Genomic DNA, 40,870 nt, shown 5'->3' with positions numbered 1-40,870 from the left:
CACTGGCCTCAAGGTTTATGGCGAGGGTGAATGGAAGGTCAAGAAGCATGGTACTGATGGGAAGCGCAGAGTCTGGCGTAAACTGCATATTGCAGTAGATACAAGCACTCACGAAATAGTCGCAGCAGAGCTGAGTTTATCTAACGTAACTGATGCCGAAGTGCTCCCCAACTTACTCAAGCAGACGCGTCGTAAAATCATTGAAATATCAGGTGATGGTGATTATGACACAAGGAATTGTCATGATGCGATACGGGTTAAGCGAGCGGTTGCGCTTATCCCACCACGAGAAGGGGCTGCATTCTGGGAACAAGGACACCCTCGCAATTTAGCAGTAGGTTGTCAAAAGCTCTACGGCTCCAACAAGAAGTGGAAAAAGCGGTATGGCTATCACAAGCGCTCACTATCAGAGACAGCAATGTACCGAGTAAAACAACTGCTAGGTGGGAAATTAAGCCTAAGAAATTACAATGCTCAGGTTGGCGAGACTTACGCAATGATCAAAGCGCTGAACAAGCTTACAGGACTTGGTATGCCTGAAACTCATTATATTGCTTAAGAACTGAACAACTTTAGGCTGCCATGCCTTCCCACCGAATTAAGCAACAAAGCCAGATACGGCTCAAAACAGTCTCTAAACCTTGGGTATTATGGTATTTATAGAAAGATCTATAATTCTCTATTACATTTAAAGAAATTTTATGTTCTATGCATATATAAGGGTCAGTTCTTCTGACCAAAACTCAGCAAGACAAGAGCAAGCCATCACTAAGGCTGGGTATGATATTGCTCAAACAGTGATAGAAGTCGCTAGCGGAAAGGATATACACAGACCAAAACTTCAACAATTACTGAACCAGCTATCAACAGGGGATGTTTTGGTCGTTCATTCCAGTGACCGGTTATGTAGAAATATGATGGACATGTGTGATTTGACGCTCAAACTTCGTCAGCAAGGCATATCACTCATGTTTATAAAAGAAAATATCCATTTTTCGGCATCGAGAATCGATCCGTTACAAGAATTACAGTTACATATGATGTCGGCTTTTGGTCAGTTTGAACGAGCGTTAATTCGAGAGCGCCAAGCGGAAGGGATAGCAGCAAAAAAACACGAGGAGAACGAACGGGACGCCCTCCTTCTGATAGGCGTAAAGTCGCTTTGGTTGATGAACTGAAGGCGAAAGGAATTCGCCTTAAATTAGCCTGTGATAGTGTGGGATTAGGCGTCTCGACTTATTACAAACTGAGAAAACAGTTACAAAGGGAACAACAATAAGACTAACAACAGAGGGTAGTATCGATGAAGATGGTGATAGAAGCGGTAATCATACAAGATGATGGTTCAACCTATCGTAAAGAGCTATTAGAATTAGAGTCATCACTTCACCAACCCCTTCTCCCTGGACTATCCATTGATAAATCAAAAGCACTGCTCAAATCGACACAGCAAACATTAGTTGATGCACAAAGCCAATCTTATATGCAACGGCATCGATGCTGTCCAGAATGCGGCAAAGAACGCCGAATCAAAGGGTATCAACATCGTAAATTCGATACGTTATTTGGACAAGTTCCCATTAAAGGTTACCGCCTTTATCGCTGCCCTTGTGAGGATTCACCATTCCAGACGGTAAGCTTATTAAGTGAATGGTTACCGAGTAATGTCCACCCTGAACTCAAGTGTTTAGAGACGAAATGGGCTTCATTAATGTCATATGGTCTGACTGTTGAACGGTTGAAAGATATTCTACCGATCAACCAAAAGCTGAATGCAGTGACGGTACGTAACCATTTAATTGACGTGGCCAGAAAACAAGAGTCGGAGTTAGAAAGTCAATCAGATAGCCTCGACGGTTATCCAGTGGACTGGGAAAATTTGCCTAAACCAGGAAAACCAATAGTGATTGGGTTTGACGGTGGTTATGTAAGAGACAGTACTAATCGTAAAAGTAACTTCGAGGTGATCACAGGGAAAAGCTTCTCAACTCAGGTGAAAGCTAAGCGATTTGGCTATGTCCAAAAAATAGAAGCCAATCGACGCAAACGTATGATTTCTTTATTAACGTCTCAAGGAATGCAAGCTAATCAACAGATCACGTTTCATCTGATGGTGCTGAAAACTTACGGGAGATGCAATACCGACTCTATCCAGAAGCGGAGCACATTCTAGATTGGTTTCATATTACAATGAAACTGACAGTCTTGAATCAATACGCTAAAGGCGTATCCAACAGCTCCCCAAAAGAAGGGCTAGAGATGCAAGAACAACTGGAAAGTGCTAAGTGGTATCTGTGGCATGGGAATACACAAGAAGCGATTTCTCAACTTGATAGCTGTGACGAGCCTGAATTTAAATACCCAAACCGGAAAAAATTGGTTCACTACGTAGAAGAGTTAATGACCTACATCAAGAATAATCAGTCAATGATCCCTAACTATGGTGAACGTTACCGTTATAACGAACCAATATCGACTTCTTTTGTTGCATCGACGGTGAATGAAGTGGTATCCAAGAGAATGGCGAAGAAGCAGCAAATGCAGTGGAGTCAGCAAGGTGCCCACTATTTGCTTCAAACACGAACAACGGTGCTCAATGGAGAGTTAGAGACAGTATTTGAAGGTTGGTATCCTGAACTGAAAGCCGCTTAGCGGGTAAGGATGTCCCACCGTTTTTTATGCTCTCCTTGTAAGCCTTGTTCGCGATCGCGGGCTTCTAATTGTTCTGCTACTGTCATGAAACGTCTGGAACTTGCTGAGCTAATGTTCGCATCAAATCTTCTAGATTTGATGTCTCCCCTACTCTCAGAAAATACTCTACTAAACTGTCTAATTGATTGACTGTTATTAAACGTTCTAATAACAGTGTAACCAGTGTGTCTGTAAAATCCAACAGGTCTCTTTGTCGTATATGTTTTTGGACCAGCTCTAACAGCGCTACTCGTTTATGCTGAATGATTTCATCATCTGGTATCACCGTCACATCCACTAAGGGGAAATCCTGGCCATATAGTGCTTTCGCTATTTCTGGATTTTCAAATTCATCCAGCCAATTTGTGCTGTATGGGTAAGGACTTGTTCTTCTATGATAGAACAGTAATGGTACAACCAAAGGCAATGTATCATTATCGGCATCTAAGTGTTGCTTCATTGATGCAATAGCATATCGCATCAACCTAAATCCCATGTGCTTATCTGGACTGCTTTGATGCTCGATCAACGCGTATACATACCCTACCCCACTTTTTGTTTCCATCGAATAAAGTACGTCCGAATAATACGGCACTAGTTCCTCTTCCAAAAATGAACCGGATTGAAGCTGGAGCGTATCGATATTGCAGATTTGTTTGATGTGTTCTGGCAAATGGATATTTAAGAAATCCTTTGCGGTTTCTGGCACGGTCAAGAATGACTTAAACAAGCCATCATTCGAGTGACGTTATCGACAACGACGCTAAAAAGGAGGTGTGTCCATCACATCAAAGCCCTTTCATATTCCGGTTATTTATGTTAAATCATGATTGTAAATTACGTGTTCTCGGTAAATAACATTTGCTGATGTTTATGTTAATTTCATGTTAATTTATGGTTATTTTACAAAACACTTTATTTTAATTGAAGAGTGTTCTCTTGGTTTTTAATATGAAAAAAGAAAAATCATTTAAGCGTAGCGCCTTATCTTTAGCTATGTTGGTTTCGGTATCATCGTTACCTAGTGCTGTACTTGCTTCTGTCGAAATTAATTATCGGGCAGAGAATATATATAATTCAGATGCGAATAACTATGGATGCCAAATTTCTTTAGATGCTGCTGTTAAATCTGGGTATAAATTATTAGATGGGTCAATTGTTAACGTAGAAATATTACGTTTCAACAAGGAAACTGAAAACCCCTATATCGCGCATGAGGTATTCTTTGGTGTACTAAAAGAGCAAAATGGACGTCTAAGTCTGACACGTGAAGCGATGATCCATGGTGATCAGGACCCAAGCGCGACATGTATTGTGACCAATGTGGGCTTCTCTGGATTGGTTAGAAGTGAGCTTAAGAACAAATCTAGCGATTTTCAGTCAGGTATCGCTATATATGAAGAGCAACCTGTAAAGGCTGGACCGATATCAAGTTTAACAACGCTTGCTGACATTCTGAGCGTTCCTTTCATAATGAGTTTGAAGGAAGATGCTAGTTCAGAGTTGGTAGATATGTTGCCATTAACAGTAGGTGATGGTGATGAACGACTCAGAAACACAAGTAATGTTGAAAACTATGCTGTTTTCTTTAAAGAAGTAATGTCAGGAAAGACGGGCGTTAAAGGTGCATTCAAAAATGGATTGTCTCGTAATTTTCTTGAAGAAAAAACAAAAGATAGAATTGAAGAATTTCTAGTCAGAAGCCTAATTGAGCCAGCAGAAGTACACCGATTGATTTCTTCAGAAGTTGATAAGACCTTACTTGCCACACTGCTGAGGAAGACGATTCTCGCTGAGTTAGAACAAGACTCTTATTTTGAATACGGTAGTGAGCAGAATATTCAGGCAACGCTTGCTTTTCAATATTCCTCAGCCATCTCATCAAGCATGCAACTGATTGAGGATGACGCGCAGCTTTCTAGCGCACTTATCGCTGAATGGAATAAGATTGAAAAAAGCTATGACGAAATGTCAGAAGCAGCTTTGGATATTGGGTTCCCATTAATTTATGCAAAGAAAGATCTAGAAGGGAAAAAAGTATCTATCAGAACGCTAGAAGAATCTGGAGTGTATGTCTCTCATGCGCTTGATACAACAATGGGAGATGAATTCAATGTAAACCCTTATGAGCCCATTTCTGCTTCGATTCCTGCTGGTTGGTCAATTGCTATTTCTGATAACTACTCCCTAGTAGGGCAAGGAAAAAAAATAATAGAAGGCCCGTTCAGCGGTAATTTACCAATGTTCTGGGAAAGTAACTTTTCCTTGAAGCCACTATCACTCGTTGCGCTACCTCCTCCAGATTTTGTCCCTCAAAACGAAAGTTTGGATAGTCCAATTAATATACATCCTTCAGATGCTTACATGCATATGCAATTGGCGATGAACTATCCAGATTTAGACGGCATTGATTTAGCGCGAGAAGTCTTTTCTAGTAATAACTCAGATGTAAGCATCGACGTTGAGGCTGGCACGATAAACTATTTGAAGTCAGAAGGTGGTTTTCTTGGAAAAAATTTCGTCCAAATCGCCAGCACAGTTTATCAAAAGGAAATCGATGACTTAGAAGATTGGGAAATATTGAGTGTTAAAGCTTCGCTTGATGCGGTGGGAATTGATACGACCTTTGCTTACGGCTCCCCAAACAATATCAAGTCTAGTTTGTTGCATCGACTCTCTTTACAACTGACAGAAAATGCGTTGGAAGCCTTTATAGGTAGTGGGTTAGAACCTGCCTTATTTGATGAATTGGAGTCTCAAGGTTTAACACAGTTGGATGCAAAAAAGGCATTTATTGACCTTGTTTACAACACTTTCACCAACTCAAATCTTGGGATGAGATTCTCGTCATCAATGAGTGAGGATATGAAAAAACAAGCGGTCTATGATTCGTTAATGTCTTGGTATAGTGCCAATGAGGATCTTAAATCTGCGCTAGTTGCTGTAGATTACGATTCAGAGGCGGGTCAACATATTTTTAATTACCCGCTTACTGATGAGCTTTACGCGAAAGGACGTTTGTACACTTATGGTGCTACGTCTGAAGAGGTAGAAGAGCTTTGGAGACCTTACCTAAAACATGGACGACTCGACCTTTTGCATCTCCATGGGTATAAAGTACAACCTTGGCTGATAAATAAGGATAAAAACGAACTTGGCGCACTAACCAACACGGTGCAGTGGGAATGGCATCGTAATCACGAAGTCTTGTCTCAGAAGCTTGGGCTATTCTTAGGTACAATGATCGACGCTAAAGCAAAATTGACGGGAAAAAAAGCATACACAACACAGGTAGCATCTCGAGGCGATGCTAGGTTGCATCATGGCGTGAAACTCTATCAGGTCAGGCAGGACTCTAGTGCACTGGGTCAAAGCACATTAGTAAGTAGACCGAATATAAACCAATATGTGTTAACAAGCACTAGTCTTGGTTACACTGTACTTTTACCGAATTCGATTCCTGGATTGTTTGATACGGATAAGATCTCGTTTAGATATGCCAATTTGGATTATCACGATATAAAGGACGAGTCTCCTTTATTTGTGGAGATGAGCCCAAATGTTGCAAAACAGTGTGAATTGGAAGATTTCGAGTCAATGTATTATGCATACAACTACTGTAAGTCAATATATACGCAGACAGGTTCCAATAACGTCGGAGACGCAGATCTCATGGCAAGTTTGATTACGAAGCATCTTATTGATAATCGCGATCAGCTAAAAACAGTAACAACAGATTCGGACTATATAAAGGGAGTATTGCAGGCAATTGTACCTGTATGGGCTACCGTAGAAGACTTTGAAAAGGGTAATGACGGTATGGCCACGTTGGGGCTATTGTCAGATGTAGCCTTCTTCCTCCCTATTGGGGAAGCCGTATTTACTTCTGCGAAATTAACGGGCAAGGTTGTCTCGAATGCGATTCCACGCAAGTTTAAAGTTTCGAGTCGTTTTAATAAGGTAACTATTGGAAGCAACACACGTGTTTCAGGTCAGGTGTTTGATATTGATGTTAAAGCAGCAAAAATTGAGGCTCGAAAAGCATGGTTGAATGTTCCAAAGACCATATTGAACGAAATGAATCTTATTCCTGTTGGCGACATTGTAAAAGGGGTGAAATCAGCATCTTTGAAGATTAAGCAACGTGTAAAAAGTGTAAAAATTAACAACACGGCCCCTTATGCTCCGAAGGTCTACCAATCTAGAGATTTTAGAATTTCATCAAGTGACCGACCTGACTTTGATCCTGATGCGATAGTTGGTATCCCAACTAAAGACCGTGAGGCTTTTGCAAGTGTCGCTGATGCTGAGAACTCTGTTATCGGTGTGCGTTTTGTCGATCCTAATAACCGCAGTTTATTAGAGTCAGGACTGTATAGTAGTAAGAGCTTACTTATTAAATCAAAAAGTTCTGATTGGGGACCTCACGCTGGCTTTATTCCGGTAAATCAGAAATATGCGAAATCTTCTGCTCAACGCGACGTCGTTAAGTATAACCACTACTCTGACAATGCCATCCAAAGTAAAGCGGCGCTACCAGTGCCTCTATCAATTGATGACAAGCGTCTTAAAGAGTTGCAGAGTGGTGATAACCCGCTTATACCTGAGCTTATCGAAGATCTAGATAGTGGGATGTTAAAAGGGACGTCAAATGGTGTCGACTTTTATTACCAAGAGCATGACGGCCTTTGGATGATTCACGTTAAGGATGGATCTAGCATTCCAGCACCGCTAATGGTGATGGGGGACTACACTAGCCATAAACCAATGACAGCCGACTACGATTTGTTCAGTGTTATGGCTCATATTTCAGATTATGGTGTGTCTGATTTGGTCAAAGTTCCTTTGCCTCACGCGAAATGGAAAGCTACCATCGAAAACCCTGATAAATTAAGTCCCGATTTGAAAGAGCTTTATGATAATGAAGACTTATATAACAAGGTTAATAACATGCACTTGGGGGCGATATCAGAGCGTGTTAACAGTTTAAAAGACAAAGTTAACAATCGTCTTGGTCGTGGAAAAGGGATGGAACTTATCCACCATGGAGCTGATGAGTCCAACCCATTCCCTGACATAGAAGCTAATTTCCCCGCGACTTATTTTGTGCCTAAGCGATATTTAAATCACGATGCGTTTGGTCCAGGGCAAGGTTCGCTAAGGGATTACTTCCAAGTTGATGAGGTAGGCACTGTCATCCTCAAAGATGTAGATGATTTTGCCAATTTTCATCAGTTGATGACAAATGTACAGTTTACAGGCCCACTGAATTCACTGTGGTCTAAAGAGTATGGACAACTTGCGCGTAAAAATCGACTATCACACGCCTACTTGAATGCTCGTGAACAGGTAGAAGCCTTGCTAACTCAAGGGATTGATGTGGCACAACTTAAAGTATATATACCGGGTGTATTTGATGAAATGCTACCACCGGGAAGAATACCGGCCAAGCCGATCGAATCATTCCGAGTTTATAAGGAAATTATCGATATTGTTGAAGATTCTAGCGGCGTGCATAGCGCTACTTTGAGGAATTATTTGGGAGGCTTTGGTTGGGTTGGCCGTCCCGCGCGTGTGGTTAGAGTTGGATACTATTACTACTACGTAACCAAAATCGATAATGAATATTTCCTGACAGACGAAAATGGACTAAAAACGTTGCGGATTGTGAAGGACGAAGAGGGATATTGGGTAGCTGACGAGCCTCTACCTGATGGAGGTAATGAGGAAAATGAAGGAGGGATTGAGCCGCCACCAGATCTAGGTCCGGATGAAGGAGGACAAATTCAGCCGCCACCAGATCTAGGTCCTGGTGAAGGAGGACAAATTCAGCCACCGCCAGACCTAGGGCCACTGATGTCCAATTACTAACTGACTTAATTGTTCGAAAACGCCCAACGACTTGGGCGTTTTTTTGCGTTTAAGACATATCTAAGTGGCATAGGGTCATGCTTTTTTAGTTGGCTCTGTCGCAAAGTTTTTGTTAGATGTAGGCGTACTTATCTCCAGACTCAATTACGCAGCGAGCGCGTAAAATCTTAATAGTAGTATAAGTACTGAGTCGATGTAAGAACGAGAAATAATTATTTATCAATATCTTAACCCTATAAATGCACACTTTCTTTCCGTTGGATATCAACCCCTTTTACTTGACTCTCTTTCATCTATTCAAACATGCACCTCTTCCAAAGTAATAGCTTAATTATTTTGGAACACAGCCTCCTAAGTAAATTATAGAATTAGTGTTTCCACTGGAAGCAATATGATGATAACTTTGTGTCCATTGGAAACATCAAGGAATCATGATGGCCTCACCAGAGTTAGCATCAAAATTGGCTGAACTAGTGAATAAAGCTGGCAGTACCAGAAAGGCTAGCTACCTTATTAAGAGTAGATTTGGCGCAGCGCCAACCCATTCAGCAATTAGTAAAGCAATGAACGGAGCGTCGACTGATTTTATTGTTAGTTGCTACATAGACGCACTAGAAAACGAAACTAAAAAGGAATCTCAGATGGCGACAAAAGTAGTGGCAATTGCAAACCAAAAGGGTGGTGTTGGTAAAACAACTGTCGTAGTGAACTTTGGTTTATCTATGGCTGCACTTGGTAAGAAGTGTTTGTTTTTGGACATCGACCCTCAAAACAACTTGGGTGAAACTTTAGCCGCTGAGCTTATGGGTAGTCCTGAATTTATCAACGGTACTCACTCAGCAAATAACATCAATATGTTTGACTGGAAGACGGATGAACCGTTTGTTCCTGAGCCTTTCAAAGTGTCTGAGAATGTTTATGTGATTGGATCTTCAAAGAAGTCTGGCAATATCACCAACGAGAACATTTATAACCTAGCTGATTCTCTAGATTTAATTAAGGGTCAGTTCGATTATGTGTTTGTCGATAGTCCACCAACCGCAGGTATGCTTCAACACGCAGCTTTAGCAATCTCTGATGCAGTCCTTATTGTATCACAGCCTCAAGCTCTTTCTGTGAAGGGGGTAAATCAGTTAATGACAACCACTAGGCAAGTACAACGTAGACTCAATCCAAACTTAAAACTTCTAGGTGTGTTGATTAACTTAGTTAAGCGACCTGCGTCAAAGAACCAAATGGAAAATGAAGAATTGCTTAGAGAAAAGTACGGGAACATCATTTTCCCAACAAATCTATACGATACAGTAAAAGTTAGTGAGGCTCTTGAGTTGGGGAAAAGCTTGGCAGAGTATAGTCCTAAGCATGCAGACAAGTTTGGATTTACGGAATGCTGCGAAGAGTTCATTGCTCGCCTTGAGTCTAAAGAGGTGACTGCATGAGTTTAAGAAATAGAGTTGGTAATGGTGGGCTCGATGATCTTTTTGATGAAAGCGAGGTTCAGATTCTTGATGGTGAAAAGATACTGCGGATTCCAAAGGATTTAGTTTACGCAGATGCTCAGGTTCGTATAGATTTCAATGAAGAGTCGATTAAGGAACTATCGTATAATATTGAAGAGAATGGTCAACTTCAGCCAATAATTGTTTTTGGCGTGGATACTACGGGCAAACATAAGATACACCAAGGAGAAAGGCGGTGGCGAGCTGTTATGTTAAGTAACCGCCTGACGCACATAGATTGCATTGTTCGTAACTCTGGGAGTATTTTTCAGCAACTTTCCGAGAACATACAACGAGAGAATTTAAATGCAATTGAGATTGGTAAGGCTATTCGCAATATCAAAGAAAACGAAAAGCTAACTGGTAAAGAGATTGCTGATAAACTGACAATTTCAGAACAGATGGTTTCCATGTTTAACGGCGTGGTTGATGCAGATGATTTCATTTTAGATGCGTATCGTACTGGTGTGGTTGGTGACGCTCATGCCATCAACGAATTGAAGCGAGCTTCTGTGATCAATAGAGCCGTGACTAAAGAATTTGTGGGAACTAGTTATGAAATCACTAGAAAATCAGCTGAGGCATTCAAGAAGTCCCTGTCAAAATCAGATAATGTGACGATTAGAGCTGAGAAGCCTAAATCGAAATCGTTAGCTGGATTTGACCTATCTAAAGGACAAAAAGCGGAGATGACTCTAAGCCCCGATTTTCGCAACTTGACTTTCAAGTTTAACCGTTTAGGTAAGGATGCTAACGAGATATTAATTAAGAAGATTGAAGAAGCCATGCATGAAATCGAGAAGCTGAACCTTCAATAAAATGGAATATCACCGGTGATATTCCATATGATTTATCATTAAAACAATGGAGACTTTGTTGAAAATAAAACAGGGCATAAGTTAATTAGGTCTGTAGTTATGAATGTAACACACTAATTAGATGGTACACCCTACACCTAAACTACACTCATAGAAGAGGGTGAGTAGTGGATAAAAATGTTTGGGATCCATGCCCAAGTTAATAAGGCGTTGTTTGATATAGAGAGTTGATGCGTATGGTTTATGGCGCAATATATTGTTGATCCGCTCTTTGACTTTACAATCACTAACTTTTGCCATCCCTTCCTCTTGTTGAATGAAAAGCAAGCAATAGGTTGATTTTATCGTAGACAATGCTTTAAACGAGATGGCGCTTCAAGTATGCTCTGCTCAACTTGATGGTTAGGAACTTCAATCCTAACCATCAAGCAAGTTTACGAGGTAGCGAAGTGTTTTGGGTGTTATTGCCCTAAAGATAAATTGAACCAATGATGAGTTAATCAGCTAACACGGTCGTTTTTGCACCTAATTTACTGATTTTAGATAGACCTATCCTACGCAGCTACGCCAAGCCGTCGCGATTCGCGCATGTTCATCCGGCGACTATCCAACAACTCATGATTTTTTGAGCCCGTTGTAAAACATGTAAACACCATTCTGTTTCCGCACAACACACACTTATACGGGTCGTTACCTGTAAAGCCTTTGTATTGCTTCACATACGTGAGCAGCTCTGGCTGCTTTGGTGCTTTCTCTCCCAGAGCTAAATACACCAGAGGCAGTAGGCGCCCTCGTTTTCTGTTGGACAGAAAACCGTAATAACGCACCATTTTAAAATGGTGCTGTGGGATATGACTCACATACCGTAATATCATTTCTTCTTGCGTTAGCGTTTTTCTTTTGTGCTTCCCGTTTCGATGGTCGAGATATTTAAACACAACGGTGCCGCCACTGTAGTGGCGTAACCTCGATGCTGATATCGGCGGGCGCTTCAGGTAATGACCTAGATAATTCACCGTCTGCTTTAACTCTTGCGTTTTCTTTGCAAAATGAATATTCCAGTAACGTTGATATTGACGCTCTAAGAAGAAGTGCCATTGCCGAGAGTCCTGGATGTGGTTTGTGCTCAATGTCGATAAGTTGAGCTCACCGTACTTTCGTCTGAGTAACTCGATTAAACATCGGCGCCAGTGGTATTCTACATGCTTCTTTTTAAAGTAGATGGGCCGCCAGATGTTGTGTTTGTCTAATCCGCCGCGAGTCACGGATAAGTGAATGTGTGGATGCCAGTTGAGACCACGACCGTAGGTATGGAACGCACCGAATATACCAACCTCAAGCCCATGCTTCTTCGCCCATTTCAGTAGTGTGTCAGCTGCCAATGAGAACAAGTCATTGAGCAGTGTTGGATTGGCTTCGAAGATAGACCAAAGCTCGCTCGGCATGGTGAACGTGATATGTTGATGCTCACAGTCTGGCATGACATCAAGCTGAGTGGATATCCATTGCTCGGTAGATTTGGTGCCACAAGAGCTGCAAGCCTTCGTCTTGCAGCTCTGACAGATGACTTTTGTATGCGGGCAGTTTGGAGTACCACAGTCGTAGTGTTTGGCGCCCATCATATTGCTACCGCACGCCAGCATTCGTTCTACACAAGTGATTTGCCAGAGACTGAAGATCTGGGCATGCTTCCAAAGTACCTTTTCCCACGCGTTGTCCTTTTCAAAAAGGAGTTTTTTGGCTCGTGGGACAAATTCATTTGGTGTGTGGCGGCGCTTGCGATCGGAATATTGAACCACGTAAATCGTTAAGAGGCTTCGTCGACCTGTTTTACGCGATGAAAGGTTGGTTCTACTTCATCTAGAACGTGGTACGTAAACTCATTTAGGTCAATGTGCTCTTTGAGCACATTGAATGCTGGCGTATCAAAGTCATACTCAGCGCCAAGTGCTAATCCATCCAGAACATGATGCAAATAAACGGTTTGGTAAACATGACCTTTGTTGACCGGAGCCAGTTCTCGCAATGTACTTTTATCGTGAGAGACAACCAAAGATGCGCCGTGGCAAAGCGCGACCGAGCCGAATTTTACGGCATAGAAGCCGAGTTTTACTTTTTTCATGAGAGTGTTGATAGGTTAAATTGTTTTCTGAAGGGGGAGGATAGCGCACTCTGAATGAGCAGGATATCAATGAATTAATAGCGCCCTTGCTCGATGCGTAGCATCGCTATCTTGATTGGTCGAACCTTGATTATAACGGTGGGGGATTAGATGACCATTGTGGTGGGTTTTATAACTAAGGGTACCAGTTGTTTTGATGAGCCCTCGCCGATATCTTACTAAATCTTCGAGGGTATCCGCATCGCTTATCTTGTTTTTTAGATGCTCCCAGTAGTACGCGAGAGAGTCATTCTTTTGGTGCTCTTTTACCATGTATTTTTGTCAGTAAGAGTAAGGGACGTTACTCATTCGTTGAAGGCACAATCCAAGGTGATTCATTGTGTTTTTTGCCTAAGCATGTCCCCATCATTCAATATAGTGGGTGGTCAGGGGAGTGTTAGCTAAAGCTGAGCACCGCCGAGGTTCTTCATAAACACAGTTTCTTTAATCAATTAAGTAGTTAAGTAATATGTGGGCTCAGGACAGAATCAGGAGAGAGCTCCAGCTATACTCTCATCTGTTCAGCTACTATCTCGATTCGTAGGCTAGTGTTGCCAAGAATGCCGAGTTCCCATTCCTTACTTGAAGCTCACAGAGTGAGTCCCACACCATTCATGTGAAGCTTAATAACGTTAAAAAAATAACGTTCAAGCTTAGTAAAGCGGTCTTTTGTTTTGGCATTTCACTTGCCTCCTGTCGTGATAGAGGCTAAGATTCATCTTGCTAGAGATATACTTCTTAAAACCTCGTTTGAATTTATAGTTCATTCGTTTTTTTTGATATTTATCGCCCGCAAAGATTTGGATTTTTGCTTTCAGTAAACCACCAAAAGCTCCCGACGCTATTCTAAAGCCTTTCCAATTACTCCACTATCTTTTTGTTTATTCAAATTTTTTATTTACCATATTTTGACATTCATTTATTTGTAATGAGTGGAAAGAAATCTAGTTGTTGATGGGATTTTCTTACGGTCGTTATAATATTGTTGCAGCGCATCAGGCGTTGTAAATCTTGGCTAAGGCTACCTATCGAATTCGATAGGTAGCCTTAGCCAAGATTATGATTGATAGTTTCGTAGGTTATCAATCCACCAATCATTAGGTGATCATCATGATTACAGCATCTATCGTTCCCATTACGGAGTGTCTGTACCATCAGTTTTGGACACTGCGTTAAGTGAGTACAATCGCTAACGGGGTGGACAATGCCAACCAAGAAAACACGAATCAAACATGCTCCCGAATTTAAAGCCGAAGCACTTAAGTTGGCTGAGAAAATCGGTGTCGCTGCTGCACGACAACTATCGTTATATGAATCTCAAATATATGGGTGGCGTAAAGCCGTTAAAAAAGAAGCGAAAATCAGCGACAGAGAAAGAGAACTCGCCACTGAAAATGCCAAGCTCAAACGATTACTGGCTGAGCAAGCTGAATAGCTAGATATCGTAAAAAAGGCCTCCACCTATTTCGAGAAAAATCTAAAGTAGATTGTGACCCGTCCTGATATAGGTTGACACTTTTAGTTAAAGCTGTATGTGGTCTCTGTTCATTATAGAGTTTCACCGACTCAGCAACCATTTTCTTAGTTTCATTCAAGTCATTCGGCTTAGTCAGCAAGTTCTCCATCTTTAAGATACCATTTCCCCTTTCTGCTAGAGCGTTTTGATAACAGTCGTATCTATCAGTCATAGAGCATGTCACATGATATTTTCTGTGTAATGACTGATATTCCTCAGAGCAGTATTGAAGCCCTCGATCAGAGTGATGGATAAGCTCTCCTTCATATCGCTGCTTTTTCAAAGCCTTTAGGAACGAACTCTTAACGACTTGCGTCTTCATATTATCGTCGAGATGGTACCCAACTATCTTCCTTGAGTAGGTATCAGTGATTAAGCTGAGATAAGTATTTCCTGCTCGCGTTGCCAAGTAAGTAATATCAGCGACCCACAGCTGCTCCGGTTTATTTGGAACTGTGCCCTCTTTGATTCGGTTTGGATGGCAGTGGAGCCAGTGATGGCTGTTTGTTGTTCGATGATAAGCCCTACGGTTTAAGACCAACAGGCGATGCTGTTTTAGCAACAAAAATAGACAGTCTCGCCCTATATAAATGTTATTCTAACTGAGTAAGTACCTGAGCTTTCGAGCTGCTCGAGTTCTTTTATCCGTTGTTCCGGAGTTTGGGTAGAAGGAGAATCAGGCATACCATTACCTACTGTGTTTGGTTTCTCTATTCCTTTAGACCAATTTAGCTGACCGTGCTTACGAAGCCAAACTAAGACAGTAGAACGACCTTGTATTCCATATCGCTCTTGAGCTTGTTTATAGGTTTTCTACTTGGTTCAACAACCGTCAATTTAAAGGCAAGAGAATAATCTCGTTGGGTTCGTTTACTCGTTGATTTCATGACACTCTCCAATTTCATGCTGGAAATGTGTCAACCTTATTTAGGACGGTACAGAGAATGGAAATAAGCTCGATGTAAAGACCATTGCTTCGAGTATGAAACGTCAGAGCTTAGTTGCGAAAGCCGCCCGTAAGTTTAAATGTACGACAGACAGTAAGCGTAAGCTTCCTGTTGACCCGAACTTGCTTGAGCAAAACTTTAATGCGACAGCGCCGAATCAAAAATGGGCTGGAGATATAATCTATATAGCGACAAGCGAAATTTAGCTGTTGTAATCGACTTATACTCACGGCAAGTCGTTAGTTGGTCAATGAACACTAGAATGACGTCGACTCTGGTCTGTGATGCGCTCTCAATGGCATTATTTTGCAGAGGTATACCAGAAGGGGAGATTATCCATAGCGATAGAGGTAGCCAGTATTGTTCAAAAGACTACCGAGACTTAATTGTATCCCATAATCTAAAACAAAGTATGAGCAGGAAGGGAAATTGTTGGGATAACACTTGTGTTGAAAGATTTTTCCACTCAATGAAAGTAGAATCCGTCCAATATGAGCCGATAATGACGTGAGAAGAGATGCGCCAAGCACTTTTTGAGTACATCGAAGTTGATTATAATCGAACAAGAAGGCACAGTGCTCTTGGGTATCTAAGCCCAGTTAACTTTGAAAAGCAATATGTCGCTTAATGTGCTGTCCAGTCTGGCTGAAGCACATTAAGATTCGGTAAGCACTTTTTGAGTACATCGAAGTCGCTTATAATCGAACAAGAAGGCACAGTGACCTTGGGTATCTAAGTCCTGTTAACTTTGAAAAACAATATGTTGCTTAATGCGGTGTCCAGTCTGACGGGAGCAGATCACAATGTTTACTTCAAAAGAAAGTGGGACTTCAAAGCGGCAATAGATCAATTTTTTACTGTTACTCTTCGAGAAATCGCAGGCACGTTAGCATCTCGAATTAGTGATGATTTTTAAGTGCCCAAGCCTGCATATTAAAGTTGATTCATTAAAATAAACTATGTGAAGGTACTATGACAATAAAAAAATATTTGTTATTAATGCTATGCGTTCTTTCCTTTGATGTTGTCGCAAATATTGAAGTAAATCACTTACCAAAAAGAGTAAAAATAGGCGTACCTTCGACACCGATAATGCCTTACTGGGGTGGAAGTGTAATCTTACCTACAGGAATTATTGATGACATAATTAATATTATTGAAGTGCAACTGAATGTTGAGTTTAACTATGTCCCTTTTGATACTATTGTTGATTTGGAACAGGCTTTAAGAGAAGGGAAAATCGACTTAGCAATTAGTTTTATAAAAGATGATGAGAAAAAATCTGACGTCATATATTCAGATTTCCTTTTCCAAGATGCAGTTGTTGGGTGGGTTTCTTCAAGCGCAAAAAATAGAGCATTGGATACTCTTACTTGGGGATGTTGGGAAAATTCAATTTTTTGTGAGTTAGCTAAGAATTCTGGTTATAAAATTAAGACCTTAAACGATAGTAAAAATTTTCATGAGAGTATAGAAAAAAAAGAAATTGATTCGGTGGTCGGATTATATAATGTAATTAGGTACTATTTTTTAGATGAGGAAGGAATTGTTTTCAATGAGGATTTTGGAAATGTTGGTTTTTCCTTTTCTTTCCGAGAAAGTAATAGACTTTACAATGACTTGCAGATTTTTATATCAAAATTTAGAAGTGAAAATAAAGTATTTTCTTCTGAAGAAGTAAAGAAAGGATATAGTTTTAATCTGGATGATAAAAAGCTGATTGATTTCTCAGGAAAAGTTATAAAATATACCATGAGGGATGATATATTTCCTTATTTTTACTTTGATAAAGAAAAAAAAGAGTATGCAGGATATGTGTATGACATATTGAACGATATTCAGTCAATTACGCCTTTAAGTTTTGTCTATATCCCTATGGAAGGGCGAGATGCTGAAGAACTATTGGAAAATGGAATAGTGGATTTGATTCCTATCGGCACAGAAGACTCTCATTTTAATAGAAATCTGGAAGATACAAAAAATATGATAGAAGTCCAATTCTCTTATGTAGAGGCGAAAAAAAATATTAGAAATAGAAAAGTTGGAATATATGATAGGTTTGGATATTATTACAATAAAAATAGTAACAAAAATATTGTTAATTATAATGATATAAGAAAGCTAATACTTGATTTAAAGCAAGGAAAACTAGCAGGAGCATATATAAATAAACAACTTTTAGAAAGTCTCGTTTATTACGATAAAGACTTCGATCTTAATATTTCTTATGATTATAAAGATAAGGATTTTCAAGTCTTTTTACCTATGATTATAAGAAAAGGAGATGTGATAACAAAGCGTCTAATAGAAGATTCGTTCAATATGCTGTCGAAGAGAAACATGAAGAAGAATATCGAACAATATAGCAAGGTTAGATATAATGTTGGGTATGATAAATTATATATAAAAATACTTCTATTTTTCGTGCTAGTAGCATTTTTCATAGTTACCTTTATTTATTATCTATACGTATTCAATCTGAAGAAAAAAGTAGAAGGTGCAAAAAAAGAAGTTAAACTATCCGAAGCACAAAGTAGATGGCTATTAAAAATTATCAATAATCTGAATAGTGCAGTTTGCATTACAGATGGTAAAAAAAATGTGTTACTGACTAATGAGGAATTTATAAAGTTAAAAAACAATTACTTTTTTAAAGACGATTATAGCTTTGTAGTGCACCTGTTAGATATAACTAGCACACGAATTTTTGAAGACTTTTCTCTAGAATTTTCGATGCTTATGCCGAATAGTGACAAGACTGAGAATTTTTATAATATAGCAAACAATTCAATATCACATTATGTTGAAAAGATAGAGTTGCATATGATAGTTGTTTCTGATATCACTTTGCAGAAAGAAAGAGAGAAGATGTTGACTAAAATAAGTCTCGATGCAGAAAAATCCTTAATTCAAAAGAAAAAATTTTTAGCTATCATAAGTCATGAATTGAGAACACCGATTTCAGGAATCACTGGCATCTTAGAACTTTTACAGAAAAAATCTCAAGATAAAATTACGAGTGAAATGCTATTTAATGCTATTGCATCTTCAAATAAGCTGAAATTACTTGTTGATAATATTCTTGATTTCTCTAAGCTTGATGCTAATCAATTAAGCATTAACCTCGAGCCTGTAAATATAGTTACTGAGATTTGTCCTATAATTAAAGGTTTCGAAGTGTCTGCAAAAAACAAAGGTTTAGATTTTATAGTAGACTGGATTCCTAGCAACGTTGTATTTTTTGAAACCGATATACTAAGGTTTACTCAAATTATTTCTAATGTTCTTTCAAATGCAATCAAATTCACTAATGAAGGATTTGTTGAAATAAGAATAATTCTAACGACTAATAAAATAAAATTAATAATAAAAGATAGCGGAATTGGTATGACGAGGGAGGAACAAACAAAAATTTTTGATCCGTTCGTACAAGCACAAGATAATATAACAAGAAAATATGGTGGAACCGGATTAGGGATGTCAATAGTTAAGAACTTAATTGACATGATGTCTGGAAGTATCACACTAGATAGCTCAGTAGGTATAGGAACGACTGTAACACTTGAAATTGAAGCAAAAAGTCAAAAATTAGATTTTGGAAATGAAATCTTTTATCAAACAGTTCGAGATAAGAAATTGGTCGAATGGTTAAACGTATTGCACCTTTCTTACGAGTCTTGTGCAGATTTTAGAGGGATTGACAATCATTATAATTTCTACCCGGATACTATCTTTCATACTTTATCAGACTCTAGGACAGATGATTGTGCGGTTTCATCTTCTCCCACTTTATTAAGCGGAAGAGTACTAGTTGTCGATGATGATCCATTAAATCAGTTCGTTATTATGAAACAATTAGATAGTTTAAACGTCACTTATGAAATTGTTGAAAATGGAATAGAAGCACTAAAAGTGTTGAACAATAGTTTTGACCTGATCCTGACAGACTACCATATGCCGAAAATGAATGGTTTAGAGTTGATCAAAAAAATAAGGTCTTCAAACGAAGAATACAATAATATCTCAATTATAATTTGTACTGCTGATAATTCAGAAACAGTTTCAGATAAATTTGATAATAGAATATTTGACTCAATTCTATATAAACCATATTCGCTGATGGATTTAAACAAAGTTTTGAGTAAGTTTTTACCAATTTCAAGCTCGATTACAAATGAAAAATACGGTGTTAAATTAGAACTAGGAGCTTGGTTCGGAAATATAAATGAACAGGATAAGGTTACGATGGCGCAAGCAATCGTAACTTCTCTTAATCTGTCAATTAACGAGCTGATAAATAATAAAAATAACAATGCAACTATTAGAGATACGGTACATAGGCTCAAAGGCACTATAGGTATTCTCGAGCTCGATGGAATTATAAACCTATGTCAGACATTAGAAGAAACACCTAGTAATACCAATGTTATTAATGAACTAATTGAAGAGCTAAATATTATCATAAATGAAACTAAACAATATCTTCAAGATATATAGGAGTATAGGCTTATGAGGATTTTAATTATAGAGGATGATCCTCTTCAATCGTTGAACTTGAGATTAAACTTAAATTACCTTGGTTATAATAAAATCGATATTGCGAGCAGTTTGTCTGATTTGGAAATTATCATTTCAGAAAATGATTATTTTGACATTGCGTTTTGTGATATAAAAATGCCGGATTGTGATGGGGTTTTATTATTAGCAAAATATTTAACTCCTGATTTCGTGAGTAGAATAATAATTTTCAGTTTAGTTGATATTTCAGTTCAGAATCTGATATTGGGGATGTGTAATCAAATTGGTTATAAATATATATCTTCTTTGCCAAAGACTTATAAGAGGTTTCAGTTAGAAAATGAATTAATGATGCTTTTGGAAGATATTAAAAATAATGACAAAATGGAAATTGGCGTTGTTTTGACAGAAAAGGAAGTTCAAGAACTTTTCCAATTAGGTTGTTGTTTTAATATGTATCAACCTCAATTTAGTTTTGCAACTGGCGAATTAGTTGGTGTCGAATTATTAATAAGAATGCGTCACTCAGAATATGGAGTATTATCACCAAGTACTTTCCTGTCTCAGGTTATGTCGTTAGGATTATCATATGAAATGTACCTCCATAGCCTGAGAGAAGCTATGTCTTCTTTAGCTACGTTGGACAGTCTTGTTAATTTGTCAATCAATATTAATCAGGACATCTTAGAGCAGGACCTGTACGAAGTCACAACAAAAATCTGTGATGAAAATAAATTCTCTCTCGAGCGGTTGATCTTGGAAATTACAGAGGAACAAGCTCTAAAATTTACTTCTAAAACATTAGAAAACATTGCTCGATTGAGCCTCAAAGGCGTCCGATTTTCTGTTGATGATTTTGGTACAGGGTATGCTTCTTTAGAGCAATTGATTGATCTTCCGATCTCCGAAGTAAAAATTGATAAACGATTTATTTCGGATGTGGCTGATGATTATAAGCACCAACAGCTTACGATCGCAGCAGTACGTCTTGCCCAATCCTTAGGTCTTCAGTGTGTAGCTGAAGGGGTTGAGGATAAAGAAACATGGGAATACTTGAAAGAGTTGAATGTGGATACATGCCAAGGGTTTTATACCGGGAAACCTATGGAATTAGAGGCTTTAACTTCTTTACATAGCGTAGTAAAAACTCAGCCTAAGAAAGACGAAAAAAATAATTTCAGTTCTATTTTATATTTCGATTTTATAAATATTAGGGGACAGGCCATGGTGAAGATATTATCAAAATTTTTGCCAAAAAATGAGATCAAATTAATATCAAATATCGAATTATTATTTGATTCATTAAATAATAATTTTGATTATATTTTAGTATTTGATGCTGACTCTTTGCAATTTTTAGAAACTGAAGAGATTAAGCTATTAAATAATAAACTTATTAACGTTGATGTTGTATTCGTCTCACGCGATTGTCCAATAGAAACTCCTGGATTAGAAATTGTTTTTCCTATTATTAAAAAACTCGAAAACATGCAGGAAACGATTGGTGCTCTTTCTGATTATTTAGATGAAAATTATAATAATAAAGATAAAAAAATTACACCTAAATTATCCAAGAGAGAACAGCTTGTTGCCCAACTTTTATTAGCGGGCTTCACTAATAAATATATTTCTTACGAAATTGGAGTGAGCCAAAAAACGGTGAGTACTTTCAAAAGTAGAATATTTAGTAAAATGGGAGTAAAGACGACTCTAGAACTTGCGAAAGCACTTAACATGTAAATTTGGAGCTTAAGAATCTATCCAAAAAGGGATTTATTCCAAACAATGAGGTCGCAAGCAAAGTGCAACATGGCTTCGTAGTTTTCTATTTTCTTCTCCCAACGAACAAGTAATCTACGATAACGTTTTAACCAGATATGGGTTCGCTCCACTACCCAACAATGAATCTTAAAATCATCTGATTGTTTTAAGCTCGTCGTGATTGAACAGTAAGCGCTCCATAAAACCCGCATTCTAGTCGCCTAGCGCGAAGAATAAGATCAAATCTCCGACCAGAAGGAGATTTGAAATGGGAAAGCGACACACTAATCAAGAATGGCAAACGCTCATCGAGCAGTCTGAATCGAGTTCATTGTCAACGCTTGCATTTTGTAAGCTCAATGAACTCAACCCCTCAACGTTTTATGCTAAGCGCCAGCAGCTTAAAAAAGCGAATATCTCTCAAGGCTTTGTACGGGCAGAGGTCGTCGAAAAGACAACGAAATATCAGGCTCAAATAGCCACCGCTAACATGACACTTCTCATCAATGATGTGGAATTGAGCATTCCTCAAAGCACGCCCGCTGCCTACCTGCAGAACTCATTGGAGCCTTGACACAAAAAACGTGACCAGTCGCACTTGATCCCACTTTGCCTATTGAGTGATCATTTCTAGCCTTCATGCTTAATGCATGAAAAAGAAAAAATCTAAATTCTCATCTTCGCCGCCCGTAGCCTCAGATATCAACGAAGCGAATGCTCTGTTCGTGGAGCTCTGGGAGCAGCTGCGCCACTATGAGGACAAGCTCAAAACTAGCAGCGCTAATTCATCTAAATCACCTTCATCCGATGGACCCAAAGAGTGGGCTGAACGAAAAAAGCTCAAAGCTCTAGTGGTCGCAATTCGAGAGGAGCTAAACAGGGTCACGAAGGGCATAAACGACAACTCTCAGAACTAAAAGAATCCGATACTATAGTTGACTGTTACTCTGAAAACACATGTCCTTGCTGCGGCGACGCTGACCTCGAAATGAGTGACAAAGCGTTTCATCGCCACCAAGTTCATGAAATCCCACCACCACGCATAGACATTACCGAATATCAGCTCTATTCAGGTAAATGCACGCAATGTGGAGAAGTCGTAAAAGCACAAAAACCCAATGACATCCCTCAAGGGATTATGGGATCAAATTTAATGAGCCATATCGCCATACTGGCTGGTCAATATCATCTCAGCATTTGAAAAATACGCTCCTTACTGCAAGAGCAGTTTGGCACGACCTTCTCAGTTGGAGCCATAAGTGAAGCGCAAAGCCGCCTTGCCTCTATGCTGACACCTCTGCATCAAGCAATCAAAACTAATATACAATCTGCGCCATTGGTTCATGTAGATGAAACGTCTCACTCGAGAAACGATGAGGAGCGTCTACGTTGGTGCTGGCTAGTCACAAGCGAAGACTTAGTTTATGAAAAAATCCTTTACTCTCGCTCTACGCATTCAGAAAAAACGGTACTGGATTCAGACTATTGTGGCATCGTGGTCAGTGACCAATATAGTGGCTACAACTGGCTTTCTCAGGATAAACATCAACTATGTTGGTCGCATGTTATTCGCAATTTACAACAAATTGCTGACTACTCGGGCAAAAGCCACACTGCCAAAATAGGTCAGCGCCTTGTACTGCTGAGTAAATTAGTCTTTCGAACTCGCCATCGTTGGGAGGCAGGCAAAATCGATGACGATTTATACCTAAATCGGTTGAATCGTCTACGATGTCGTTTTACTCATTGGCTGGAAAAGGGGGCAAAACAAATCCCGATTCAGCGCTATTGAGGGCGATGTCGAAAACTTAAAGAGCATAGCCAAAGTTTATGGCTGTCCCTAACCCATCCCAAAATCCCTCTCACCAATAATGAAGCAGAGCGACGGTTGCGTGGGTTCGTTATTCAGCGAAAAATCAGCTACGGAACAACCTCAGATGCAGGCGATAAGTTCCGAGATAGGCTGCACTCGTTAATAGAAACCTGCAAGAAGAGACAGATATCTTCGCTCGAGACTCTAACTCGCATTGAACTGATGTGATCTCACAGCAACCGTACCCTAATGTCTTCGACCTAAACGAAACTAGTTTTTACGCAAACGCTTAGTCAATAAGCTGTTGGTGAACGGTTACGAAAAAATTGGATCTTCTCGAACACACCAAATGGTGCTGATGCGAGCGCGATGCTTTACAGCATCGTCGAGACTGCGAAAGCCAACGGTCTTATCCTCTACGACTACATGGTCAAGTGCATGAAAGAACTCGCGAAAGCAGAGCCTGATATCGATGCGCTCCTACCTTGGAACTTCAAACATTAACAACATCGCCCCGTGGGTTCATGGGGCGTTTACTTTCCACCTGTAGAGAACCGTGGTTGTAACACCAACAGCTTCTGCTGCCTGAGCAACGCTATAACCTTGCTCTCGTACTAAGGCTGCTGCTTCTTTTTTAAATTCCTTGGGGTAGCGTTTGTAAGCTCTTTTCACTGCCATGTTTCACCTCATTGATCTGACAATTATTGTCTCTCAATTCAGTGTCCAGCTTCATTAGACCAGTATAGGCGTTCAATGATCATGAGGATAATACGTTAGATGAAGAAGGATACTTAGAGGGAACTTTGATAGCACTTCTTAAAGGAATGTTAACATGAAGAAAATTTTCAAAACTCTCACCATTGAAGGGTTTGTTTAAGATTTGTTTTTTTACTATATTGTTGTTTATCACAAAGCTTTTGTTTTCTTCCAATGACTCGTTATTACCGACGACAAGTATTTTAATGTTGATATCTTTATCCAAGTTATATACCACATCAACTATGTCATGCGATAAGGTCACTCTCTTATCGACTAGCTGTACTTTCTGATCTAAGTCTAGAATTATAATGACACCAGTATGTTCACTTATAAAGCCTTCAATTTTAGATGAAGTTATATCTCTCACACTACTTAATTGGACAACCTTAGATACTTTTTTGTGATTTCTAATAGAATTTCTAATATAGCTTTTTATTGGCTCGAAATTGCTGATGACGATTGCAAGCATTTCCTTTCTCTTTTGTATTAAATTCGTCGGTCGCCGACATTTTAAGAATATACCGAATCAACGTGAAGATGCAGACTTGAGCACCTGAAAATTATCATTAATTCGAGACGCTAGAGTGCCTGCGATTTCTCGAAGAGTCACAGTAAAAATTGATCTATGGTCACTTTGAAGTCCCGTTTTCTTTTGAAGTAAACGTTGTTCTTCGACTTCTCATTCATTACTTTTCCTAGCCGCTATATTGGATAGATATTTTGGCTATAAGTTGGGGGATAATGTAGTTCAAACATTAAGAACAAACGCTGCATCTTTGATTAAGTCACGGCGGTAATATCCTGCTCCATCCAATATGATATGAAGCTTATTACTTATTAGCCAACGGATAGCTCTCTTAACTTACAGAAAAAGCGATCCATCCTTTCACTGTTAATGCTCTCATAATCATGAACAATAGTTGTTCGAATTTTGACAGATTCAATACACCAACAAGATTTAATCGACTACGATTTCCCGTTGTTTCAATTACTTTATCTTTACTAGTACGTATCCAGCCATGAGATGTTTTTGTTGATAATGTTGGATGAGCTGCATCTATAAAACTATCGATTCATCTTTGCCACAGCTTGTCTTTAGCGCTTCATAATCTATCTATGAAAACTTGCTGTCGTGCCTCATCAAATTTGTGTAGACCTCTTTTGGTTGTTTGTAGCTAAACCCATTCTGGTGAGACCATTTGTTCATGCTAGACACCGTGTAATCAAGTCCAAATGTCTCTTTAACATAGGCGACAATTTGGTAAGTATGGGAATAGACCTTATTTGTCAAATGCTCAATTAAATGCATAGTTTGAGTAGTATCAAGCTTGAATTTTTCAGAAAGAACATAGTCAGGGGTGACGAGCAACAGTCGATTCATGGATACGAAGAGCTTGAGCAATCATTATCTGACTCTCTCCTTCATAGGTAAGTAGCACTACTTTAATACGGTCACACACTCGACTATCACGAGTAGAATCGTGCATTTGTTCGAGTTGTCGTTTCTGTTGAAGAGTCAGTATGATTTTCATAGTGCGTAGAATGAATCTGATTTTATAAAAAACAAGCATCTTCGATGAGTACGGCTATATGCTGATGATTTATTGTTATTCAACACCAAAAATCCATTCTTTTCAATGTCAGATAATGCCTACAAGCATTACGTTAAAATGAGACGTTTGCGCTAAGTAAATGTCCATTTATTTAACGGAGCAAGCGTTCAATCTACCTTTCTCATCTATCAATCTCCGCCTCATTTCCTAAAAATGCACAATCTCCATTTTTAAAAATTCCTTGTAATACAAGCGGATATAACAAGCTTCATTGTTGTGGGTATTTTCCGACAAAAATTTTGTTTCGTTTTGTTTTTTACTTAGGTTAAATCCCCTCGCAATGCGCTCAAAGCGCTAGGTTTAAACATGGTGAGAGTTTATCACTCATCAATTTACTATTACCCTAAAAGGGGAAAGGTCAGATAAAAAATGAAAAAATCAATCTTAACGGCTGCTCTTATTGCTTCTTTTTCCGGGGCAGTATCTGCGCAAGTCGCAGAAAGTCCACAACCACTGACGGATACAATTACCTGGAAAGGTAAAGTTCCAGCAATTGTTGTGGCGAACAACTCTATGTCAATTTCATCACTAACAGGTAGTTTGGACGATGCGGTTTTAACCTTTACTCGTACGTCCGACGGCAGCCTAACTCTTGAGCCTACAGTCGCTGAGTCATTTCAAGTAGTTAATAAAGCAGGGAAAGCAATTCAGTATAGTGTGACATTAAGTAGTGTAAGTGCAACATACAGCAATTCTTCTGGAGAGAGTCATAAACTAATTGAGGGCTCAGCTCAGGTTAAACGAAATGATAAAGTTATGACAGTTGGTACTGCTCAAGAGGCAAACGTTGGTAAATCCAGTTTCACGCTTGAGTTCACAGAGGATGCATTAACAGAATTAGGTAAGCAAGAAGATACACAGGTAGTAGTCATTGCGACTGTTATGGTTAGTGCTACTGGCAGCTCTTTGTAATTTGAGACCTCTTTGCACAAAGAGATCCGTTTGTAAAAACGGATCTTTTGAGGCTTTCGTATGAATTACATTCTCTTATTAATATTGCTTCCTTTGCTATCTTTAGAGACTCAAGGGGCAACTCGATTCGATACATTGGATTTTACACCCAAAGTAAATATTCATAAGAAAATAGTTTCTGAACAAGTTGATATTATATCAGATAATTACTACACCGCAGAATACAGTGAGAAAGATATTAGTTTTAAACCTCTGAAAATGCGATTTTTTATTCTAAAGAATCAGACGGGAACGACAAATAACCGATTAGATTTGGTGTTTCAAGACAGCTATTGTAAAGATAAAGGTAGTGACAAAGAAACTCGCATAGAAAATATTGGTATTCAAATAGATGGCCGTGATTTTTCAAAAGGCTTTGAATACATTATGACTTCTAATCGTATTGAGCATACGTTAACTCTGAACTTTCCATTGATAAGACAAAAATATATTGAACAAACATGTTACGGTTTAATTGGTTTTACGCTTAAATTGGATTCTTTATGAAAATCGAATTTATTACTGTATTTTTTTCAATATTGATTGCTTTGAGCTTCAGTCATGCTTCTGTTGCAAGAGTGACTCCAGTCGGTTTTGAAGCATTCTTCGAAGAAAGAGTTGAACTTGTTGATATAAGTATCGCAGGTATTGATTTTAGCCAGAGCGTTGATGCATTAATCAGTTACGAATATTTTAAATTGACTGGTGGTAAAAAAAATCTCGTAGAATTTCTGAAAAAAAACAAATTAAACAGTGCCGATATAGAAAAGGTTGTTAATAAATTAGAAGCAGGGATTAATACAAGTGATCAATGTTCGTTCGATTGCATTTCTATTGCAAATGAAGGAAGAGTTGGTTATTTTTTTGATTATGATAACAGGAATTTAACCATATTTTTATCGAACAAAATGTTCGACTTTAAAGTTAAAGAAGAATATTACTCATCAGTTCGTGCCTCAAATGCGCTAATTAATGAAACCAACTTATATGTATTTAATGGCAACGATAACAGCAATTTCACATGGTCTAATGACACTATTTTAGGCTTGACATATGGTCATTTGAACTTTGATACACAATACGCGTCACAATCGTCTACGCTCGACATTCGCACCGGTGTATATGATCTAGACTTAGAGGGGCATCGGATTGTCGCTGGCTATCAGCAACCAGGCAGTGCATATGACACGATTAACACCACAGACTTTCTTCATTATGGTGCTGATTATCGCGGCTTAGCAGTCAATATCGGTTCTAGTGACAATCTACTTATTGGGGCTGAGACCGAGCGCCAATCTCTGAATTTTTACTCCCCTCAATCGGGGCAATTAGAAGTTCACTTAGACGATATTATCATTTTTACTCAAGCAGTGAGACAAGGTCAAAACTCCGTCAGTTACCGCGAGCTACCAAATGGCGTTTACACCGTACAGGTCATAGTCAAACATGGCGAAAGAGAGTTGCTGAATGAACAACGCTCTATTGTTAACAACGGCAATACTTACTTGCAGGTTGGCGATTATGATTACCGAGTTAAACTCGGCCAATTGCAAGATCGCAATCAGTATGCCGAGGGTTCTTTGAGTTACCGACTCAATGAGAGAGCGCTTGTCGGAGGGTCGATCGCTAGCGATATCGATTCTTCTTTTATTCGTATCGGTGGTAAGTACTATTTTAATGACTCGATCACCACACAATATACCGGTGCGTTTTTCGATTCTGGTGCGATGAATCATCAAGGCAATTTGTCATTTGGTTCGTTTGGTATTACCGTGCGCAGTGTCGATACTCGAGGTACAAGCTCTGGCTTTTACCATGCCTTATATGGCGAGAATAATACAAGGGAATTCGGCGTCAATTATTCTAAGTCATTATTTGGAGGGAATACGTTCGCAAGTTTCTTCCATCTATCTTTAGATAACGACGATTTCTCTACACAGACAAATAACTTGTCGTTGTCATGGAGTAGAAATCTTCTTGGCGGGCAGCTCAGTTTGAGTACTAACTACAGCTTCTCCGAGGGAGGAAATGACACATTTAACCTTGGTATGAACTGGTCTTATGACGTCAGCGATACGTTACGCTACACATCATCACTGTTGACTGATGATGAAGGGGTAGATTATGTCGCACAAGAATTTTCACTGGAACATTCGGAAGAGAATTATGATACAACAGTCTCGGTTGCTGCAACAGTACAAGACAATAAGCTAATCAATGAGGTATCGGCTTATGCAAATGGTACGAATAATGCCTTTAGTTTTAATGGCTATGGATTTTATCGTTCGGATAATTATTACTCTGCATCTGGGACACTGAAGAGTACTCAACTTGTTACATTCGATGATGTAATTATCACGAGTAAAAAAGGGGTATCGTTTGTGAACGTCGAACCGGAATGGACATCGACGCCAAGTGAAGAAAGCGAGATCAGTTATACTATTTATAAAGATGGCGAGTATGACTATAGTGGCACCATTTTGCCAGACCAATCGTTTGTTGCACCGTTGCCAATTTATTCACAAGTTCGTTTCGAATTGGATGCTGACTACAGTAATGTTGAAATTAGCGCTAAATCCAAAGAGGGTTTCACAGTGCCAGGTACGCTTTACCAACTAAACAACCATGTAACTCCATTACATAGCCAAGTGTTTTTACTCAATGACATTGATGGCAACGCTATACAAAAAGTGGGTTGCGCGGGGGAAGGTTGTAAGAGTATATATGACATCACGGAAGGAGTATCGAGAGTGACCTTTCGTGAAGAACAAAGTTTTCATTTGGTTTCCGAAGACCGAATTTGTGTTTTCAATCCTGAGCATCTAGGTGAACCCTTCGTCAGCTCATATTGCTTGGAAGGGCTAAATGACTTAGATGAAAACAGTGATCTTGTATACAACGATATGAAATACATTGGCGTATATGAATCAACTGAAAAGACGTTAAAGATTATCGAACGCCTTGAGGAATTAGGGCTGGCGTCTAAATACGTAACAGTCGGCGATCAACTATACGTATACGTTCGTCATGAAAGTGAATTCACGATAGCTCAAGTGCAAGTTCTAGAGCAACTTGAGACATATATAGTGTCTACGAAGTTTAAACCTGACAACATATTTAGTGTGACAAAACGATGAAAATTAAAAAACTAGCAATATTTGCACTCACTGTGAGTGTTTCTTTCAATTCTGGTGCATTAGGTGTGGATTCGTTAATCAAATTAATGGACGACACCCAAGACACTTTTACTGTCTCAAATAATGATGGATATCGTCAGTTTGTTAATTTAATGATATCAGACGTAAAAATCATTGACGGTGAGTTAAGTCAAATGCCATATGATAAAGATAACATTGCAGACTGGACGCTAGAAGTACGTCCTAATAAATTGATTTTAGATAACGGTCAAAGCAAAAAAATTTTGGTTCGTTATATTGGAGAAGTGCAGCGTAAACAAGATAAATTATATTCAATCAGCATCATGCCTACACCCTACTATGCTGAGAATGAAGTACCAAACAATACTGTCCAAATGGTTATTGGCGTTGCGCCTTATGTCATAATGCCAGCAAGTATAGACGCGCCACTTCAATATAGTGTTAAGTACAGTAAAGAATATATAGAAGTAACTAACTTTGGTGGCACATACTTCAACGCTAACGTAAAAGCATGCGACAGCGTTGAACTAAAAGTGCCAGTAGAGGAATGTATTAGCACTTCTTATGTTTTATCTGGACGGGAAGTTAAGATCCCACTTCCTGAGAGAACAAATAAAGGTAATGTTGAAGTTTCATTTAGAACTAATAACAACACTTATAAAGAAACGTTTGAGTTAACTCCAGGTCAACTGAAAAAACAATGAATATAAATGTCCTTCTTGCTCTCACTCTTGTTTTTTTACCTGAGATTTCTAACGGGGCCGAGATTTCTGCGAAGATAAGTGCTGTTGATAATTTGTGGACCTCAGCCCAAACAGAACAAGGAGGGTTAGCACCAATTAAATGGAACCTACCTAGTGCACTACCGACAGGAGAACGCTTGATCCCAGGAGGTCTATTGTCAGATGGTAAGCAAAGTCTTGTGCTGTCCAATGGCATGGATAGTATTGAGATTTTACTTGGTATCCAAGGAATCCAATACATGCTATTTGATTCTGTTGGTTTAGATTCAGATCCAGTCGGTAATGCTACAACAGAACCAGTGGGAAATATTGCTACAGTCAAGGGGGTTGGGGTTGGTGATAAAATACTTACGTTCAGTTCGAACAGTTCAATGATCCGTATGTATCGACCAATTTTAGAACCCATTGATATCAAACTATTGAAAGAAATATTGAAGGGAAAATCGAAAGGTGTCTATCACGGGATTATTCCGATTAACTTTCAATATGATTATTACCGAAATAACATTCGAGTCAAAAACATTATCAGTACTAACTTGCAATTCACAATAGACTACAACCCAGCCATTATTTTCGATGCTGTTATCGTTAAAGGAAAGGACGGACAACTGACTCCTTACTACCATGGTTATCCAGAAAAGGTTGTGAGTGCAAAAGGAATTTATGGAGTCAAGATTACGGGAGATTTTACGTCAGGTCTTAGGGCTAAAATCCTCGATACTACTCAATTCTATACTCTTAAAAACCCTTTGGTTATAAGTAGCGACATTTCGAAACAGATAGCTTATAGTGTAACGTGTATAGGAGGATGTTTGACTAACAATTCTCTTGTAAGTAACGGGAGCGCATCAAGTAGTTTCACACAACTTGATATTTCTAATACCAGCGAATCTCACATAGATTTAATGGTTCATTTTGAAAATAAGCCCTATGAAGAACTCGAGAATGGAGATTATCAAGGTCATTTTCAAGTTCTCTTCGAAGCTCAGCTATAAAACCATAAAAACTGGTCGTTGGTCTGTAATTAACATTGGTAATAGGTCAGAGTTAATTAAATTTCAATTAACAACAGACATCTAACTCTTTATTTAAATTGGAAAAAACAATGATAAAGATGCAAGTATTTATAAGAGCAATTGTTGCAATTACGTGTATGTCTATCCTTGGTTGTGGCGGTGGAGATGGGGGGAGCAAGAACCCAGTAAATGCAACGCCATCATTAGAACTAAAGGCTCTGGACGGTTTCTATCTCCTAAATCCTAATGAGACGAACGCTAGTATTGATATAGCACGATTTGTTTTTGGTAGTGATATAGAACTAATTGATGTACAAAGTTCTTCTTTAGATTGTGGGTATGATATTAATCCAGAAAATAATGTTTCTTTTTTTGCGAATTCTAAACCTGGTATGTATTGCAGTTATCAATATGAAGTTAGAGATAACCGTGACAACCAAGCAAGTGGTAAAATAAATACCTTATCTTCCATTATGGAAGAGCCGCTGCTCACACCGATTTCGGCAACGATGTCAATACAAGAAAAAATAAAAGTATTCGATTTATCCAAACTAATATTGGATATACCAAAAGGATATGTATTAAATCAGGATACGATTCAAGTCCTTGGTCAACAAGGTGAAACTGAGCTCGGTATGGTCAGTGTTACTGGTGAAAATCAGATCACTTACACATCACCTCAGCACGCGGGTTGGTATCGAATTGTACTTGGGTTTCAAAACCCAGAAGACGAGCAGCAATCTGTGTTGGGGGTTATTTTCGTCACAGTATCAGACTATTCGAATCAGTCACCAACGATTAGCAATTTGGAGTATACCTATACTGATAATAACGTTATTGTTAATCAAACTTTGGAAGTTGATTTATCAAAACTTACAGGTTTGGTGATTGAAGATCTTGATGGTGATGATTGGCAGCTGGTTCATGCTCAAAGTATGACGGCAACCGTAACGCTAAAAAACCCAGACTTGACCTCGAACAAAGCCATGAGTTTTACCCCTAGCCAGATTGGTCCTTCAATCGTCAGTTATATTATCACTGACCACAAGGGGGGGTATAATTCTGGGTTGATTTTATTTGAAGTCGGAGTCAAGGAAGTACCCAAAACATGGAAGGATGTAAAGGTAGTAAAGTCAGACTTTTCGCGCAACTATATCGCTCCACCAACGTACAATGAGGTAGCAAGCGAGTTCCGTGTAGAGCCATTATTCGATCAAACTGTTAACAATACAATTGCAGGCTTTACCCCTTTGCAAGCTGATGCTTATTGTGCTTTCAAAGGACGTTTACCAACACCATCAAATATTAGGGAAATGCGGACGAACCACGTTTGGGACCAACTGGTTGGTGATCTAGATAGCTGGCCGAAAGGAAGGCTATTTTTCGTTAAGAACGGCAGCGATTATCAGTTATTCAATATTGATACAGGGATTTTCGAACCTTACAAAACAGGTTATCATTATGTAACCTGTATGTATGATGATCGATTCGAAATTATAACGCCGGTGCGTCGTATTATGGCAAATGGTGCTCGACAAGAAGTATTAAGGGTAAGAAATCCGCGACCGGCTAGTATATTGGTCGAAGTAGAACTCGAACAAAACAATGTCGAAGTGATTAGTGGGACATTGAGTCTTAGTCATAGGTTCCTAGATGAGAATAGTCAACCAACGACTGATCCGACAAAAGCTGTAGAGGCTATTTATTACCTTGGTGGTTTTGCTAAAGGTTCTTTCTCGTTTAAAGTTTATGATAGAGCTAAACCTCAAAGACCACTTTATTCTGCTCCAATCAGTTTTATAGGAGACTTTAGAACCATGGCTCTAAGCGATACTATAAAATACAGTCCGCAATATCAGGATGCCGGTATTGTTATTGCCAATGGTCAAGATATTGTTCAGGCAGACCTGTCTCTTTTGGATGCGAATGGCATTCCAGTTCCTGACCGAATGGTTGCCATATACCCAACCTATGATGAAGATATAGGAGACGAAATCTCCGGTCAATATTTTCATCGCTTGTTTTCCTGGGCTGACTTAGTTTCCAATGAAGAGGGCGCGATACATACGGCTTTTAAGGCTTTACCTGTAAAAGCGCTGGTAAGTGAAGAACACCCAGTAAGAAACCTTAGGATTGCGGTAGGGGATGAACAAGCCGGTCCGTTTGTTAGAGTGAAAGTTATTCACCCTTATATTGCCACTGATATTGAAGTTACCGATATTGATACTTCTCCTGTGAGAAGAAAAAACTACAAGAAATTTCGTGTAAAAGTAATTGACAAAGTGACAGGAATGCCAGTTGCTGCTCCACTACGCGTTGTCTCTATCGAAGGTCATGCCAGTCTTGTGGCTCTAGGCTCTGAGTATACTGGGGTAATAACTGAACGTAATTTTTCGGTGCCGATTGAAGGATTAGAGTTTCTGCTTGTCCAGACTTCTCGCTCCGGGGGGGATGTCGTTGGTAAGATTAACTTTGATATACTAGGCTCGACCGATTTGGATCCAACAAATAACCTCATGTTACCAGGGACCACGTATATCTATCAGGAATTAGCCTCGAATTCGATGGGTCCTGAGCTGCCTAATGCAGAAACATTTCTTAAAAGGTATTTACTAGATGGTTCAGAGACTGATTGGTTAAAATATATAATGCGCATCACGGATGAACGTTCAGCCCAGTTACCGAGCAAAGCAACATTAACCGCCGACCAGATTGAAAGAATGATAGGGCGTGTATTTGAGATGGATAATCAAGGTCCATATACTGGATTTGTTATATGGGGTGAAGATCCAGCTTCTAAGGAGGTCCTATATGCTGGAGGTAAGATGCGCTTTGTTTTTAATGGTGACATTTGGCAAAGAATTTATTAGTTTGAACAGAATTCGTACTAAACGTGCAATTAAGCCGCTTGTAAATGACTCAAAAGCTTGGCTATTCTCAACCCTCATAAAGGTGCGATCGCGATACCTTACCGTATCGTCGAGTCAGTGATAGCCAACGATCTTGTATTCTACTACTACATGGTCAAGTGTACGAAAAACTGTGCAAGCTGAGCTCGGTATCGCCCTGTCTCTTATACACAAATCCCCAAGCTTGTAGCTTGGGGATTTTTTTGAACTCTTTCACGTGTGTGTGATCTGAACACTTAATAATCAGAAGTGGCCCCCAATGGTTGGACAGTAAACGCTCCATAAAACCCGCATTCTAATCGCCTAACGCGAAGAATAAGATCAAGCTTCCGACCAGGAGGAGATTTGAAATGGGAAAGCGACACACTAATCAAGAATGGCAAACGCTCATCGAGCAGTCTGAATCGAGTTCATTGTCAATGCTTGCATTTTGTAAGCTCAATGAACTCAACCCCTCAACGTTTTATGCTAAGCGCCAGCAACTTAAAAAAGCGAATATCTCTCAAGGCTTTGTACGGGCAGAGGTCGTCGAAAAGACAACGAAATATCAAGCTCAAATAGCCACCGCTAACATGACGCTTCTCATCAATGATGTGGAATTGAGCATTCCTCAAAGCACGCCCGCTGCCTACCTGGCAGAACTCATTGGAGTCTTGTCATTAAACATATGCTCAGCGCACCAGAGATTTATCTGTATCGTGAGAGTGTCGATTTTAGAAAGTCCGTCAATGGCCTCGCGGCGATTATCGAAAGTGACACCGATTTACCCTTGGGAAGCGGCGCACTGTTCCTGTTCACCAATAAACAGCGCGACAAAATCAAAGTGCTGTACTGGGGTAAAACTGGCTTTGCGCTTTGGTATAAACGCCTTGAAAAAGCCAAGTATAAATGGCCTAAAAAAGAGGAAAATGAAGTGTTTACCCTGACTCAATTCGAGCTTGACAGACTGCTTTCTGGTTTCACGATTATCGGCCATAAACCCGTACAAATAAACGATTTTACAATGAGTTAATCGATAATAAAGCCTTATCCACCAAGCGTAAATGGCATGATTTAAGTATAATAAATGCTATGAAAAAGACGCCAGATATCAACCCAGAAAGCCAAGATATTGCCGAGCTACAAGCGCTGATGGCGTCAGAAAACCAATGGAAACAAGAGCGTCAATCTCTGCTTGAGCAACTCAAACTTGCTTTCGACCGCCAGTTCGCAAAGCGCTCGGATGCGTTAAAGCCTTACGATGAATCTCAAGGTGACCTCTTCAACGAAGTGGAATGTGAAGCCGCTAAGGAAGAAGAAGTTGAGGGAACGACGACGACCACAACGAAGAAGCGTGGTAAACGCAAGCCACTTCCAAATACTTTGCCTCGTGAGGTTATCGAATTCGATTTAGACGACCATGAAAAACAGTGTGCATGCTGCCAACATAGTCTGCATAAAATCGGTGAAGACTGCAGTGAGAAACTTGAGTTCTCACCAGCCGTGCTCAAAGTGCTGGAATATGTTCGTCCTAAGTATGCTTGTCGTCAGTGCGAGCAAACTGAAGACAAAAGCCACATCGTTCAAAAGCCAGCGCCCCAGAGCATAATCCCTAAAAGCTTCGCGACAGAAAGCTTGCAGGCCAATATCATCCTTGGTAAATATCAATACGCAATGCCACTTTACCGCCAAGAGTCGCTGTTTACTCAGTCGGTTATTGAGCTATCGCGAACTACCATGGCAAGGTGGGTTATCCAAGTCAGTGAGAAGTTCACACCGCTGTATGCCGCCTTAAAAGAGCATCTACTCCAACAAGTGGTGGTTCAGGCGGATGAAACGCGGCTCAATGTCCTCAAAGAAGATAAACAGTGTTATATGTGGCTCTACTGCTCGGGCGCAGACTCGCCCGACGCTGCACTGCCGAATGTGAAGAATATCGCCTTGTATGACTATCAAAACAGTCGCGCGAGGGCATGCCCTGTTGCCTTCTTGAGGGATTACAGTGGTTATATGCAAACCGATGGCTATGGTGCCTATGATGGTCTTCATCACGTAACCAATGTTGGTAGCTTGGCACATGCATGGCGTAAGTTCATGGATGCTAAGAAGCTTCAAGGTAAAGGTAAGTCAGGCAAAGCAGATAAAGCGCTAGCTAAAATCCAGAAGCTCTATGGGATAGAATCGCGCTTAAAAGGTGCGGCTGTCGAAACACGAAAAGCAGAACGTCAACTGCATGCCAAGCCGATACTGGATGAGTTGTACGAGTGGATGACGACTCAACAAGTGCTAGCGTCTAGCTCGCTGGGCAAGGCGATAAAATACACGCTCGGCCAATGGCCGAAACTTATTCGCTATATCGATGACGGTCATTTATCTATCGATAATAATCGTGCTGAACGCGCAATTAAACCGCTGGTCATTGGCAGAAAAAATTGGCTCTTCTCGAACACACCAAATGGTGCTGATGCGAGCGCGATGCTTTACAGCATCGTCGAGACTGCGAAAGCCAACGGCCTTATCCTCTACGACTACATGGTCAAGTGCATGAAAGAACTCGCGAAAGCAGAGCCTGATATCGATGCGCTCCTACCTTGGAACTTCAAACATTAACAACATCGCCCCGTGGGTTCATGGGGCGTTTACTCATCAGGGGTGAGGTCATTGAGTCCCGGATGGTTATGCTTCTCATTATAAAACACCATGTAGTGGCTGATTTCAAGCTCTGCCTCTCGGGGCGTGGTGTAAGCTTTTAAGTAAACCGTCTCATATTTCAGGCTTCTCCATAATCGCTCGATGAAAACATTGTCGACCCAGCGTCCTTTCCCATCCATACTTATCCTGACTCCATGGTCGATTAACTTCTGTGTGAATTCAGTGCTGGTAAACTGACTGCCTTGATCTGAGTTGAAGATATCTGGCGGCCCATAATGTTTAAGCGCGTCTTCAAGGGCTTCGATACAAAAGCTCGTGTCATCGTGTTGGATAGCCGCCAAGACAGCACCTTTCGGCTATACCAGTCGATAATGGCGACTAAATACAGGAACCCCTTAGCCATCGGGATATACGTGATGTCAACCGCCCAAGCTTGGTTCGGGTAAGTGACTTCGATATCACGCAAAAGGTAGGGATAAACCTTGTGTGCTTTGTTCGCCAGGGTCGTTCGAGGCTTGGGGTAAATAGCCCCAATACCCATGTCTCGCATCATCCGAACGACACATTTACGATTAACGTTATGGTCTTTTTTAGCCAACTCATTTCGAATGCGTCTGCTTCCCATGAGTGGATACTGAAGGTGAATTTCGTCAATCATGCGGCGTAGTTCAATCTCTTCAGCAGAGAGTCCTATGGGTTGATAGTAAGCAGTAGAGCGAGCAATACTGAGAAGCTCACACTGGCGCTTTATTGGAAATTGGGTGGATTTAACCAGCGAGCTCTTTCGCTGGGCTCGGTCTAACGACCGAGCACTTTGGTCAAAAAATCATTTTCCATGGTCAATTGACCAATCTTGGCGTGCAGTTTGTCCACTTCTTCAGAGCTGTCCTTGCCTGACTGGCTTTCAGAGGCAAAAATCATAGCTGCATCTTCGAGCAGTTCTTTTTTCCATGTAGAGATTTGGTTAGCGTGAAGGTTGTATTTCTGAGCTAAATCAGCGACAGTCTTATCATCTCTAGCAGCATCAAGCGCCACCTTAGCTTTAAATTCGGGTGAGTGGTTTCTACGTTTTTCTTGTCATAATCTGTTCCAGTATTTTTAGGGGCAATACAAACAGATCAATCACTTAAAGTCATGTCCGAAAATGGGGAGCCACTTCTGACTATTGTTGGTAATCGTGCTCAGAATAGTAAAACAATTTGGACTGTTTTGCGGCGGATGGAACAGTTTCCAAAGTGTTGGTTAATCCATAGGTACTTTATGAGGGGTCTACTGAGTCATACTTTACCGAGTAAAGGAAATGACATTTGTTGGCTAGATTGCACTAAGTTCGGTCGCGCTTTTGATTAGTAACTATTTATCTATATGCTATACACGAGCACAAAGTAACATCCGATTAGGGCTATACGTAGTATTTACTGGCTATGCTGTCAGTCACCATTATGGTGTTTTCTTCAACAAGCTTTTTTATGAAACATGGATTTTTGTAAGCTTTGCTCCAGTAAGAGTTGATGGAATTTACAGAACTATAGCATTCGTATTGCTAGCTTTAAGTGCGGCTATGTTCCTTTCGTCAAAAATAAATATGTTAGGAAAGAAAAAGTCTTAAAAATTAACGCCTTAGCCTCTATCGTAGGTCGTGTGTTAAATAAATAGTCGCTAATGCAAAAGGCTTGGTTCACACCAAGCCTTTTAGAGGATCAATTATGTACGTATTCTGCCATATCTCTAACGGTCGTTTAATCGTTATCTCGTTCAACCTCTATTGCGATATTTTTTCCATCAATAATGATTCCTTCTACTTCAACGCGTGCGCCATTTAATTGTGATGGAGTAAGATGTTCAAAGCGTGTTTGGGCATCAATAAATACTTGATTACTAATTGTTGCATCAAAACCATTTTCACAACGTGTCATGACAAAGGTCTGGTGAGTGTCGTCATAATTTGAGGCAATACCTTCGCATTCAAACTCTTTACCATTCCAAGGGTTATCTGAACCGTCATCCCAATCTGGAGTTTCAAATTCTATTTTTGTTGCGAGGCGACCAGCAGTTTGGTTACGAGAGGTAACCTCGACTTCTACTCCTTGTTTTAGGTGCTGACGTGTCCCGTCTTCAAAGTCGGTATTGTTGTTAACCAAAAAGTTTCCGCGATAGTTCAAAGTGAATTCGCTGTAGTCGTTCGCAACCCAAGTAATAATACCTTCAATTTCATTATCACCATCGTAGTCATCATAATCTTCAGCGTCGACTTCGACAGCATAGAAGGTATCACCTTTCATCTCTCCTTCGACTTCAACCCATTGACCTATTTGAGGTCCATTCAGTGGTAATTCTAGTGCGTTCCCGTAGTACACGCGTGCATGAGACCCAATGATGAACGTCTGTTCATTGGTATCAATACTTGATATTCGCCCTTCAATTTCATAGTGGTTGGCAAGACCAGGATAGGTATTCTCGACATCAAGTTTGATGACGGAAAGAACTTTATAGCCGGCATTTACTGTCGGTAACGATGAAACCATAATCCAATCATTAAGTTCAATATTTGTTGTTAATCCAGCGAACTGAAGCTCAACACCATTAATCGAAAATGTTTTTTTTGAGTAGTCGATAGCCTCGATGAAACCCGTTATTGTAGGCTCTAAAGCAACATTTACTTCTTGAGCTTTAGTGGCTGAAGTCGTGAGTTGCACTGACATGTTAGGAGCTAAAACAGATGTTGGTAATGATTCTTGACTATATTGCACTCGATTTACGCGGTAGTCTTGCCCATTTACCATTATGGTGCCGTTTTCTTTTATTTGCTCTATGGTACCAGTGATGCGAGTCAGTGAACCTACTGTGCTAGTATCTTCATTGTTTTTGCTAGAATCACTACCACCACAGCCGGCCAAAATGAGACCGATTGTCGCGATGAGATATTGCTTTTTCATGGTGTTACCCTGCTAAATTGTGCCCATACGTTAGTAGGGCATGAAGTTTATTATTGGAGGTTAAAGAATTTGAATATTATCAACATTGATTTTGGTGCCAGATACATCATTATCAACTTCGCCAGAGAGTCTAACTCTAGTTTTTGGGGTGACAGATTGACCTAACCACTTACTATGTTCAATCTCAATACTGATTCTTCCTAAATGGTCAGTGAAAATGTACATCTCCCCACCCAGATGGGACTTAATGTACCCAGTGAGAATGACCGGCATATCATCGCTGTAGACGCCAATATCCCAGACCTGCTTTACTTTAGTTAGCCCTCCTTGAGAGGGACCCGAAAAGCCAAAGATTTTCTTTGTTTCAAGGCTAGAAAAATTTTGAGCATAGAGTAAGCCAGAGAAAAAAAGAGGGATGGCTGCATTAAATACGCGATGATTCATTTATTCATTTATTCATTTATTCATTTATTCATTTCCTTAAAGCAACGCGCGAGTTAGCTCACATATTCGAATATGAGCGACTAAGAAAAAGGCTTGATATTGACCAAGCCCTTTG

25 protein-coding genes and 14 pseudogenes are annotated in these 40,870 nt (G+C 39.7%); 27 read left to right on the top strand and 12 right to left on the bottom strand.

Annotation, left to right across the window (positions count from 1 at the left end):
• The 4 genes from NL647_RS26320 to NL647_RS26305 all read left to right on the top strand — a co-directional run.
• On the top strand, positions 1–559 hold a 559-nt coding region (locus NL647_RS26320; RefSeq protein ID WP_253650880.1), incomplete at its 5' end, for an IS5 family transposase.
• Between the two features lie 142 nt (positions 560–701).
• Positions 702–1,178, top strand: coding sequence for a recombinase family protein (locus NL647_RS26315; RefSeq protein ID WP_253650879.1), 477 nt, complete (start codon positions 702–704; stop codon positions 1,176–1,178).
• Between the two features lie 125 nt (positions 1,179–1,303).
• A complete protein-coding gene (locus NL647_RS26310; protein WP_253650878.1) occupies positions 1,304–2,173 on the top strand; it encodes a hypothetical protein in 870 nt (289 codons plus the stop codon).
• 17 nt (positions 2,174–2,190) lie between these two features.
• Entirely contained in the window at positions 2,191–2,652 is a 462-nt protein-coding gene (locus tag NL647_RS26305) for a hypothetical protein (protein WP_367618298.1), read from the top strand.
• 35 nt (positions 2,653–2,687) lie between these two features.
• On the opposite strand, the pseudogene NL647_RS26300 reads toward NL647_RS26305, so the two are convergent.
• A pseudogene (locus NL647_RS26300) lies at positions 2,688–3,421 on the bottom strand (Rpn family recombination-promoting nuclease/putative transposase); the annotation flags it as partial.
• A 221-nt stretch (positions 3,422–3,642) separates the two neighbouring features.
• On the opposite strand from NL647_RS26300, the gene NL647_RS26295 reads away from it, so the two are divergent.
• The 3 genes from NL647_RS26295 (at position 3,643) to NL647_RS26285 (ending at position 10,879) form a co-directional block, all read left to right on the top strand.
• Positions 3,643–8,562 carry a CyaA/EF/ExoY family adenylyl cyclase toxin gene (locus NL647_RS26295; protein ID WP_253650876.1) on the top strand — a complete coding sequence of 1,640 codons (4,920 nt, stop codon included), beginning with the start codon at positions 3,643–3,645 and terminating at the stop codon, positions 8,560–8,562.
• A gap of 641 nt (positions 8,563–9,203) precedes the next feature.
• On the top strand, positions 9,204–10,001 hold the full coding sequence (locus NL647_RS26290; RefSeq protein ID WP_253650875.1) for a ParA family protein: 798 nt from the start codon (positions 9,204–9,206) through the stop codon (positions 9,999–10,001).
• Positions 9,998–10,879, top strand: coding sequence for a ParB/RepB/Spo0J family partition protein (locus tag NL647_RS26285; protein ID WP_253650874.1), 882 nt, complete (start codon positions 9,998–10,000; stop codon positions 10,877–10,879). Before NL647_RS26290 ends, NL647_RS26285 begins: the two co-directional genes overlap by 4 nt.
• Positions 10,880–11,433: 554 nt before the next feature.
• On the opposite strand, the gene NL647_RS26280 is transcribed toward NL647_RS26285, so the two are convergent.
• The 3 genes from NL647_RS26280 to NL647_RS26270 all read right to left on the bottom strand — a co-directional run bounded on the left by NL647_RS26280 (position 11,434) and on the right by NL647_RS26270 (position 13,652).
• Complete coding sequence (locus NL647_RS26280) at positions 11,434–12,678, bottom strand: IS91 family transposase (protein WP_253650873.1); 1,245 nt, start codon at positions 12,676–12,678, stop codon at positions 11,434–11,436.
• A gap of 8 nt (positions 12,679–12,686) precedes the next feature.
• Positions 12,687–13,001 carry a hypothetical protein gene (locus tag NL647_RS26275; protein ID WP_253650872.1) on the bottom strand — a complete coding sequence of 105 codons (315 nt, stop codon included), beginning with the start codon at positions 12,999–13,001 and terminating at the stop codon, positions 12,687–12,689.
• A 567-nt stretch (positions 13,002–13,568) separates the two neighbouring features.
• On the bottom strand, positions 13,569–13,652 hold the full coding sequence (locus tag NL647_RS26270; RefSeq protein ID WP_253650881.1) for a Hok/Gef family protein: 84 nt from the start codon (positions 13,650–13,652) through the stop codon (positions 13,569–13,571).
• A 592-nt stretch (positions 13,653–14,244) separates the two neighbouring features.
• Here NL647_RS26270 and NL647_RS26265 point away from each other — a divergent pair.
• Positions 14,245–14,472, top strand: a pseudogene (locus NL647_RS26265) (transposase); the annotation flags it as partial.
• Between the two features lie 91 nt (positions 14,473–14,563).
• On the opposite strand, the pseudogene NL647_RS26260 reads toward NL647_RS26265, so the two are convergent.
• Positions 14,564–15,443, bottom strand: a pseudogene (locus NL647_RS26260) (IS3 family transposase); the annotation flags it as partial.
• A gap of 53 nt (positions 15,444–15,496) precedes the next feature.
• Between NL647_RS26260 and NL647_RS26255 the strand changes: the two are divergent.
• The 5 genes and pseudogenes from NL647_RS26255 to NL647_RS26235 all read left to right on the top strand — a co-directional run.
• Positions 15,497–16,131: pseudogene (locus NL647_RS26255) on the top strand (IS3 family transposase); the annotation flags it as partial.
• 32 nt (positions 16,132–16,163) lie between these two features.
• Positions 16,164–16,274 (top strand): annotated as a pseudogene (locus NL647_RS26250) (IS3 family transposase); the annotation flags it as partial.
• A 22-nt stretch (positions 16,275–16,296) separates the two neighbouring features.
• A pseudogene (locus NL647_RS26245) lies at positions 16,297–16,419 on the top strand (IS630 family transposase); the annotation flags it as partial.
• Positions 16,420–16,475: 56 nt separating this feature from the next.
• Positions 16,476–20,000 (top strand): ATP-binding protein, encoded by a 3,525-nt coding sequence (locus tag NL647_RS26240; protein WP_253650871.1) that lies wholly within the window; start codon positions 16,476–16,478, stop codon positions 19,998–20,000.
• 12 nt (positions 20,001–20,012) lie between these two features.
• Positions 20,013–21,761, top strand: a complete 1,749-nt coding sequence (locus NL647_RS26235) for an EAL domain-containing protein (protein ID WP_253650870.1) — start codon at positions 20,013–20,015, stop codon at positions 21,759–21,761.
• Positions 21,762–21,778: 17 nt separating this feature from the next.
• Here NL647_RS26235 and NL647_RS26230 read toward each other — a convergent pair.
• Positions 21,779–21,919: pseudogene (locus NL647_RS26230) on the bottom strand (IS5/IS1182 family transposase); the annotation flags it as partial.
• A 131-nt stretch (positions 21,920–22,050) separates the two neighbouring features.
• On the opposite strand from NL647_RS26230, the pseudogene NL647_RS26225 reads away from it, so the two are divergent.
• From NL647_RS26225 to NL647_RS26205, 5 genes and pseudogenes are all read left to right on the top strand, one after another.
• A pseudogene (locus NL647_RS26225) lies at positions 22,051–22,370 on the top strand (IS66 family insertion sequence element accessory protein TnpB).
• 62 nt (positions 22,371–22,432) lie between these two features.
• Positions 22,433–22,699: a DUF6444 domain-containing protein gene (locus NL647_RS26220; RefSeq protein WP_253650869.1), complete on the top strand. Its 267-nt coding sequence runs from the start codon at positions 22,433–22,435 to the stop codon at positions 22,697–22,699.
• Positions 22,700–22,770: 71 nt separating this feature from the next.
• Positions 22,771–22,983, top strand: coding sequence for a hypothetical protein (locus NL647_RS26215; RefSeq protein WP_253650868.1), 213 nt, complete (start codon positions 22,771–22,773; stop codon positions 22,981–22,983).
• 3 nt (positions 22,984–22,986) lie between these two features.
• Positions 22,987–23,823 (top strand): annotated as a pseudogene (locus tag NL647_RS26210) (IS66 family transposase).
• Between the two features lie 90 nt (positions 23,824–23,913).
• A pseudogene (locus NL647_RS26205) lies at positions 23,914–24,099 on the top strand (transposase domain-containing protein); the annotation flags it as partial.
• Between the two features lie 33 nt (positions 24,100–24,132).
• On the opposite strand, the pseudogene NL647_RS26200 reads toward NL647_RS26205, so the two are convergent.
• The 3 genes and pseudogenes from NL647_RS26200 to NL647_RS26190 form a co-directional block, all read right to left on the bottom strand.
• Positions 24,133–24,273, bottom strand: a pseudogene (locus tag NL647_RS26200) (transposase); the annotation flags it as partial.
• Positions 24,274–24,352: 79 nt separating this feature from the next.
• Complete coding sequence (locus NL647_RS26195; RefSeq protein WP_253650866.1) at positions 24,353–24,823, bottom strand: hypothetical protein; 471 nt, start codon at positions 24,821–24,823, stop codon at positions 24,353–24,355.
• A gap of 57 nt (positions 24,824–24,880) precedes the next feature.
• Positions 24,881–25,898: pseudogene (locus NL647_RS26190) on the bottom strand (IS630 family transposase).
• A 438-nt stretch (positions 25,899–26,336) separates the two neighbouring features.
• On the opposite strand from NL647_RS26190, the gene NL647_RS26185 reads away from it, so the two are divergent.
• The 9 genes and pseudogenes from NL647_RS26185 to NL647_RS26145 all read left to right on the top strand — a co-directional run bounded on the left by NL647_RS26185 (position 26,337) and on the right by NL647_RS26145 (position 37,333).
• Positions 26,337–26,879, top strand: coding sequence for a hypothetical protein (locus NL647_RS26185; protein ID WP_253650865.1), 543 nt, complete (start codon positions 26,337–26,339; stop codon positions 26,877–26,879).
• A 60-nt stretch (positions 26,880–26,939) separates the two neighbouring features.
• Positions 26,940–27,425: a hypothetical protein gene (locus NL647_RS26180; protein ID WP_253650864.1), complete on the top strand. Its 486-nt coding sequence runs from the start codon at positions 26,940–26,942 to the stop codon at positions 27,423–27,425.
• Positions 27,422–30,055 (top strand): TcfC E-set like domain-containing protein, encoded by a 2,634-nt coding sequence (locus NL647_RS26175; RefSeq protein ID WP_253650863.1) that lies wholly within the window; start codon positions 27,422–27,424, stop codon positions 30,053–30,055. Before NL647_RS26180 ends, NL647_RS26175 begins: the two co-directional genes overlap by 4 nt.
• Positions 30,052–30,780 carry a hypothetical protein gene (locus tag NL647_RS26170; protein WP_253650862.1) on the top strand — a complete coding sequence of 243 codons (729 nt, stop codon included), beginning with the start codon at positions 30,052–30,054 and terminating at the stop codon, positions 30,778–30,780. The genes NL647_RS26175 and NL647_RS26170 overlap by 4 nt, the downstream gene beginning before the upstream one ends.
• Positions 30,777–31,814 (top strand): hypothetical protein, encoded by a 1,038-nt coding sequence (locus NL647_RS26165; RefSeq protein WP_253650861.1) that lies wholly within the window; start codon positions 30,777–30,779, stop codon positions 31,812–31,814. The genes NL647_RS26170 and NL647_RS26165 overlap by 4 nt, the downstream gene beginning before the upstream one ends.
• A 110-nt stretch (positions 31,815–31,924) precedes the next feature.
• Positions 31,925–34,705, top strand: a complete 2,781-nt coding sequence (locus NL647_RS26160; protein ID WP_253650860.1) for a hypothetical protein — start codon at positions 31,925–31,927, stop codon at positions 34,703–34,705.
• 389 nt (positions 34,706–35,094) lie between these two features.
• A pseudogene (locus NL647_RS26155) lies at positions 35,095–35,403 on the top strand (IS66 family insertion sequence element accessory protein TnpB); the annotation flags it as partial.
• 8 nt (positions 35,404–35,411) lie between these two features.
• Positions 35,412–35,756: an IS66 family insertion sequence element accessory protein TnpB gene (gene tnpB, locus NL647_RS26150; protein WP_253650859.1), complete on the top strand. Its 345-nt coding sequence runs from the start codon at positions 35,412–35,414 to the stop codon at positions 35,754–35,756.
• Positions 35,757–35,815: 59 nt separating this feature from the next.
• A complete protein-coding gene (locus NL647_RS26145) occupies positions 35,816–37,333 on the top strand; it encodes an IS66 family transposase (RefSeq protein ID WP_253650858.1) in 1,518 nt (505 codons plus the stop codon).
• A gap of 29 nt (positions 37,334–37,362) precedes the next feature.
• Here NL647_RS26145 and NL647_RS26140 read toward each other — a convergent pair.
• The 3 genes and pseudogenes from NL647_RS26140 to NL647_RS26130 form a co-directional block, all read right to left on the bottom strand.
• Positions 37,363–38,410 (bottom strand): annotated as a pseudogene (locus tag NL647_RS26140) (IS3 family transposase).
• Positions 38,411–39,114: 704 nt separating this feature from the next.
• Positions 39,115–40,311, bottom strand: coding sequence for a DUF5666 domain-containing protein (locus tag NL647_RS26135; protein WP_253650857.1), 1,197 nt, complete (start codon positions 40,309–40,311; stop codon positions 39,115–39,117).
• Between the two features lie 60 nt (positions 40,312–40,371).
• A complete protein-coding gene (locus NL647_RS26130) occupies positions 40,372–40,755 on the bottom strand; it encodes a YgiW/YdeI family stress tolerance OB fold protein (RefSeq protein WP_253650856.1) in 384 nt (127 codons plus the stop codon).
• Positions 40,756–40,870 lie beyond the last annotated feature (115 nt).

The organism is Vibrio sp. Y29_XK_CS5, from assembly GCF_024181835.1.
Classification (GTDB): Bacteria; Pseudomonadota; Gammaproteobacteria; order Enterobacterales; family Vibrionaceae; genus Vibrio; species Vibrio harveyi.
The sequence above is the reverse complement of the archived record's forward strand: the minus strand, read 5'-3'. Positions and strand labels throughout refer to the sequence as shown.

Coding starts and splice junctions, on each gene's coding strand:
- NL647_RS26180 (WP_253650864.1), top strand. CDS start 26,940: ATGAATTACATTCTCTTATTAATATTGCTTCCTTTGCTATCTTTAGAG.
- NL647_RS26295 (WP_253650876.1), top strand. CDS start 3,643: ATGAAAAAAGAAAAATCATTTAAGCGTAGCGCCTTATCTTTAGCTATG.
- NL647_RS26285 (WP_253650874.1), top strand. CDS start 9,998: ATGAGTTTAAGAAATAGAGTTGGTAATGGTGGGCTCGATGATCTTTTT.
- NL647_RS26130 (WP_253650856.1), bottom strand. CDS start 40,755: ATGAATCATCGCGTATTTAATGCAGCCATCCCTCTTTTTTTCTCTGGC.
- NL647_RS26215 (WP_253650868.1), top strand. CDS start 22,771: ATGAGTGACAAAGCGTTTCATCGCCACCAAGTTCATGAAATCCCACCA.
- NL647_RS26185 (WP_253650865.1), top strand. CDS start 26,337: ATGAAAAAATCAATCTTAACGGCTGCTCTTATTGCTTCTTTTTCCGGG.
- NL647_RS26170 (WP_253650862.1), top strand. CDS start 30,052: ATGAAAATTAAAAAACTAGCAATATTTGCACTCACTGTGAGTGTTTCT.
- NL647_RS26275 (WP_253650872.1), bottom strand. CDS start 13,001: ATGAAAAAAGTAAAACTCGGCTTCTATGCCGTAAAATTCGGCTCGGTC.
- NL647_RS26305 (WP_367618298.1), top strand. CDS start 2,191: ATGAAACTGACAGTCTTGAATCAATACGCTAAAGGCGTATCCAACAGC.
- NL647_RS26240 (WP_253650871.1), top strand. CDS start 16,476: ATGACAATAAAAAAATATTTGTTATTAATGCTATGCGTTCTTTCCTTT.
- NL647_RS26270 (WP_253650881.1), bottom strand. CDS start 13,652: ATGGTGTGGGACTCACTCTGTGAGCTTCAAGTAAGGAATGGGAACTCG.
- tnpB (WP_253650859.1), top strand. CDS start 35,412: ATGCTCAGCGCACCAGAGATTTATCTGTATCGTGAGAGTGTCGATTTT.
- NL647_RS26175 (WP_253650863.1), top strand. CDS start 27,422: ATGAAAATCGAATTTATTACTGTATTTTTTTCAATATTGATTGCTTTG.
- NL647_RS26195 (WP_253650866.1), bottom strand. CDS start 24,823: ATGCTTGCAATCGTCATCAGCAATTTCGAGCCAATAAAAAGCTATATT.
- NL647_RS26160 (WP_253650860.1), top strand. CDS start 31,925: ATGATAAAGATGCAAGTATTTATAAGAGCAATTGTTGCAATTACGTGT.
- NL647_RS26165 (WP_253650861.1), top strand. CDS start 30,777: ATGAATATAAATGTCCTTCTTGCTCTCACTCTTGTTTTTTTACCTGAG.
- NL647_RS26235 (WP_253650870.1), top strand. CDS start 20,013: ATGAGGATTTTAATTATAGAGGATGATCCTCTTCAATCGTTGAACTTG.
- NL647_RS26315 (WP_253650879.1), top strand. CDS start 702: ATGTTCTATGCATATATAAGGGTCAGTTCTTCTGACCAAAACTCAGCA.
- NL647_RS26145 (WP_253650858.1), top strand. CDS start 35,816: ATGAAAAAGACGCCAGATATCAACCCAGAAAGCCAAGATATTGCCGAG.
- NL647_RS26310 (WP_253650878.1), top strand. CDS start 1,304: ATGAAGATGGTGATAGAAGCGGTAATCATACAAGATGATGGTTCAACC.
- NL647_RS26135 (WP_253650857.1), bottom strand. CDS start 40,311: ATGAAAAAGCAATATCTCATCGCGACAATCGGTCTCATTTTGGCCGGC.
- NL647_RS26290 (WP_253650875.1), top strand. CDS start 9,204: ATGGCGACAAAAGTAGTGGCAATTGCAAACCAAAAGGGTGGTGTTGGT.
- NL647_RS26220 (WP_253650869.1), top strand. CDS start 22,433: ATGAAAAAGAAAAAATCTAAATTCTCATCTTCGCCGCCCGTAGCCTCA.